The following is a 54,238-nucleotide window of genomic DNA, read 5'->3' as shown; positions in this document are numbered from 1 at the left end:
GCCGTTCTACGACCCGAAGGAATACGACGTGGTCGTGGCCTCGGGCGAGCAGGTCACGTCCGGCCTCCTGGCCATGGTGCTGCAGAACGACGGCCTGCCGGCGCGCTCCTGGCAGGGCTGGCAGATCCCGATCCACACCTCCGACCAGCATGGATCGGCCCGGATCGCGGCGATCGACGGCAGCGCCATCCTGGATGCGTTCAGGGAGCGGCGGGAAGTCGCGGTGGTGGCCGGCTTCCAGGGCGTCAATCCCGAGACGGGCCGGGTCGCGACCCTTGGCCGCGGCGGCTCCGACACCAGCGCGGTCGCGCTCGCGGCGGCGCTCGGGGCCGAGCGCTGCGACATCTATACGGACGTGGACGGCGTCTACACGACCGATCCGCGGATCGTCACCAAGGCGCGCCGGCTCGACCGCGTCGCCTTCGAAGAAATGCTGGAAATGGCGTCGCTCGGCGCGAAGGTCCTGCAGGTGCGCTCCGTGGAGCTCGCCATGCTGTACCGGGTGCCGACCTATGTGCGCTCGAGCTTTGACGATCCTGCGGATCCGAAGCCCGGCACGCTCATCTGCGACGAGGAGGACATCGTGGAACAGTCCGTCGTCACCGGGATCGCGTTCTCCAAGGACGAGGCCCAGATCACCCTGCGTCGCGTTGCGGACAAGCCGGGGGTCGCGGCCGCGATCTTCGGTCCGCTGGCCGATCAGAACGTCAACGTGGACATGATCATCCAGGTCGTGTCCGACGATCAGGCCTCCACGGACATCACCTTCACGGTTCCGGCCGCCGATTACGAGCGCTCGCGCGCCATCCTGGAAGAGAACCGGGACCGGATCGGCCTGCACGAGATCCAGGGTGCGACCGATGTCGTGAAGGTTTCCGCGATCGGAGTCGGCATGCGCTCGCATGCGGGCGTCGCCTCGCGCGCCTTCCGGGCGCTCGCCGAAAAGGGAATCAATATTCGGGCGATCACGACGTCCGAGATCAAGTTCTCGATTCTGATAGACGCGGCGTACACCGAACTTGCCGTACGGACGCTACACTCGCTATACGGCCTGGATAAAGCCTGATTTCATCCGGAACGGGCTCGGCAGCAGAGCTCGGCTCAACGGGTCGAAAGTCACGGATTGTTGAGATGCGAGGTGCACCAGGCGGTCCGCGCGTGCTCCTGCGCCGCCTGCGCGAGGTCATGGCCGAGCCGGCGCCGGCTCAGGCCCGCCTCGATCGGATTGTCGTCCTCATCGCGTCCAACATGGTGTCGGAGGTCTGCTCGCTCTACGTGATGCGAGCCGACCGGACCCTTGAGCTCTACGCAACCGAAGGCCTCAACCGCGAGGCCGTCCACCTGACCACCATGCAGGCGGGCGAGGGCCTTGTCGGCCTGATCGCCCAGACGGCCGAGCCCCTGGCGCTCTCCGACGCGCAGTCGCACCCGGCGTTCTCCTACCGGCCGGAGACGGGCGAGGAGGTCTATCACGGATTCATGGGCGTGCCGGTCCTCCGGGGCGGGAACATGCTCGGCGTCCTGGTCGTGCAGAACCGGACGCATCGGGCCTATGCCGAGGAGGAAATCGAGGCCCTCCAGACCACCGCCATGGTGCTGGCCGAGCTGATCGCCTCGGGCGAGCTGCAATCGCTGGGCTCGCCGGGCGCGGAGCCCGCCGCCCGCGGGCCGGTGCAGTTGCAGGGGGTGGCGCTCGCCGATGGCCTGGGGCTCGGCTACGCCGTGCTGCACGAGCCCCGCGTCGTGATCCGCAACCTGATCGCGACGGATGTCGAAGCCGAGCTCGCACGCCTGGACGACGCCCTCGGCGAGGTGCGCACGTCGATCGACGAGATGCTCGAGCGCGGCGACATCGCCCATGGCGGCGAGCACCGCGACGTCCTCGAAACCTTCCGCATGTTCGCGCATGACCCGGGCTGGCTCCGGCGCATGCGCGATGCCGTGAAGACCGGGATCACGGCCGAGGCCGCGGTCGAGCGCGTCCAGAGCGACACGCGGGCCCGGCTCATGCGGGTGACAGAGCCCTATCTGCGCGAGCGGCTGCACGACCTGGACGACCTCGCCAACCGGCTGCTGCACAAGCTCGCCGGGCAGGAGATGGTCGCCCCGCGCGAAAACCTGCCGGACAACGCCATCATCGTGGCCCGCATGCTCGGACCGGCGGCGCTCCTCGATTACGACCGGTCGCGGCTGCGCGGCCTCGTGCTCGAGGAGGGGGGAGAGACGAGCCACATCGCGATCGTGGCGCGCGCCCTGAACATCCCCGTCGTCAGCGAGGTGGAGGGAGCCGCGTCCGCGGTCGAGGCCGGAGACGCCCTCATCGTCGACGGTGGCACCGGCGAGGTGCAGATCCGCCCGCCGCCCGAGGTGGAAGCCTCCTATGCCGAAAAGGCGCGCATGCGGGCCAGGCGCCAGGCGCAGTACCGCAGCCTGCGCGACCGGCCCGCGGTCACCCGCGACGGCGTGGAGATCGCCCTGCAGCTCAATGCCGGACTGCTCGTCGACCTGCCGCATCTGCAGGACACGGGCGCTGCCGGAATCGGTCTCTTCCGGACCGAGCTGCAATTCATGATCGCCGAGCGGATGCCGTCCGCGAAGGAGCAGCAGCAGCTCTATGCGGCGGTCTTCGCGGCGGCCGGGGATGCGCCGATCACCTTCCGGTCGCTGGATATCGGCGGGGACAAGCTCCTTCCCTACATGCCGCGGGTCGAGGAGGAGAACCCGGCCCTCGGCTGGCGCGCGATCCGCATCGCGCTCGACCGGCCGGCGCTGCTGCGCATCCAGGCGCGTGCCCTGCTCAAGGCGGCGGCCGGGCGGCACCTGCGGGTGATGTTCCCCATGGTGGCGAGCACGGCCGAGTTCGAACGCGCCAAGCTGCTCGTCGAAGGCGAGGTGAACTGGCTGAAGCGGCAGCAGAGCCCCTTGCCCGAGAAGCTCTCGCTCGGCGCGATGGTGGAGGTGCCCTCGCTGCTGTTCGAGATCGGCGAGATCGCGCAGGCGGCCGACTTCCTGTCGGTCGGGTCCAACGACCTGATGCAGTTCCTCTTCGCGGCCGACCGCGGCAACAAGCTTGTGGCGAGCCGCTTCGACCCGCTGAGCCGGGCGCCCCTGCGGGCCCTCGCCAGCCTCCTGGAGGCGGCCGGGGTCGAGAACTGCCCGGTGACCGTCTGCGGCGAGATGGCGGGCCGCCCGCTCGAGGCGATGCTGCTGGTCGGCCTCGGCTTCCGCTCGCTCTCCATGTCGGCCGCATCGATCGGACCCATCAAGGCCATGCTCCTGGAGCTGGACACCCGACCCCTCACTGAACTGATCCGACGCGAGATGGATACGTCCGGCACGCATGAGAGCCTTCGACCGGCCCTGGCGGACTTCGCGGAACGGCACGGAATTCCGGTCTGATGCAGGCACCTCCCGCCCAGAAGCTCGACGCGGTGCTCGCGCGGCATGCGATCGTCACCGCGACGCTGAACGGCTCCCCCGAACCCGACCAGTTCGTCGCGCTCTCGCGCGAGCTCGCCGATCTCGACCCGGTGGTTGCCGCGATCCAGGCCTACCGTAGCCGGGAGGAGGACCTCGCCGGGCTCGACTCGCTCCTGCAGGATCCCGGAACGGATCCCGAGATGCGGTCGCTCGCGTTCGACGAGCGCCCGGTCGCCGTCGAGGCGCTGGAGCAGGCCGCGACCGAGCTCAATCTTCTGCTCCTGCCCAAGGATGCCGCGGACGAGAAGAGCGCCATCCTGGAGATCCGGGCCGGCACGGGCGGAGACGAAGCGGCACTCTTCGCCGGCGACCTGTTCCGGATGTATGCCCGCTACGCCGAGCTGAAGGGCTGGCGCGTCGAGGTCATGTCCGAGAGCGAGGGTACGGCCGGAGGGCTCAAGGAGATCGTGGCCGAGATCAAGGGACGGGGCGTGTTCGCGCGGCTCAAGTTCGAGAGCGGCGTGCACCGGGTCCAGAGAGTCCCGGCGACCGAGGCTTCGGGCCGTATCCACACCTCGGCCGCGACCGTGGCCGTTCTCCCCGAGGCGGAAGAGGTCGACATCGAGGTCAACGATGCGGACCTGAAGATCGACACGATGCGGGCGCAGGGCGCGGGCGGCCAGCACGTCAACAAGACGGAATCCGCCGTCCGCATCACGCATATCCCGTCCGGGATCGTGGTCTTCGTCCAGGACGAGCGGTCCCAGCACAAGAACAAGGCGCGCGGGCTTGCGCTGCTGCGCTCGCGCCTCCTGGATCGGGAACGCACCGCGAAGGACGCTGCGCGGGCCGCCGACCGGAAATCGCAGGTCGGGTCGGGCGACCGCTCGGAACGGATCCGGACCTACAATTTTCCACAGGGTCGCGTGACGGATCACCGCATCAACCTCACGCTCTACAAGCTCGAGCAGGTCCTCTCCGGGGAGGCGCTCGACGAGGTCATCGACGCACTCGTCACGCAGCACCAGGCCGACCTCCTGGCCGCCGAAGGCGCTGCCTGATCGGCGTTCCTGATCGAAAAGCAGGCACTCCCTCTCTCCCCCTCTTGTCTCTGTTGACTTGTCTGCTCTGCGTGTGGCTCATTCCGGCCAAGCCGCCGACGCTTAGCTCGGCGCGGGAAACGCCGGGGAACATTCATCGGAATGGCTGACGACATCATTCTGTCGACGCGCGGACTTGGGCGCGACTTCAAGGGCTTTACGGCCGTCGGTGAAGTCGACCTGAAGGTGAAGCGCGGCACGATTCATGCACTCATCGGCCCAAATGGTGCCGGCAAGACGACCTGCTTCAACCTTCTCACGAAGTTTCTTCAGCCGAGCCGGGGCTCGATCGTCTATAACGGGCGCGACATCACCAATATGAAGCCGGCGGATGTCGCCCGGCTCGGTCTGGTGCGCTCGTTCCAGATCTCGGCGGTGTTCGGTCACCTGACCGTGCTGGAGAACGTCCGCATCGCGCTGCAGCGCAAGCGCGGCGACAGCTTCGACTTCTGGCGCTCCGAGCGCGTGCTGAACGAGATGAACGGCGATGCCCTGAGCCTCGTCGAGCAGGTCGGGCTGGCGGATTTCCGAAATCACACCGCGGTCGAGCTGTCTTATGGGCGCAAGCGCGCTCTCGAGATCGCCACGACGCTCGCGCTCGATCCCGAGATGATGCTCCTCGACGAGCCGATGGCCGGGATGGGCCACGAGGACGTCGACCGGAATTCCGATCTGATCCGGCGAGCCTCGAAGAACCGCACGATCCTGATGGTGGAGCACAACCTCTCGGTGGTTGCCTCCTTGTCCGACACGATCACCGTCCTGGCGCGCGGCAACGTGCTCGCCGAGGGCAATTACGATAAAGTCTCGAAGGATCCTCGCGTGGTCGAAGCGTATATCGGAGCCGGTCATGCGTGAGAGTGCTGCCCTGCGGGCGAGCGCGCCCGCGACTGCTTCCGCGCCGCTCCTCGCCGTGAAGAAGCTCGAGGCCTGGTACGGCGAGAGCCATGTGCTGCACGGGATCGATTTCGACATCGCCCCCGGCGAGGTCGTCACCCTGCTCGGCCGGAACGGCGCGGGAAAGACCACGACCCTGCGCTCGATCATCGGCATCATGGGGAAGCGCACCGGCTCCATCCTGTTCGACGGCACCGAGACCATCAACATGCCGTCGCGCACGATCGCGCGGCTCGGGGTCGGCTACGTGCCGGAGGAGCGCGGCATCTTCGCCAGCCTCTCCGTCTACGAGAACCTGACCCTCCCGCCCCAGGTGAAGCCGGGCGGCCTGTCCATCGAGCAGATCTACGAACTCTTCCCGAACCTGCGGGAGCGGTCCGGCAGCCAGGGCACGAAGCTGTCCGGCGGCGAGCAGCAGATGCTGGCGATCGGCCGCATCCTGCGCACCGGGGCGAAGCTTCTGCTCCTGGACGAGCCGACGGAGGGACTGGCCCCCGTCATCGTGCAGCAGATCGGCCGCACCATCGAGCGCCTGAAGCGGGACGGCTTCACCATCATACTGGTTGAGCAAAATTTCCGCTTCGCTCAGACGGTTGCCGACCGTCATTATATAGTAGAACAGGGCAGGGTGGTCGACATGATCCCCAATGCTCAGCTAGATCAGAACATCGAGAAGCTGCACCGCTATCTCGGCGTATAATAAAAAAGATCCAGCAACATCATGGGAGGACACGGATATGAGAGGGAGGACGATACTGGGCGCGGTTGCTTTTGCCGCGCTCATGACAGGCTCGGCCGGGGCGCAGGTCTCGGTCAAGCTCGGGGTCTTGAACGATAGGTCCGGTGTCTACTCGGACATCGGCGGTGAGGGCGGCGTCGTTGCTGCCCGCATGGCCGTCGAGGACTTCAAGGCCGCCGAAAAGGGCATCAAGGTCGAGGTGATCTCAGCGGATCACCAGAACAAGCCCGACGTCGGATCCAACATCGCGCGCCAGTGGTACGACCAGGACGGCGTCGACGTGATCCTGGACGTGCCGACCTCGTCGGTGGCGCTCGCCGTCAACCAGGTCACGCGCGAGAAGAACAAGATCTTCCTCAACTCGGGCGCGGCCACGTCGGATCTCACCGGCGCGCAATGCTCCCCCAACACGATCCACTGGGCCTACGACACGGTCCAGCTTGCGAACGTGACGGGTGGCGCCATGGTCCGGCAGGGCGGGAACACCTGGTACTTCCTGACCGCGGACTACGCTTTCGGGCATGCCCTCGAGCGCGACACGGCTGCCGTCGTCAAGAAGAACGGCGGCCAGATCATCGGCTCGGTGAAGACGCCCTTCCCGAGCCAGGACTTCTCGTCGTTTCTGCTGCAGGCGCAGGCTTCCAAGGCGAAGGTGATCGGCCTCGCCAATGCGGGCGGCGATACCGTCAACTCGATCAAGCAGGCTGGCGAGTTCGGCATCACGCAGGGCGGGCAGAGCCTCGCCGCGCTGCTGATGTTCGTGAACGACGTCAAGGCGCTCGGTCTGAAGTCCGCCCAGGGCCTCGTCTTCAGCGAGACCTTCTACTGGGACGAGAACGACGCGACCCGCGAATGGTCCAAGCGCTTTATGGACCGGATGGGGCGCATGCCGAACATGCTGAACGCCGGCGTCTATTCGAGCGTCATCCACTACCTCAAGGCGGTCGCCGCCGAGAAGTCGAAGGACCCCGCCAAGGTCATGGCCTGGATGAAGGGCAACCCGACGGATGATCCCCTGTTCGGCAAGGGTTCCGTTCGGGCGGACGGCCGCAAGATCCACGACGCCTTCCTGCTCGAGGTGAAGAAGCCGGAGGAGTCGAAGGGTGAGTGGGATCTCCTGAAGATCCTCGCCAAGGTGCCGGCCGAGCAGGTCTGGCGTCCCCTGGAAGAAGGCAACTGCCCGCTCGTCAAGAAGAGCTGAGCGGTGTTCCTGCGCGGCCCGTGAAGATCCGACCGCACTCTGCGGGCCGCGCGTCACGGTGGAAGGGTGAGTTCCGTAATGAGGAAACTGGGTACAGTATTGGTGGCTGCCCTCGCCGTCTCGGCAGGGGCGGCGCATGCTCAGACTTCGGTGAAGCTCGGCGTTCTGAACGACATGTCCGGCCTCTATGCGGACATTTCGGGGCCGGGCTCCGTCGTGGCGGCTCAGATGGCGGTCGAAGACTTCAAGGCTGCTGAGAAGGGCATCAAGGCCGAGATCGTCTCTGCCGACCACCAGAACAAGCCGGATACCGGTTCCACCATCGCGCGGCGCTGGTACGACCAGGAAGGGGTCGACGTCATTCTCGACGTGACGACTTCTTCCGTCGCGCTCGCGGTCTCCGAAGTGACGCGCGAGAAGAACAAGATCTTCATCCCGTCGGGCGGCGGCACCTCCGACCTCACGGGCGAGAAATGCACGCCGAACAACGTCCACTGGACATACGACACCTGGGCGCTCGCGAACGGCACCGGTTCGGCGATGACCAAAAAGGGCGGCGATAGCTGGTTCTTCCTGACGGCCGATTATGCATTCGGTTCGGCGCTCGAACGCGACACCACCAACGCCGTGAAGAAGGCGGGCGGCAAGGTGGTCGGCGCCGTCAAGCACCCGCTCTCGGCAGCCGACTTCTCCTCCTTCCTGCTGCAGGCCCAGGGCTCGCAGGCGAAGGTGATCGGCCTGGCGAATGCCGGGTCGGATACGATCAACGCCATCAAGCAGGCGGCCGAGTTCGGCATCACGCAGGGCGGGCAGAACCTCGCCGGGCTGCTGATCTTCTCGTCGGACGTGAAGGCTCTCGGGCTCAAGGCCGCGCAGGGGCTCGTCCTGACGGAGGCCTTCTACTGGGACCAGAACGACGCGACGCGTGAGTTCTCGAAGCGCTTCGCCGCCAAGTTCGGCGGCAAGATGCCGACGAGCGCCCAGGCCGGCGTCTACTCGAGCGTCCTGCACTACCTGAAGGCGGTCGAGGCGACGAAGAGCAAGGACTCGACCGCCGTCATGGCCAAGATGAAGGAGATGCCCATCGATGATGCGCTCTTCGGCAAGGGATCGATCCGCCCCGATGGCCGCGCCATTCACCCGATGTACCTCTTCGAGGTGAAGAAGCCCGAGGAATCGAAGGGAGAGTGGGACCTCTACAAGACGGTCGCTACCATCCCGACGGAGGAGGCTTTCCGGCCCATGGCGGACGGCGGCTGCCCCCTCGTGAAAAAGAGCTGAGCGGGCTCAACCGCTCCCATTCTGCTCCGGCCGAACAGGCCGGGGCTGCACGACGAGGCCGCCCCTCGGGAAAACCTGAGTAGCGGCCTTGACCTGAACCGGCATCTGATACCCTGAATGGCGCGGAGAGATCCCGCCCGAGACCCTGTCGCATGATCACGATCTTCGGCGTCCCCAGCGCCGCCCTGTTCGGACAGCTCCTCTTGGGGCTGATCAACGGATCCTTCTACGCAATCCTGAGTCTCGGCCTGGCCGTGATCTTCGGGCTTCTGAACATCATCAACTTCGCCCACGGCGCGCTCTACATGATGGGCGCCTTCGTGGCCTGGATGCTGCTCAACTACCTTGGCGTCGGCTACTGGTGGGCGCTTATCCTCGCTCCCGTCATCGTCGGCGGCGTCGGGATCCTGATGGAGCGCAACTACATCGCGCCCCTGAGCTTCACCAATCAGCGCCAAAGCTTCGTGCTGATCGGCGCGACGGCCATCGGCTTCCTCATCCTGTCCTTCGGGCTGTCGCTCGCCGCCACTCCGGCATTCGTCGGCGGCGCCGTGATCGGCCTCGTGGCGTCGACCGTCTATGCCTGGGTGCGGCCGAGCCAGACCGCGACCGTCCACGTGGACCACCTTTACGGGCTGCTGCTGACATTCGGGTTGGCGCTCATCATCCAGGGCCTGTTCCGGAACCAGTACGGCGTCTCGGGCCTGCCCTACGGTATTCCCTCTCAGCTCGCCGGCGGCCAGCAGATCCGGCTCTTCGACGCGCCGATCATGTTCATGCCGAACTACCGGGCCTGGGTCATCGTGGCCTCCCTGATCGTCTGCCTCGCGACCTGGTTCATGATCGAGAAAACGAAGCTCGGAGCCTATCTCCGGGCGGCGACCGAGAACCCGACCCTGGTCGGTGCCTTCGGCGTCAACGTCCCGCTCATGATCACGCTGACCTACGGGTTCGGCGTTGCCCTCGCGGCCTTCGCGGGCGTTCTCGCTGCGCCGATCTATTCGGTGAACCCCAACATGGGCGCGGACCTCATCATCGTGGTCTTCGCCGTCGTCGTCATCGGCGGAATGGGCTCGATCCTCGGCTCGATCATCACGGGCTTCGCGCTCGGGCTGGTCGAGGGCCTCACCAAGGTCTTCTACCCGGAGGCCTCTTCCACCGTCATCTTCGTCATCATGGTGCTGGTCCTGCTCGTTAAGCCGGCCGGCCTGTTCGGGAGGGCCTCCTGATGGCCAACGCCGCCCTGTCTGCCGACACCGATATCCCGGCCGTGCTGCACGAGCCGCGCGGAACGGCATCGTTCCACCTCAAGGTGTTCATCGGGATCGCCGTGGCGCTCCTGATTGCGCCCTACCTGCTCTATCCCGTGTTCCTGATGAAGGTGCTGTGCTTCGCGCTCTTTGCGATGGCCTTCAACCTTCTGCTCGGCTACGGCGGCCTCCTGTCCTTCGGCCATGCCGCCTATTTCGGCATGGCGAGCTACCTCTCGGCCTATTCGGCGAAGGTCTGGGGCTTCTCGCCCGAACTCGCGATCCTGACCGGCACCGTCACGGCGGCCGCGCTCGGCCTCGTCTTCGGAGCGGTCGCCATCCGACGCCAGGGCATCTACTTCTCGATGATCACCCTGGCGCTCGCGCAGATGGTCTTCTTCTTCTGCGTGCAGGCGAAGTTCACCGGGGGCGAGGACGGAATCCAGGCGGTCCCGCGCGGCAAGCTCTTCGGCTTCATCAATCTCGCCAACGACATGACGCTCTATTTCGTCGTGGCTGTCGTGTTCCTGTTGGGGCTCGGCCTGATCTACCGCATCATCCACTCGCCGTTCGGCCAGGTGCTGAAGGCGATCCGGGACAACGAGCCGCGCGCCACCTCGCTCGGCTACCGCACGAACCAGTACAAGCTGGCCGTCTTCGTCCTCTCGACGACGCTGGCTGGTCTTGCAGGCGGCCTGAAGGCGATCGTGTTCCAGCTCGCCTCGCTGACCGACGTGCACTGGTCGATGTCCGGTGAGGTGGTCCTGATGACGCTCGTCGGCGGCATGGGCACGGTCTTCGGGCCGATCGTCGGCGCCGCCGTGATCGTCACCATGGCCAATTACCTGGCGACGCTCGGGGCCTGGGTCACGATCGTGCAGGGCATCATCTTCGTGCTCTGCGTGCTCCTGTTCCGCGAGGGTATCCTCGGGCTGATAGCACGGTGGATCAAGCGGCCGCTCTGAGCGGCCGCCTTCCTAGCGCTGGGCGGGGTAGAGCGCTTCTCCGTCCGCGTGCGGTCGCACCGGGTGCGTCGCGCCGCGGGGAATGCCCGCGGCAAGGACGGCTTCGGGAACGATCGGGCGCCACCTGAAGTGGGTCAAGTCGACGAAATCGCCGAGTTCGGCGCAGCGAAAGCCCGCCCTGGCGAGCTCGCTCGGCACGAAGGCCTCCCCGAACGGCCAGAAGCTCCGCTTGCCCTGCCTATGCTCCAGGGCGGCGAGCCGGCGTCTCGCCACGAGAAAGCTTGCAGCAGGCCGCGACAGGATCATCACTGCCGCCAGCGCCCCGCGAAGCTCATTCCCCGAATAGACGTCGCGGTGCGGCCTGGCCCAGGACCAGGTCTCCATATCCGCATGGGAGTGGCAGACGAGGTCGAGGCGCTCGTTCTGCACGCGCTGCATGAGCCGGCCGAGATCGACGTTCAGGCAGACGTCGTAATCCATCGTCAGGCAATGTTCGTAGGCCGGATGAGCGTCGAACAGCGCGTATGTCGCGACGTCGATATTCCACCAGAGCATGCCTTCGAGGCCGATGAAGCCTCGCTCCCGCGGAACGTCGCCGATCAGCCGGCCTACGCGTTCCGGCGTGACAGGGACCCTGCTCAACGTCTCAGGCACGTCCGCGACCGGACCTCCGGTCTCGTCCGTGATCGCCCAGAGATCGCCAGGGGGAACGAGCGGCGCGACCCGACCGTATTGCCGGGCGACGAACGCATCCCAGTAGTGGAGAACGAAGCCGACCGCGTAGCGCACGCGTCCTAAGTTACGCGGCGTGCGCGACCTGCGCCAGCGCCGGGGCTTGGTCTCCTGCCCGCGACAAACGATATAAGGGATCGACGCCTGAGAGCGCCCCGCACCGGTCGATGCCGGGAGGGGTGCTTCCCACCGCAAGTATCCCTCCATCGGAGCCCAAGATGGCCGAGAAGATCCCCGTCACCGTGCTCACCGGCTATCTCGGGGCCGGCAAGACGACCCTCCTGAACCGCATCCTCACCGAGCAGCACGGCCGCCGCTACGCCGTGATCGTCAACGAGTTCGGCGAGATCGGCATCGACAACGACCTCGTGGTCGGCGCCGACGAGGAAGTGTTCGAGATGAACAACGGCTGCATCTGCTGCACCGTCCGGGGTGACCTCATCCGCATCATCGAGGGCTTGATGAAGCGGCGCGGCAAGTTCGACGCGATCATCGTCGAAACGACGGGGCTCGCCGATCCGGCGCCTGTCGCCCAGACCTTCTTCGTCGACGAGGACGTATCCCAGCGCGCCCGGCTCGATGCGGTCGTGACTGTCGCCGACGCGAAGTGGCTGAGCGAGCGCCTGAAGGACGCGCCCGAGGCCAAGAACCAGATCGCCTTCGCCGACGTGATCCTGCTCAACAAGACCGACCTCGTCGACGAGGCCGGGCTCGTCGAGGTCGAGGCCCGCATCCGGGCCATCAACCCGTCGGCCACGATCCACCGGACGGTGAACTGCAACATCCCGATCGGCGAGGTGCTGGACCGCAAGGCGTTCGATCTCGACCGCATCATGGAGGTGGAGCCCGAATTCCTCGAGGAGGGGCATCACCACCACCATGACGAGGAGATCGATTCCTTCTCGTTCCGGGCGGGCGAGGTGAACCCCGACAAGTTCATGCCGTGGATCTCGGACCTGACGCAGCGCGAGGGGCCGAACATCCTGCGCTGCAAGGGTATCGTGGCCTTCCCGAAGGAGCCGAAGCGCTTCGTGTTCCAGGGCGTGCACATGATCCTGGACGGCGACCTGTCGCGCGAGTGGCGCCCGGACGAGAAGCGCGAGAGCCGGGTCGTGTTCATCGGTCGGGATCTCGACGAGAAGGCGATCCGCGAGGGTTTTCTGGCCTGCGCCGCATAGTGCGGCGACGGCCCGCCGGGCTTGCCCGGGTGGGTTCGGTTCCGTAGGCGAGACGTTCTTCGGGGACGGGATGGCCGGGGCCAGCCCGGCCATGACACGTTCAGGGTACACATGTCCGGCACACTGACCTCGCTCACCGACCAGGTCCTGCCCGTCCAGGCCGGGGCCGAGGTGACCGGCCTTGCCTGGCTCGGCCGCACGGCCGCCTTCGCGCTCGCGGACGGCACCGTTCTCCTCGCGGATGGCGAGGCGGATCCCTGCCGGGTTTCCGCCCATCCGGAGGGCGCCATCCTGGTTGCGGCCGGGGACGACAAGCGCATCGTGACGGGGAGCGACGACGGCCGGGTGGTCGCCACCATGGCCGATGGGACGTCGAAGGAGCTCGCCCAGAGTTCCGGCTGGGTCGACGCGCTCGCGCTCCACCCCTCCGGCGGTGTCGCCTTCGCGGCTGCCCGGAAGGTGACGGCCTTGGACGAGAAGGGGCGGGCGAAGACCTGGGATGCTCCGTCGAGCGCCCGCGGCCTCGCCTTCGCGCCCAAGGGGTACCGGCTGGCGGTCGCGCATTACGGCGGCGCCACCCTGTGGTTCCCGAACCTCGACACCCCGCCGGAGCTGCTTTCCTGGAAGGGTTCGCATCTCGATGTGGTCTGGTCGCCGGATAGCCGGTTCGTGGTCACCTCCATGCAGGAGAACGCGATGCATGGCTGGCGCCTCCAGCCGGATCGCGGCCACATGCGCATGACTGGCTATGCCGGAAAGCCACGCTCCTTCTCCTGGTCCTTCGGGGGCGCCTGGCTCGCGACATCGGGCGCCGATGCTGCCATTGTGTGGCCCTTCGGCTCGAAGGAGGGCCCCACCGGAAAGGCGCCGCGCGAATGCGGTGTCCGGCATGCGCGCGTGGTGAAGGTGGCCTTCCACCCGAGCGTGAACGTGCTCGCCATCGGGTACGAGGATGGCTGCGTGCTCCTCGTCAGATTCGACGACGGCGCCGAGCTCCTCGCCCGTCGGCCCGTGGAAGGCAGCGCGATCAGCGCGCTCGCCTGGGACAAGAAGGGCGGCCGCCTCGCCTTTGGGACCGCCGACGGACAGGCCGGGATTCTCGTCCTGTCCGCCTGACGGGCGGCAGCGCGCCCCTGGGGCGAAAATGTCGCCCAAATGGGCCAAATAGGGTCTTGTGCCCGGGGGCGAATAACCCTATCTGCAGGCTTGCCCAATTTCGCACGTGCCTGTGGCCGCGTGCCGGTTGGTGGGCATCCGGACAAGAGGCCGGACAGCCGCCAGGGGTTTAGGATCGATGCCGCGAGGGGTGGAACCCTCCAGGCGGCGATCCAGGTGGAAACACCGACCCCGACAACAACCGGCAGCCGGAGGCGAAACCGGCGAACCCCGCACTCCACGGGGGACGCAGCTTAAAGCAACGACGAACGGGCTTTTTTGGTCTCGTCGGCCCTCCACAGGCCGGCACCGAAGAGGCTTGTTTCTCATTGCCAGGCGTGCGGACGGGTTCTCCCATCCAAACGAAGGCAGCATCGTCGGGTTGACGGTGCGTTGTGTCGCAACCGCGTTTCCACCGCGCGGGGGCGTGCCATCGCACATCGACCCAATGAGGCCGGGCGGCAAGGGGCTTTCCCTTCCGCCTGAACATTCACCGGGGCCGGCCTGATCCGGCACGTTGAACCTTCTTGGGAGAGCGCCATGACGGAGCGCATCCGCGATTTCCTCCGCGACCGACGCCGCGCCGGACTCGATGACGGGCCGGTTCTGGTGGTCGATCTCGATGTCGTGCGGGAGAACTACGGTAAGTTCTCGCGCGCGCTGCCGGACACGCGTGTCTTCTATGCCGTGAAGGCGAACCCGGAGCCCAAGCTGCTCGCCACGCTGGCCGAGCTCGGCTCGTGCTTCGACACCGCCTCTGTGCCCGAGATCCGCATGGCGCTCGCCGCCGGCGCTGGTCCCGAGCGCATCTCCTTCGGCAACACGATCAAGAAGGAGCGTGACATCGTCACCGCCCTGAAGCTTGGCGTGCGCCTCTTCGCGGTCGATTGCGAGGCGGAGGTCGAGAAGATCGCGCGGGCCGTCGAGGCGACGGGAGCCGAGGACGTGCGCGTGTTCTGCCGCATCCTGTGCGACGGCGCGGGCGCCGAGTGGCCGCTCTCGCGCAAGTTCGGCTGCGAGCCCGAGATGGCTGTCGGCGTGCTCGAACATGCGCACCGGGCTGGTCTCGAGGCCTACGGCGTGTCGTTCCACGTCGGCTCGCAGCAGGCGAACACGGAAGCCTGGGACGGCGCGCTCGCGTCGGCGTCCTGGATCTTCCGCGAGTGCCAGGAGCGCGGCATCGGGCTCTCGATGGTCAATCTCGGCGGCGGCTTCCCGACGCGCTACCTGAAGGACGTCCCGGCGGTCGAGGCCTATGGCAACTCGATCTTCCAGGCGCTCTCGAAGCACTTCGGCAATCGCCTGCCCGAGACGATCATCGAGCCCGGCCGCGGCATGGTCGGCAATGCGGGGATCATCGAGTCCGAGGTCGTGCTGGTCTCCAAGAAGAGCCGCGACGAGGACGAGGTGCGCTGGGTCTATCTCGACATCGGCAAGTTCGGCGGCCTCGCCGAGACGATGGACGAGTCGATCCGGTACCAGATCCGCACGGAGCACGATGGGGACCGCAAGGCTCCCTGCGTGCTCGCCGGCCCGACCTGCGATTCCGCGGACGTCATGTACGAGAAGACGCCGTACTGGCTTCCCGTGTCGCTCGAGATCGGCGATCGCGTGCTGATCGAGGGGACCGGCGCCTATACGTCGACCTACTCGTCGGTGGCGTTCAACGGCCTGCCGCCGCTCGCGACGCACGTCATCTGACGTAGGCGCGACATCGTCATCCCCGGGCGGAGCCCGGGGATGAACCCAACCCAAATCCCCGGACGGCCTGCCGAAGTCTCGGCAGGTGCGAGGGCTGCTGTCTCCCATCTTTCGCCCGGGGAGGGCACGGCCTTGTTCGAGATCCGTATCGAAACCTCCAAAGACGTCGTGGCACGCGAGCGGCTGCTCGACCGCTGCTTCGGCGACGAGCGCTTCGCCAAGACCTGCGAGCGGCTGCGCGAAGGTCGCCTGCCGGCTGTCGATCTCGCGCTCGTCGTCGAGCGCGAGGGCGAGATCGTTGCGACCGTGCGGCTCTGGAACGTCACGGCAGGCCCGGGCCGGCCGGCGCTTCTGCTCGGGCCGATCGCGGTCGATCCTGCCCTGCAGGGGCTCGGCATCGGCGCCAAGCTGATGCGCCACGCGCTTGCCCGTGCCGAGGAACTCGGCCACGACGCCGTCATCCTGGTTGGCGACGCGCCCTATTACGAGCGCTTCGGCTTCTCGGCCGAGGCGGTCGCGGGGCTGTGGCTGCCCGGTCCGGTTGAGCGCGAGCGGTTCCTCGGCCTCGAACTCGTTCCCGGCGCCCTCGCCGGGGCGCGCGGGCTCGTCCAGCCGACGGGCGACGCGGCGCCCCTTCCCGATCTCGCGAGCCTCATCCGGAGCCTCGCGAACGACGACCTGCCCGGTTTCGCGCAGGCTGCCTGAGGGGGGCCGGCCGCCCCCGCCAGGGGCCGGGGCCGCGATAGTTAACCAAATCCTAACAGGCAGCTCGACTCGTCGGCCGGTTTGCTGCTTTGTAGCTCTCGGTTAGTGGAAAACTGCAGCCCGGTCCGGACCTCTCCGGACCGGGCTTTTCTTTGTCTCAGTCGATGGAGACGCCGGCATCCTTCACGACCGGCGTCCACTTCGCGATCTCGGCCTTGACGTGCTCCGCGAGCACTTCCGGGGTGGATCCCACGACATCGGCCGAGAAGGTCTTCATGCGCTCGGCGACGGCCGGGTCCTTCACGGCCTTCACGGCCTCGGCGTTCAGCCGGTCGATGATCTCCTTCGGCGTGCCCTTCGGGGCGAACAGCGCGTTCCAGGTATAGGTCTCGTAGCCCGGGAGCGCCTCGCCGATCGTCGGCACGTCCGGGAAGGAACCGGCGCGCTCCTTGGTGGTGACACCGAGCGCCCGCAGGGTGCCGGCCTGGATGAAGCCTGAAGCCGAAGGCAGGTTGTCGAACTGGATCGGGACCACGCCCGCCACGACGTCGTTCAGGGCCGGGCCGGAGCCCCGGTAGGGGATGTGCTGCATCTCGACCTTGGCCAGGCTCTTGAACAGCTCGCCGGAAAGATGGAGCGGCGTTCCGATGCCGGAGGAGGCGTAATTGTACTTGCCGGGATTCTCCTTCAGCAGCGCGATGAGCTCGGGAACCGTCTTCGCGGGCAGCGAGGGGTTCACGATCAGCACGTTGGGCACGATCGCGAGAAGCGAGATCGGCGCGAAATCCGTGACCGCATCATAGGGCTTACGCTTCAGGATGAGCGGGTTCAGCGCATGCGTGGCGACCGTGCCCATCAGGATCTGGTAGCCGTCGGGCTCAGCCTTGGCGACGCGCGCGGCGCCGACATTGCCGCCAGCGCCCCCCACGTTCTCGACCACGATCTGCTGGCCGAGGCCTTCGCTCATCTTCTGCGCGATGATGCGGGCGACGACGTCCGTCGACCCACCGGCCGCGAAGGGGACGACCATCGTGACAGGCCGGCTCGGGAATGAAGACTGGGCGATCGCCGGGGCGGCAAGCGTTGCAGCGGCGCCGGCCATGAGCCCGCGTCGGGTAAGAGAGAACAAGTTGAGACTCCTGGTTGAACTGCTGCGGATGTAGGGCCTCGGCCCCGCACAGGCAAAGCTTGGCCCCAACGCAAACAGTCGCAAGGCGTTCATCAGAGGGTGCGAACGGTTGACCCCGCGAGTTATGCCGTCCATCTGGCGGGCTCCCACTCCAAGCAGAAGGAAACCCACCCCGGAATGACAGATTGGCCCGTCCACGGCCGCATCAGCGGCCCGATCGTGATGATCGGCCTCGGCTCCATCGGAAGCGGCACGATCCCGCTGATCGAGCGCCACTTCGAATTCGACCGCAGCCGCTTCGTCGTGATCGATCCCGACGATGCGCATCGTGGCATCCTCGATGAGCGCGGCATCCGCTTCATCCAGTCGGCCGTCACCCGGGATAATTATCGCGAGTTGCTGACGCCGCTCCTGACCAACGGCGAAGGCCAGGGCTTCTGCGTCAACCTCTCGGTGGACACCTCCTCCGTGGACCTCATGGAGCTCTGCCGAGACCTCGGCGCGCTCTATATCGACACCGTGGTCGAGCCCTGGGCAGGGTTCTATTTCGACAAGTCCGCAGGTCCGGAGTCCCGAACGAACTACGCCCTGCGCGAGACGCTGCTGGCGGCGAAGCGGCGGCGCCCGGGTGGCACGACGGCGGTCTCAACCTGCGGCGCGAACCCCGGCATGGTGTCCTGGCTGGTGAAGCAGGCGCTTCTCAACGTGGCGTCCGATCTCGGCATCGATCACGACGTGCCGGCCAGCCGCGAGGGCTGGGCAGCCCTGATGCAGCGCGCGGGCATAAAGGGCATCCACATCGCCGAGCGCGACACCCAGCGCGCCAAGAGCCCGAAGCCGCGCCGCGTCTTCGTCAATACCTGGTCGGTGGAAGGCTTCGTGTCGGAGGGTCTGCAGCCGGCAGAGCTGGGCTGGGGCACCTTCGAGCCCTGGCTGCCCGAGAACGCACGCGGCCACGAGACCGGGTGCCGGGCCGGGATCTTCCTCCTGCAGCCGGGCGCGAATACCCGTGTCCGCTCCTGGACGCCGACCGCGGGGGCCCAGTACGGCTTCCTCGTGACGCACAACGAGTCGATCTCGATCGCCGACTACTACACGGTGCGGGACGGGAGCGGCCGGGCTGTCTACCGGCCGACCTGCCACTACGCCTACCATCCCTGCGACGATGCCGTGCTCTCCCTGCACGAGATGTTCGGGCAGGGGGGCGAACGTCAGCCGGCGTGGCACATCCTGGACGAGAACGAGATCGTGGACGGCATCGACGAGCTCGGCGTCCTCCTCTACGGCCACGGCAAGAACGCCTACTGGTACGGCTCCCAGCTCTCCATCGAGGAGACGCGAAGGATAGCCCCTTACCAGAACGCGACAGGGTTGCAGGTCTCCTCTGCGGTTCTCGCCGGGATGGTCTGGGCCTTGGAGAACCCCGAGGCCGGGATCGTCGAGGCCGACGAGATGGATTTCCGCCGCTGCCTCGAAGTCCAGACCCCGTATCTCGGCCCCGTGATCGGCGAGTACACCGACTGGACGCCGCTCGAGGGCCGGCCTGGCTTCTTCCCCGAGGACATCGACACCTCGGAGCCCTGGGCCTTCCGCAATACGCTGGTGCGGTGAGGGCATCGCTTCGCTCGGTTTACACCGAGCGGAGCTCTCCCCTTGCGGGCCGCCGCCGCCAATGCCGTGGCGTCAGCCGCCCGAGCGCCCTGAAGAGGAGCGCGAACCCTCCCCAGCCGAGCACGAAGCCGGCCCCGCCGATGACCAGCCCCTCGGTCGTGGCCGGCCACGCCGGTTCGTAGTCGAGATAGGTGGCCTGGGCGAGCTGCGGATCGAACCCTCGTGCCAGGACGGCCAGGCGCTCGAAGGGCCCGGCATTCGCGACGGCATCGCGCTGCCGCTCGAGCCTACCGAGCCGGTCGACGATCTCCGTCATGGCGGGGCCCTGGCGCCGCACCAGGGTGTCCGGCTGCTCCGTCAGGCGGGCGATGGCCTGCTCCCGGGTTACCCCTTCGGCGCGCGCGTTGTCGTCGAACGTGCCGACCACGCGGCGCAACTCGTCGATCGCCCCCCCGATGCGCTGGCGATATTGCTGCGCGAATTCCGGGCCCTGGGAGGCCACAAGGCCTGTGAAGAGCCCGATCGCGAGGGCAAAGATGCGCCCGATGACCATCTCCCTCCGTTCCGCTCAGAGAAAGCGGCGACGCAGCGTCGCGGTTCCCAAACTGGCCGCAGGGAAGCTAGGCCGTTCATTGAACGCTCACCTCCCCTCGGCCAGGGTCGTGCGCTCCCCCATCCGCCCGTATAAGACCAGGATTCATGACCGACTTCACGCGCCGGAGCGCGCTCGCCACCCTGGCGGCCACCGTTGCTGCACCGGCTCTTGCCCAGCAGAGCGCCGCTCCGCCTCTGATCCCGTTCCGGTTCGAGGACGTGGTGAGGCGGGCGCGCGACCTCGCCGCGGCGCCCTTCGACGCCCGCGTGCCGCAGCTTCCCGAGCCCCTCCAGAGCCTCGATTTCGACGCCTATCGCGATATCCGCTTCCGGCCGGACCGAGCCCTGCTCGCCACCCAGGGCGGGCCGTTCCGCCTGCAGCTGTTCCACCTCGGCTTCCTGTATTCCCGTCCCATCACGGTGAACGTCATCCGGGACGGAGTGCCTACGCCCGTCGCGTACCAGCCCCAGCTCTTCGACTACGGGCGGACCCGGATCGAGCGGCCGCTGCCGGTCAATCTCGGCTTCGCGGGCTTCCGGCTGCATTATCCGCTGAACACGCCGCGCATCTTCGACGAGCTCATCGCCTTCCTCGGGGCGAGCTACTTCCGGTTCCTCGGGCGCGAGCAGCGCTACGGGATCTCGGCGCGCGGGCTTGCGATCAACACCGAAGCGCGGGGAGAACCCGAGGAATTCCCGGTCTTCCGCGAGTTCTGGATCGATGTTCCGTCTTCCGGTCCCGAGCGCGCGACCGTGCTCGCCCTGCTGGACAGCCCTTCCGTCGCCGGCGCGTACCGGTTCGAGATCTATCCGTCCGAGGAGACGACGCTCGACGTCAGCGTGACGTTGTTCCCGCGCCGCCAGATCACCTCGGCCGGGCTCGCGCCCCTGACCTCCATGTACTACTCGGGCGAGAACGAGCGACGCACCGGTGACGATTTCCGTCTCGAGGTGCACGATTCCGACGGGTTGATGATCCACACGGGCAATGGCGAGTGGATCTGGCGGCCCATCCGCAACCCGGTCACCAAGACGATCCAGCCCTTCCTGGACAACAATCCGCGCGGCTTCGGCCTGATGCAGCGCGACCGGCGCTTCGAGAGCTACCAGGATCTCGAGGCGAATTACGAGATGCGCCCGAGCTACTGGGTCGAACCTACCGGCAACTGGGGCGAGGGCGCGGTCGAGCTGGTCGAGATTCCCACGGCCGCCGAGGTGCACGACAACGTTGTCGCCTATTGGCGGCCCCGGCAGCCCTACGAGGCCGGACAGGAGGTCACCTTCAGCTATCGCCTTCGCTCGATCAGCGCGGGCGATAACCTCCATCCTGGCGGGAAGGTCATCAACACCTTCCAGGCGCCGGCCCGGGCAAGTGGCTCGATCGAGCCGGCGGACCGGACCATTCGGCGTTTCCTGATCGACTTCGCGGGCGGGAATCTCTCCTATTACCTGTCCGACCCGAGCCTGGTTCAGGTCGTTCCCTCGATGTCGGCGGGGCAGATCGTCGGGACATTCGTCGTGCCGAACGAGCACACGGGCGGGTTCCGGGCCGCCATCGACCTGAAGCTGGACCCCGGCCAGTCGGCCGACCTGCGCGCCTATCTCCGGTCCGGGGAAAAGGCCCTCACCGAGACCTGGACGTATCGCTGGACGGTGACGTGAGCGGGCGCCCGAGTTCGGGCGTCTCGGCGGAGATCCGTCCGGCTCTTCCGGATGATCTCCCAGGGCTGGTCGCGCTCGAGAACGCAGCGTTCTCGAGCGACCGGCTCGACCGGCGGGCGCTTCGCCACGCCCTCCGGTCACCCACCATCCTGGCTCATGTGGCGGCCGGGCAGAATGGCGACATCCTGGGCTACGTGCTTGTCCAGATCCGCCGCGGATCGGCATTGGGCTGGCTGACCTCGGTCGCCGTGGCCCCTGACGCCCATGGCCTCGGCCTCGGCCGTCGCCTGGTACGGGTCGCCGAGGAGGCGACCAGGGCTGCGGGGCGGCGGCGCATCCGCCTGGAGGTCAGGGCGGACAACCGTCCCGCGCGCGAGCTCTACGAGAGCGCCGGCTATGCGCGGATTGCCGTGGTCTCCGACTATTACGAGGACGGTGAGGCGGCATGGCGTTACGAGAAGACGCTCGTTCCCGAACTCGCCTCCGAACGCGCCGCCTGACCGCGGACGGGTGTCTCCCGGTGGAACACAGCTCCCCTCGCGTCACGGTCGAGGGCGTGTCGCCCTTGCTGCCAGCGCGGTGCTCGGTGTAGCGGACCTCAACGGGGCAGCGCTCGGGTTTGCTGTGCGAACCGCAGCGAGGGTCGCGGCCCGAGATTCCGAGCCCCTCGGGTGCGCCCGAGCGGGTTGATGGGGAGAGCGACGTGAAGGTCGAGGGCATTGCGGCGATTGTAACCGGCGGCGCGTCCGGTCTTGGTTTGGCGACCGCTCAGGCGCTCGCCGGCGCGGGCGCGAAGGTCGCGCTCGTCGATCTCAACGAGCAGGGCGCCAAGGCGGCCGCTGAACCTCTCGGAGGCATCGGCATCGGCTGCGACGTTTCCGATGCGGCGAGCGCGGAGGCCGCCGTGGCCCGCGCGGCCGAGGCGCATGGCCCGGCTCGCATTCTCATCAACTGCGCGGGCGTCGCGACGCCGGGACGGATCGTCGGGAAGAATGGTCCCCTGGACCTGTCGGTCTACAGCCGTGTGATCGCGATCAACCTGATCGGCACCTTCAACATGATGCGGCTCGTCGCAGCGGCCGCGCAGAGCCTCGATCCGCTCGATGGCGGCGAGCGCGGCGTCATCGTCTCGACGGCTTCCGTCGCGGCCTATGAGGGCCAGGTCGGACAGGCGGCCTACGCCTCGTCGAAGGCAGGTATTGTCGGGCTTACGCTTCCCGCCGCCCGAGAGTTCGCTCCCGTCGGTATCCGGGTCTGCGCGATCGCGCCCGGCATCTTCGAGACGCCCATGCTGCTCGGGCTGCCGCAGGACGTTCAGGACTCGCTTGGCCGCTCGGTGCCGTTCCCCTCGCGCCTCGGCAAGCCCGAGGAATATGCCGACCTCGTGATGTCGATCATCCGCAATCCGATGCTCAACGGCGAGACGATCCGCCTCGATGGCGCCATCCGCATGCAGCCGCGCTGAGGCAGCCTCTCCGGCGGCGGGGAGCACGGGCCCGTGAGGGTCGTTGTCGTCGGAGCCGGCCAGGCCGGCTTCCAGGTCGCGGCCTCGCTCCGCGACGGACAATTCCAGGGCGAGGTCCTGTTGGTCGGCGAGGAAACCTCGCTGCCCTACCAGCGGCCACCGCTCTCGAAGGCCTATCTGACGGGCGACGCCGACGCATCCAGCGTGATGCTCCGGGCGCCCTCGTTCTATGCGGAGCGCGCGATCGAGGTCCGTACGGGCGACCGGGTCGTGGCGCTGGACCGGCTTGCAGCACGGATCATCACGCAGGCCGGCGAGACAATCCCCTACGACCATCTGGTTCTCGCCACGGGCGCCCGGAACCGCATCCTGTCCGCGCCCGGCGTCGAGTTGGATGGCGTTCTCTACCTGCGCGGGCTGGAGGACGCCGACCGGATCAAGGCGGCGCTCGAGAACGCCGCGCGCGTGGCGATCATCGGCGCGGGCTTCATCGGCCTGGAATTCGCCGCGGTTGCCGCCAGGCGCGGCCTGGCCGTGACCGTCTACGAGGCGCAGGACCGCGTCATGGCCCGGGCGGTCTCTCCGGAAACCGCCGCCTTCGTGCAATCCGTCCATGAAGCGGCAGGCATTCGGTTCGAGTTCGGGGCGCTCGTCGAGGCCTTTGCGGGACGCGACGGGCGGGTGACCGGCCTCAGCACCCTGGACGGTCGCCGAACCGAGGCGGACCTCGTGCTGATCGGCATCGGCGTTGTGCCGAACGAGGAGCTTGCCACGGAAGCCGGGCTGCCGGTCGCGAATGGCATCTCGGTGGACGCCCACCTCCTCACCCCCGACCCGGCGATCTCCGCGCTCGGCGATTGCGCGTCTCACCCGTCACGCTTCGCCTCCGGGCCGGTCAGGATCGAATCCGTCCAGAACGCCGTGGATCAGGGGAAATGCGTAGCGCAGCGCCTCCTGGGGCACCCTGCAGCCTATGCCAGCGTGCCGTGGTTCTGGAGCGACCAGGGAACGCTCAAGATCCAGATGGCCGGGCTTCCGGGCCGGGACGAGCGCAGCATCCTGCGCGGGGATCCGGCCGCGGGCGCCTTCTCCGTGTTCCGCTATACCGGAGACCGGCTCTCGTCGGTGGAATCGGTCAACAGGCCGGCCGACCACATGGCGGCCCGGCGGCTTCTCGAGGCGGGCATCAATCCCTCGCCCGAACAGGTGTCGGACCCCGGCACGGACCTGAAGAGCCTGCTGTCGGCCCGGCGCCGTGGGGCGGCTTAGCGTGCCGGCACCGGAACTACCTGGGCGCGAGACCAATACCGGACCAGCCGCCACAACAGGCTCGCCTGCCTGATGGGGGTTGAAATCGAGCTCTGGATGCAGCGGGCGCGACGGCATCTCGGGCGCCTGCTTCCCGGGCAGCGCGCATGGGTCTCGATCGGGACCTTCTGCCATGCCGCCTCGGCGTTGAGAGAGGCCGGGCTGCGCCAATGGTCGGGGCCGTTCGACTGGATCTTCTCGACCCCGGCCCTGGTCGCCGATGCGATCGAGGAGGACTTCGAGAACTTCCTGGCGCCCCGCTACCTCCAGAGCGTGCCGGAGCACCTCCTGACACCGGGGACCAAGCGGCAGTGCCGTCATCTCCTGTTCGAGGAGCGCTACCGGCTGCCCACGCTGTTCAACCATCACGACCCGGTGTCGTCCCAGGAAGACAGGGAAACGCTGGTGCGAGCGATAGCGCGGTTCCGCTCCGCGCTTGCCAACTCCCGCGGCAACACCTTCTTCATGCTCTCGGATCGGCCGCGCGCCGAGGCCGATCTCGACCGATTGGAGCGGCTCTTCCTGCGCCATGGGAGCCAGCATCGCATGGTCGTGGTGACGCTCGAGGCCGGCTCCGAGCGACTTCTTAGGATGGAAGACGGCTCCGGACGTCGAATCGGTGGCGTGGTGCGCCTCCTCGGCGAGTCGAAGGGTGTCCGTTTCGTGGATCCGGCCGATAACGAGTTCCTGAGGCAGGCCCTGGCCCGCTTCGCATCTCGCGTCGGCGCGTCGGACGCTCGCTCGGCCTGATCCGCCCGCGCGCCCGGAACGCCGTCGCAGGCGAAAAACCCTGGTGGTCCCGACAGGATTCGAACCTGTGACCTTCGGTTTAGGAAACCGCTGCTCTATCCTGCTGAGCTACGGGACCACGGCGCGCGCGGTCTAGCATAGGATGAGAGTCTGACCAACGGCTCGGACGGCATGATCCTGCGTGGGTTTGCGCTCTTCTGTTTCCTCGCCGCGAGCCCTGCCGCCGGGGCTGAGGGCGCCAAGCCCGCCTTTTCGTGCCAGGAAACGCCGTCCGGCGACATCGTGGCCGACGTGACGCCGGACGGGGACGTCCGGCTCGCGGCCGGCCGGGTAGCGCGCATCGCCGATATCCGTCTCGCGGAGAGCTCGGAGGCGTTGCGGCGAGCGCGGGCCTGGCTGGAGACCCTCGGCGGCGAGGCCGTAATGCTCCGCGAACTCGGTCCGCCGGATCGTTGGGGCCGCGTTCCCGTCCATCTCGAGCTCGGTCGCGCGAGGCCGGTCGACGTGGCCGAGCTTCTCGTTTCCGAAGGACTTGCCGTCGTTGATCCTGGCCAGCGCGACCTGCTCTGCAGGCCCGAGTTGCTGCAGGTCGAAGCCCGGGCCCGGCGGTCCCGCTCCGGGCTGTGGCGGGAGGCGGGCTGGCCTATTGCCGCGCTCGCGGTGGATCAATTGGCTGCCGCCGAGGGCCGCTTCGCGATCATCGAAGGCCGCATCGTGAGCGTCGGCGAGCGCCGGGAGCGGACATACCTGAATTTCGGGCGGGATTGGTCGCGGGATTTCAACGTCACCATCACCCGCCGGCGCTGGAACGACCTGAAAGCCCGGGGCATCACGGCCGCCACGCTCACCGGGCGCTACGTCCGGGTCCGCGGCATTGTCGAGAAGCGCCGCTCCCCGACCCTGGACCTGACCGTCGCTGACATGCTCGAAATGGTCGAGACGACAACACGATGATGGCGGGGATGACGGGTCGGGGGTTGAACTTGCGCGTGCCGAATCCGGCGGAGTGGCGGGCCGTCGCGGCCCTGCACATCGCGAGCTGGCAATCCGCCTATCGGGGCATGCTGTCTGACGGCTACCTGGACGAGGCGATCCACGCAGAGCGCGAAGGCGTGTGGAAGGCGAGGTTCGGGGGCGATCTCCGGCCCGACCAGATCGTCGTGGTGGCGGATGACGGGAGGGACTTCATCGCCTTCGCGTGCATCCTGGCGGGCCACGATCCGCGGTGGGGCTCTCTGATTGACAATGTCCATGTCCGGCCGGACCGGAAGCGAACGGGGATCGGCCGGCGGGTCCTGGCGGAAGCCGCCGCTCGCGTTCCGCAGGAGCATGGCCGGATGCCTCTGCACCTCACGGTCCTCGAGGCGAACCGCCCCGCGCAGGCAGCCTATGAACGTTGGGGCGGCGAGCTGGCGGAACATCTCGAGGCGGATTTGCCGGACGGCCAAAGACTGCCGGTCAGGCGCTATTCCTGGGCGAGCCCGGACGCCCTCATCGCCGCACTGCGCATCCCGACATGAAAAAGCCCGGCAGAGCCGGGCTTTCTTGGGAGTGGGTCGGGCGGCTCAGGCCGCCTCGTCCTGCAGGTCGCCGTCGGCTTCCGCCGCGTCGGCGCCGGGCTTCGCCCGCTTCGGCGCCTTGGCGAGGTTCGCCTCGATCAGCTTGGTCGCCTCGGTGTCCGTGATCTTGTTCACGTGGGCGAGCTCGCGCGTGACGCGGTCCAGCGCCGCCTCGTAGAGCTGACGCTCGCTGTAGGACTGCTCCGGCTGCGCCTCCGAGCGGTGGAGGTCGCGCACCACCTCGGCCACGGCGATCAGGTCGCCGGAATTGATCTTCGCCTCGTATTCCTGGGCGCGCCGCGACCACATGGTGCGCTTGATGCGCGCGCGGCCGGTCAGAACGTCGAGCGCCTTCTGCATCTCGGCAGGCTCGGCGAGCTTGCGCATGCCGACGCTCGCCGCCTTGGCGGTCGGAACGCGCAGGACCATCTTGTCCTTGTCGAACGACACAACGAAGAGTTCGAGCTTGAAGCCGGCGATCTCCTGCTCCTCGATGGCAGTGATGCGGCCGACACCATGAGCCGGATACACGACCGCCTCACCGGTCTTGAAACCCTGGCGCGTGGCGGTCTTCTTCGGGGTCGTCATGCGGGACAAGCCTCCTGTTGCGCTCGGCCGTCAGCCGAGCGATATGCTGATCCGGTCGGAGATCGAGATGATCCGTCGCGAAGACGTCTCATTGCAGTCCCCGCGGATTGGTGCACGGACATCCATCGCGAATAGGCCAAGGAAGCGCCCGGCCAGAAGGCCAAACTTTCCTTCGATGGATGATGACCTGGGACATCGCCGACAAGGTCGGCGTGACGTCTCTTGAATACCACATTTGGGCCGAAAATCAAAGGGAATCGCCCCGACTCCCGCTTCCGCCGATTCTGCGACTCACAGCGCAATCGAGGCGTGCGGCGGGTGCATCCCCGATCGCCTTCCGCTATTACGCGCCCCAGAGGCGGACCGGTGGAAAAGGCCGCGCGACTGATACGAGGAGATGCAAGATGAGTCAGGCTCTGAAGAGCGACGCGGCAGCGAAGAGCCCCTCGTCCGGATTCCAGTGGGAGGACCCCTTCCTCCTCGACGACCAGCTGACCGACGACGAGCGCCTCATCCGCGACACTGCGCGGCAATTCGCGCAGGAGCGGCTCCTGCCCGGCATCGTCGAGGCCTACCAGAACGAGGTCACCGACCGCTCCATCTTCAACGCGATGGGCGAGCTCGGCCTCCTCGGCGTCACCCTGCCGGAGGAATATGGCTGCGCCGGCGCGAGCTATGTCGCCTATGGCCTCGTGGCGCGCGAGGTCGAGCGCATCGACAGCGGCTACCGCTCGATGATGAGCGTGCAGTCCTCGCTCGTCATGTATCCGATCTACGCCTATGGCGACGAGAACCAGCGCAAGAAGTACCTGCCGAAGCTCGCCTCGGGCGAGTGGGTCGGCTGTTTCGGCCTGACCGAGCCCGATGCCGGCTCCGATCCTGCCGGCATGAAGACCCGCGCCGTGAAGACGGCCAACGGCTACAAGATCTCCGGCGCCAAGACCTGGATCTCGAACGCGCCGATCGCCGACGTGTTCGTCGTCTGGGCGAAGTCGGCCGCGCATGGCGACCAGATCCGCGGCTTCGTGCTCGAGAAGGGCATGAAGGGCCTGTCCGCGCCGAAGATCCAGGGCAAGCTGAGCCTGCGCGCCTCGGTCACGGGCGAGATCGTCATGGACGAGGTCGAGGTGGGCGAGGACGCGCTCCTGCCGAACGTCTCGGGCCTGAAGGGGCCGTTCGGCTGCCTCAACCGCGCCCGCTACGGCATTTCCTGGGGCGCCATGGGCGCGGCCGAGGATTGCTGGCACCGGGCACGCCAGTACACGCTGGATCGCAAGCAGTTCAACCGGCCGCTCGCCCAGACGCAGCTCGTCCAGAAGAAGCTCGCCGACATGCAGACGGAGATCGCGCTCGGGCTGCAGGGCTCGCTGCGGGTCGGCCGCCTCTTCGACGAGGGTCGGATGGCGCCGGAGATGATCTCCCTCGTGAAGCGCAACAATTGCGGCAAGGCGCTCGACATCGCCCGCATTGCCCGCGACATGCACGGCGGCAACGGCATTATGGGCGAGTACCATGTGATGCGGCACGCCCAGAACCTTGAGACGGTGAACACCTACGAGGGCACGCACGACGTGCATGCGCTGATCCTCGGTCGCGCCCAGACCGGCCTGCAGGCGTTCTTCTAGGAACCCGGAACCGCGCGGGCGCGCCCGCGCCCGTCATCTGGCCGGGCTCTGCCCGGCCATCCTCCCCTCCCGGGGGAAACGCGCTGATTGATCCCATGACCTCGCTCAAACCCCTCGCCGGTATCCGCGTCCTCGAACTTGCCCGCATCCTGGCCGGGCCATGGGCGGGGCAGCTTCTCGCCGATCTCGGTGCCGATGTGGTGAAGGTGGAGCGGCCCGGAGCGGGGGACGATACCCGTAGCTGGGGGCCCCCGTGGGTGGACCGGCCGGACGGCAGCCACCTCGCCGCCGGCTATTTCAACGCCACCAATCGCGGCAAGCGCTCGATCGAAGTGGATCTGGAGAGCCCCGACGGACAGGCCACGATCCGCAAGCTCGCCGCGAATGCGGACGTCGTGATCGAGAACTTCAAGGTCGGCGGCCTGAAGAAGTACGGGCTGGACTACGCGAGCCTCTCGGCCCTCAATCCGCGCCTCATCTATTGCTCCGTCACCGGCTTCGGCCAGGACGGCCCCTACGCGCATCGCCCGGGCTACGACTTCATGATCCAGGGCATGAGCGGGATCATGTCGCTGACCGGCGAGCCCCATGGCGAGCCGCTGAAGACCGCGGTCGCCTACGCGGACGTCTTCACCGGGCTGTACTCGTCCAACGCGATCCTGGCGGCCCTGCAGGGTCGCACGCTCACCGGCCGGGGCTGCCACATCGACATGGCGCTGCTCGACACCCAGGTTTCCGTGATGGGCAACCAGGCGATGGTCTATCTGCTGACAGGGCGTCCGCCGCCGCGCACCGGCAACGCCCACACTTCGATCGCCCCCTACGAGGTGTTCCCGGCGAGCGACGGCTACATCATCATCGCCTGCGGGAACGACAGCCAGTTCCGGAAGCTCTGCGGCCTGCTCGGGACCGAATGGGCGGACAATCCGGATTACTCGACCAACCCGGCGCGCGTCGCCAATCGCGAGATGCTGGTGCCGCTCCTCGCCTCGGTGACGCGCACCTGGACCAAGGCCGATCTGCTCGCGGGTTTCGAGCGGGTAGGGGTTCCGGCGGGCCCGATCAACACGCTCGACGAGGTCTTCGCCGACCCGCAGATCGTCCACCGGGGCATGGTGCTGGATCTGCCCGAGACGGAGGCGAAGGGCGGGACCGTGCCGATGCTGCGCACCCCCATCGTCATCAACGGCGAGCCGCAGGTCGCTCCGACGGCTCCGCCCAGGCTCGGCCAGCACAGCGCCGAGGTGCTCTCGGACCCGGCCTGGGGCTTCGGGCAGAGCTGAGGCCGGCTAGTCCGTCAGCGGGCGAGCCTCTTCCGGTAGCATGATGGGAATGCCGTCCCGGATCGGATAGGCGAGCTTCGCCCCCTTGCTGATCAATTCCTGCGCCTCGGCATCGTAGTCGAGGCGGCACTTGGTCAAGGGGCAGACCAGGAGTTCCAGAAGGCGCGGGTCGATGCGCGTCGGCTCGATCCCGCCGGTTTCGTCGGCCATGGCGGGCTCCTATTGCAGGGTGGATTGCGTCGTCGAGCCGGTCTTGGCCAGCTCGATCTCCGTCAGAGCAACGAGCATCTCGGCGCGGCTCTTCAGGTCGGGAGCCTCCAGCAAGGCCTGTTTCTCGCGCCCGCCGAAGGGCGCCAGCATCGAGAGCGCGTTCACCAGCGCCTCGTTCGGCGTCCGCTCGATGCCTTCCCAGTCCATCTTGAGGCCTGTCGCCTCGGTGAATGATCTCAGGGCCGTAAGCACTGCCGCGCGATCGACGGAGTCCTCGCCGGCGCGCGCGCGAAAATCCCCCGAGAAGCGTTCGAAGGACACCCGGCACTGCCTGAAGGGTTCTCGCGTATTGATCTCGCCGAGGATCTCGAACCGTGCGACCCCGGTCAGCGAGATCAGGTAGCGGCCGTCACCCGTCTCGGCGAACTGCACAAGGCGACCGACGCAGCCGACATCGTAGAGTTCCGGCGCCGAGCCCGCCTCGTCAGGATCGCGCGGCTGGATCATTCCGATCAGCCGCGAGCCGCCCAGCACCGCGTCCACCATGGCGAGGTAGCGGGGCTCGAAGATGTTGAGCGGCATCTGCCCACGCGGAAGAAGCAGCGCGCCCGCGAGCGGAAAGACCGGGATGGTGTCCGGCAGATCCTGTGGGCCCTCGTAGGTCACGTTCATGGAGCGCCCCGGGAAAGAGTGGTCAGGAGAACAGCATCGAGGAGAGCTTCCGTCGGCCGGCGATCGAGGCCGGGTCCATGGGACCCCAGGCTTCGAAGAACTGGACCAACTGCTTGCGGGCGGCGTCGTCGTTCCAGCCGCGCTCGCGTTTGAAGATGGCGAGGAGCTGATCGACCGCCGCCTCGCGGCGGTTGCGGGCGTTCAGGCCGAGCGCGAGGTCGAAGCGGGCCTGGTGATCGTCCGGGTTGGCCGCGATCCGCCGCTCGAGCTCGCCGAGATCACCGAGCGACTCGGCCTGCTCCGCGAGCTCCAGCGCCGCGCGTGCGGCCGCCACATCCGCGTGCCCGGCCTTCCCGGCCGGCACCATGTCGAGGAAGCGACGGGCACCCTCGAAATCCTTCAGGTCCACATGGAGCTTGGCGAGAGCCGCGATCGCGGTGACGTTCTCGGGATCCTCGGCCAGGACTGCCGCGTACAGCTCGGCCGCGCCCGTCACGTCCCCGGCCTTCACCCGCTCGGCCGCCTCCGCCAGCAGTTCGTCCGCGCCCGCGCTCCCCGGACCCACGAGGCGCTCAATGAAGGCCTTCACCTGGCTCTCGGGCAGCGCGCCCATGAACCCGTCGACCGGCTGGCCGCGGTCGAACGCGTAGACGGCCGGGATCGACTGGATGCCGAGTTGCCCGGCGATCTGCGGATGCTCGTCGATGTTCATCTTGACGAGCTTCACCTTCCCGCCGGCGGCCTTCACGGCCTTTTCGATGATCGGCGTCAGCTGCTTGCAGGGCCCGCACCACGGGGCCCAGAAATCGACGAGCACGGGCTGGTTCATCGATTCGGCGATCACGTCCTGGCGGAAGCCGTTCGTGGTCGTGTCCTTGATGAGGTTGTCCGGGGTTTGGGGGCCTTCGGCGAGCATCGATGCCTCGACTGGTCTGTCTCAGGAAAATGGGAGCGCTGCGTCGGTCGTGCAAACCTTGGCCGGCGCCGGAAGCTTGCGGATCACAGGCTCATGCCCTGTCGAACGGAGGAAGGCCAGCAGGTCGGCAGGGGACAGTCCCGTCGTCATCGTGTTCACGAGCGGGTGGAAGTTCACGCGGTCGGCTCCGACGAGGGTCTCGTCGATGATCACCGTCACCCGGCCCGCCCGGTCATGCACCACCGAAAACGGCGTCACCGAGCCGGGCTCGACGCCCAGCACCTCGCGCAGCAGTTCTGCTGATCCAAAGGACAAGCGGCCGGAAGCGCCGATGGTCTCATGAAGGCGCTTGAGGTCGATCTCGGTCTCGTGCTGCGCGAGGACCAGGAACAAGCGGCCCTTACGGTCCTTGAGGAACAGGTTCTTCGAGTGCGCGCCGGGGATCGCCTGCTTCAGCGGACGGGACTCGGCCACCGTGAAGACAGCCGGGTGTTCGTGGGTCTCGGCCGCGATACCTTGCTGGCGTAGCCGGTCGAGAAGCTCGCTCGGGGTCAGGCGCATGAGGGGTACTTGGATTGAGTTCTGGTCAAGAGCGCGCAGGTGCCGTTTACCGGTTCCCTGATGAACCCTCACACCGGAGCTTGCCCTATCCTATATAGAGAGCAGTTCTCAACGGGACCGTTATGGCAGGAATTTCCGTCACGCTCGAAGGCGACAACATCCAACTCGCGTTCGAGAAGAACGACAACACGACGGCTGTGGTTATGGACGCGGGCACGGCGCAATCCCTGATCCTTGCGCTCGGGCAGATGCTGTTGCGGATCGACCCTGATGACGACGGCGAGGCTTACGGCGAGGACGACTTCCTGGAACTGGAGAGCCCGACCGTGGACGTCGGCACCGATGAGCGGGGCGAGCCTGTGGTGGCGCTGCAATCGGGTCCGCTGCCCCCGTTCGTGCTGCGGCTGTCCGACGAGGAGGCCCGCCACATCGCCAACTCGCTTCTCGAGATCCTGAATTCGCCCCGGGACGTGAGATCGTCCCAGGGCGATCACTGACGTTCAGCCGACTACACCTGCATCGGGCTCGTCGGCCGGCCGGGCAGATAATCCGGCTCCGAGCCCGGCCCGAGCGGGTCGGTGATCCCCGGGTCGTTCACGGGGTAGGGGCTGCGCGGTCCTGTCGGCCCGATATCGGGCATCTCGTCCGGCTCCGTAGGCGGAACTTCGGTCGGAATGTTGCCGCCCGGGATGGGTTCGTGGCCCGGGTTCGGCGGGCGTGGTGCCGGACTTCCCGATCGGGGGAAATCTTGAACGACCTCCATTCGTCGTCCTCCTGCGTGTGGTTGTGGAGGGTGAACCGGGGGCCGGCGGTCGAGTTCCGCTGTCGTTGAGCCTGTGGTCATTCTGCCACGCTTGCGCCGGCCCAGGCGGATCCCTGGAAATTTATGCACCGCTGCAAGCGGTCTGCCCTTGCAACGTCAGGGAGGCTGACCTATCTTGTGCATCGCAACAGAGCGGCCCTGCCGCGATGTTGTATGCCCTCCTTGGGCGTTTCCTCCCTAGACTTGGGCCGCTCGCAAGAGCGGCCTTTTTCTTTGCCCGCAGCTAGGCGCGGATGCAAAAAAACCGGCGCCGCAAAGCGCCGGTCCTGGTTCAGTCTCGAACGGCCGGTCAGGCCGTCTGCTGGATTGCCGACAACAGCCACTTGCCGCCGTTGTCGCGCTGGAACGTCCAAAGCTCGGTCGATTCCTGCGGCGTCCGCGGGTCTCCCGAGACGATCCGCCCACTGTTCCGATCCAGGGTCGTATCGATCAGCGAGAACCGCATCGCCACGGTGGCGTACTCGGTCGAGCCTTCGCGCCACGCTTCGGCAAGGTCGCCCTGGAGCAGCTTCGGGTCGGAGACCGCGTTGCGCACGCCCTGCGAGCGGTTCGCCTCGAGATCGGACCCGAAATACCGGACCATCTCTGGCGTCGCCATGTAGCTGAGCGCCTGCATATCCTCGCGGCCATAGGCCGTCTGGATGTCGTGCAGCGCCCGCTCGAAGGCCTGGTAGTCGTTCTGGCCGATCTGCACCGGGCCCGCTGCGGGGCGTGAACTCCCGCCGCCGGAGGCTGCGCCCGGCATGGCGCCGCCGAGCGCCGAGCGGGCATAGGGTGCTGCGCCCGCCCCGGCCATCGCAGGCTCGCTACGCCGCCGGAAGAAGCGCATGGCCAGCCAGATGAGCCCGCCGATCAGCGCGACCTGCATGAGGAGGCCGAAGATCGATGCGAGGCCAGCGAGGCCGCTGAAGAAGCCGCCGCCGAACAGCATGCCGAACAGGCCGGCTCCCAGCAGCCCCGCCATCAGGCCGGTGCCGAGACCACCGAAGCGGCGTCCCTGGTTGGCGGCTGCGGCGCCCATCCCGGGCCGCTGCTGTGCGCCGACATTCGGCGTTTCCGTCCGCTGCATGGGCTGCCCGGTGCGGGGCGCCGTCGCGGTCGAAGGTGGAGCGCTCCAGGTGCGCGAGCCGCGCGAGCCGAAGCTCGAGCCGCCGCCCACTTTCGCCTCGGCGACCGGAGCGGCCAGCGCTGCCGCAAGCGCCGCGATCGCGGCGACGCGGGCGAGTGAGTTGAAGCGTTCCGTCATTCCCCTATCTCTCTGGTGGCGGACTGGCCGCACATGACAGATATGGTGTGAGTTCAAGGCTGACTCAAGCGCTCTGCATAGCTTGCGCGAAAGGTTGCTGAACGAAATTCCTCAGCGGCCGGTCTCGCCCCGAAGCTGATCGATGCGCTTCGACGCCTCTGCCTTGTCGAGATCCGGCTCGTAGGCCTCGGGATCGTGGGCCTGTTCGGAGAGCGTCTTCAGGTAGGACGCCTGGGCGCCGGTCATGGGTTCGTGGCCCGTGACCCAGTCGTCGGGATCCTTGATCCGGTTGGACGCCTCGGCCTCGGCAGGGTCGATCTTCGGGTTGCGGATTTCTGCCGGATCCGGGTGCCGGTCCGTCTTTCGGGCGGTTTGGCTCATGTAACGCTCGTTCATGGATTGTTCTCGCCATGAACGCCGCGCGCCGGTGATCCGTTCCCCTCCCGGGAATGATCCCGCCCGGCGATGCCGGGCGGGCTACGGTCTCAGGCGGTCGCCAGCTTCGGCTGCACTTCGGCCGCGTAATCCTCGACCAGGGTGCGAGAGATGTTGCCGGGCCGGAAGGTGTGGGGCCCGATCTCGGAAACCGGCGTTACCTCGGCTCCGGTGCCGCAGATGAAGCACTCGTTGAAGCTGGACAACTCCTCCGGCAGGATCCGGCGCTCGATCACTTCAAGGCCCCGGCGCTGCGCAAGATCGATCACCGTGCGCCGCGTGATGCCGTCGAGGAAGCAATCCGCGATCGGCGTATGCAGGGCGCCATCCCGCGTGAAGAAGATGTTCGCGCCGGTGCACTCCGCCACGCGGCCCTGCCAGTCGAGCATCATGGCGTCCGCATAACCCTTCCGCTCTGCGGCGTGCTTGGAGATCGTGCAGATCATGTACAGGCCGGCTGCCTTGGAGGAGGACGGCGCGGTCTGCGGATCCGGGCGACGATACTCGGCGATGTCGAGGCGGATGCCCTTCATCTTCTCGTTGATGTCGAACATGCTGGGCCAGGGCCAGACCGCGATGGCGACGTTGACGGTCGCGTTCTGCGCGGCAACCGCCATCATCTCCGACCCGCGCCAGGCGACGGGGCGGACATAGACGTCGGGGTTGCCGTTCTTCTCCACGACGAGCGCCTTCGCGGCGTCCAGTTCCTCGACGCTGTAGGGGATCTCGAAGTCGAGGATCTGAGCCGAACGGCGGAAACGCTCTGAATGCTCGCGCGACTTGAAGATCACGCCGCCATAGGCGCGCTCGCCCTCGAATACCGAGGATGCGTAGTGGAGGCCGTGTGACAATACGTGGAGCTTCGCGTCCTTCCAGGGCAGGAGCTGGCCGTTGAACCAGATCCATCCGTCGCGCTGATCGAAGGGCAAACTCATCCTTGTCTCCTCCGAAATATCCGCTGTCCCGCGTTCTTATTTCGGTGAGTTGACGGCTAATCCTGCCCCTGGGATATGTCAACGAAGCTGACGTATCGAGGGTTAGATTTGGCCGAGGCCACTGTCTCGAGCGGCGCTGTCGCCAAGGCGGAGAAGGCGGAGGTCGACCCGGCCTACGCACTCATCGAGCTATTCTTCTTCGCCTATCGCGACTTCGTCAGCGATCCGGATCGCATTCTCGCCGAATACGGGTTCGGGCGGGCGCATCACCGCGTTCTCCATTTCGTCACGCGGCGGCCCGGCATGACGATCGCGGAACTGCTGGACATCCTGAAGATCACGAAGCAGAGCCTCAATCGCGTGCTCAAGGAGCTCATCGAGAAGGGCTACATCGTCCAGCGGGCGGGGCAGACCGACCGCCGGCAGCGCCTGCTGTGGGCGACGGAGGCGGGCCGGGAACTGGCGCTTCGGATGGCGCGACTCCAGACGAAGCGGATCGCCCGCGCGCTCGAGGGCGAGGAGGCGGAGGCGGTGGTCTCCCGTTTCCTCATCGGCATGCTGGACCCGGTCGAGCGGGCAAAGGTGCGAAAGCAGCTCTCGGGCGCTAAGCTTGGGGCATGAGCGCCCCGCGCAGCGAACCGCCGGACCACGCACCGCATATCCTCGTTGTCGACGACGACCGGCGACTTCGGGATCTCCTCTCGCGCTTCCTCGGCGAGAACGGCTACCGCGTCACCACCGCGGCGAGCGCGGCGGAGGCGCGGGCGAAGTCCGGCAGCGTCGTGTTCGACGCGATGGTGCTCGACGTCATGATGCCGGGCGAGACAGGGTTCGAGTTCCTGCGCCGGGTTCGTGCGGACTCGCCCATCCCGACGCTGATGCTGACGGCGCGCTCCGACGCGAATGACCGCATCGAGGGCTTGGAGATCGGAGCCGACGATTACCTCGCGAAGCCCTTCGAACCGCGCGAGCTGCTTCTTCGGATCGCCAACATGCTGCGGCGCGCGGGCCCGAGTGCCGAACCAGGCTCGGTCGGTCCCGACCTCGTCCGCTTCGGACCCTTCACCTTCCGGCTCGACAGGGGCGAGTTGCGACGCCACGGCGAGCCGATCCGGATCACGGAGCGGGAGCGGGAGATCCTCAGCATCCTCGGGCATCGGTTCGGGGGCGAGGTGGCGCGCGAGGAGCTCTCCGGGACCAACGGCAACGGGGCGAACGACCGGGCGGTCGACGTCCAGATCAACCGGCTGCGCCGCAAGATCGAGCTCGATCCGGCCAACCCGGTCTACCTGCAGACCGTGCGCGGCATCGGCTACCGGCTGGTGACGGACTGACCATGAGCGCGTCGGCCCTGCTCGAGCAGCCTCGTGCCGCCCTGCGGGAATTCGTCCGGCGGGTCGTGCGCTATTTCGCGCGGCAACTGCCGAAAGGGCTCTATGCCCGGTCCTTGATCATCATCATCACGCCTTTCGTGCTGCTCCAGTCGGTCGTCGCCTACGTGTTCATGGAGCGGCACTGGCAACTCGTGACGCAGCGCCTCTCGGCTGCCGTGACGGCCGACATCGCCGCCCTGATCGATGTTCACGAGAATTTCCCGCGGGCGATCACGGCCGATCAGCTGTCGCGCATCGCGGCGGAGCGGCTGAACCTCAACGTCGAGATCCTGGAGGGCGTGAACCTTCCCTCGCCGTTGCCCCCGCCATTCTTCTCGCTCCTGGACGAGGCCCTCTCGGACGAGATCAGGCGCCAGATCGGGCGCCCATTCTGGATCGACACCGTCGGCCGATCCTCGTTCATCGAGATCCGCATTCTCCTGAAGGAAGGAACGGTCCTGCGCGTCTTCGCGCGGCGGAGCCAGGCCTACGCGTCGAACTCGCACATCTTCCTCGTCTGGATGGTCGGGACCTCCCTGATCCTGCTCGCCGTCGCGATCCTGTTCCTGCGGAATCAGATCCGACCCATCCAGAAGCTCGCGATCGCGGCGGAGGATTTCGGGCGCGGGCGCGAAATCGAGTTCAGGCCGCGCGGCGCGCGCGAGGTGCGCCAGGCGGGGCATGCCTTCCTGGAGATGAAGCGCCGGATCGAGCGGGCCATGGACCAGCGGACGACCATGCTGAATGGCGTCAGCCACGACCTGCGGACCATCCTGACGCGGTTTCGCCTGTCGCTCGCGCTCCTCGACCAGACGCCGGAGGTGGAGGACCTTCGCCGGGACATCGACGAGATGGGCCGGATGCTCGAGGGATATCTCGCCTTCGCCCGGGGCGATTTCGGCGAGCAGGCGGCGACGGTGGATCTGACGCAGCTCCTGTCCGAGCTGCGAAGCGATGCGGAGCGTTCGGGACAGGAAACGAGCCTGGAGATCGTCGGCGACCCCCGCGTGACGCTGCGGGTCGACGCGTTCAAGCGCCTCCTGTTCAACCTCCTGTCGAATGCTGCCCGCCATGGGGAGCACATCGCCATCACGGCGCATCACGAAGGGCGCTGGCTCACCGTCCATGTCGACGACGATGGCCCTGGCATTCCGCCCGAGGCTCGCGAGGAGGTCTTCAAGCCCTTCGTGCGCCTCGACGAGGCGCGCAACCAGGACGAGAGCGGGTCAGGGCTGGGCCTTGCGATCGCGCGCGACATCGCCCGCTCTCATGGAGGCGACGTCACGCTGAGCGATAGCCCGCTCGGAGGTTTGCGCGCCTCCGTGCGGATACCGGCCTGAGCCTCAGAAGAGGCGGCCGCCGACCGGCACGTTCTGGTCGGGGGTGATCAGGACCACCTCGCCGTCCTCGTCTGGCACGCCCAGCGTCAGCACCTCCGACAGCATCGGGCCGATCTGCCGGGGCGGGAAGTTGACCACGCAGAGCACCTGCCGGCCGACCAGCTCTTCCGGGCGGTAGTGGCGCGTGATCTGGGCCGAGGATTTCCGCTCGCCGAATTCCGGCCCGAGATCGATGAGGAGCCTGATTGCGGGCTTCCGCGCCTCCGGAAAGGGTTCGGCCCGGATGATCCGGCCGACACGAATGTCGACCTTCAGGAAGTCCCCGAACGCGATCTGGCCCGGGCGCAGGTTCTCGCTCATGCCTTTGCGCACTCAGATCGCAGCGGCCGGATCGCGCGATTCGCCCTCGCCTTCCTCGCGGTCTGCCGATCGATCCCCCCGCCGGCGCACCCGGCGGCCGCCGTCGAACAGCGCGTGCCCTATGGCCCGCAGAGGCGCAGTGAGCCTCCGGACATCGTCGGCGCGTTCCAGGATGCGCTCCCCGCGCGTCAGCTCGCGGTCGAGACGCGCCATGGTCTTCGCCTGGGTCGGATCGTCGTCGTCGAACCAGGTCTCCATCACGTTCGCGAGCGCGATCACGCTGCCCTGGAGCTTCACGAAGCCGAGCGAGCCCTCGGTCGGAACTCCGGCTGCCGCCAGCATGTAGCGCATGGAGTTCAGGGCGGAGCGGTTGAGCGCCGCCATCGAGAGCGGGTCCGACCGCATCGCGTAGCCGATCCGGCGTAGCGCGCGCTTGTGGGGCGCCATGGCGTCGAGCCGCCGCATGAACACGTCGAAGACACGTTCGCGCGCGGGCTCCCCGGCGAGATCCTGCGTGGTGCTGTCGATGACCTTCTTGTCGATCATCCGCGTGAACCCCTCGAGGATGGCGCCCTTCGAGGGGAAGAGGTCGCGCATCTCGGAGAGGGTCAGTCCGGCCTCGCGCGCGACATCGGCCAGTTCGATGTCGTCCCAGGGCTGTTCCGCGGCGAGCCGCATCAGCGCCTCGACGACCTGCTCGCGCTTGTTGCCGCCTGGCACCGGTGCCTGGGAAGCCTGTTCCTTGGCGCTGCTCGCGGCCGCGGCAGCCGTCGCGAAGGCGGAGCCGGAGGCGCCTGGCTGCATCGTGTCGGACATCTTCAACATGCTCCCTTGCGATTGCTGCCTATTGTAGTGCCCGGACCGCCTCCGCTTAAGGGGTGCTCAGCCCGAGAGTTCGCCCGCGCGCCGCTTCGCAGCCTGAACGGCGCGCCGCATGAGGAACCCCATTCCGTCCGCAGCCATCAGGACGTCGAGCGCGGCGGCGGTCGTGCCTCCGGGCGAGGTCACGTTCTGCCGCAGGACCGCGGGATCCAAGCCCGACCCGGACAGGAGTTCGGCCGCGCCGATGATCGTCTCGCGCGCCAGGCGCTCTGCGACGCCGGCCTCGAGGCCCGCCTCGCGGCCCGCCTCGGCCAGGCACTCCGCAAGGTGGAAGACATAGGCTGGCCCGGAGCCCGACACGGCCGTTACGGCGTCGATGCACTCCTCGCGGTCGATCCATTCGACCACGCCGACCGCGGACAGCAGGGCCTGGGTGAGGCTGCGCTGGCGATCGGTGGCGGAAGAGCTCGCAAAGGCGCCCGTCGCTCCGCGCCCGATCGACGCGGGAAGATTCGGCATCGCCCGCACGATCGCGGCGGCATTCGGCAGGGCTCGGGTCAGGTCGGCAACGGTCTTGCCGGCCAGTATCGAGATGACGAGCGTCGCGGGGCCGGCGAAGCGCGAGATGCCGGGCGCCGCTTCGGTCAGCGCCTGCGGCTTGATGCCGAGGACCAGAACCTCGGGCTCACTGATGCGGGCCGGGTCGGGATTGAGGCGAAGACCGGTCGTCCCCGCGAAGTCGAGAAGCGACGGAGAGGGATGCGGGTCGAGGACGGTCAGGCGCGCCGGATCGAGGCCCTTCGCGAGCCATCCTTCGAGCATGGCGCCCCCCATCTTGCCTGCGCCCACGAGCAGCAGGGAATGAGGGAGCTCGGATTGGTTGTCGGTCCCGTTGCTCATCCTCTCCGGTTGGCACCAAGCGCCAGCCGGATCAAGCCACGATCCGGTCAGGCCTCGCCTTCGGTCACGAAGAGCACGCCCTCGATCGCCTCCTTCGCGCTCTTGCCGGCCCAGAGCACGAACTGGAAGGCTTGATAATAGCGCTCGCACGCGTCCACGGCGGCCTTCAGCAGGATCTCGCACTGGCCATGCGTAGGTTCCGCTCCGCCCGACAGCAGCAGGGCATGCCGGAACATGACGACGTTCTCCGACGTCCAGAGATCGAAATGCCCGACCCAGAGCTGCTCGTTGGCGAAGGAGATCAGTTGCAGGATCTCGCTTCGCCGACGGTCAGGAACCTTGAGATCGAACGCGCAGGCGACATGAAGCGCCTCGACGTTCTCGATCCAGGTATAGGCGACGTGGTACTCGGCCCAGCGCCCGGATACCGAGACCGACATCTCGTCCATCTCGGCGCGATCGAAGCTCCACTCCTTCATCGAGGCGAGGCGCTCGACGACGTCCAGTGGATGTTCGGACCGGGCAGGATCGTAGATCAAATTGGGCATATCGTCCGAGTTCCGGGTGTCTGAAACAGGCCGAGCGCCGCGGGCAGGCGCCCCCGAGGTTCGATGCGAATCACCCTGTGGTCACTATATCCCGGGCGAGTCTTAGGGTTCAAAGCGAGGCGCCCGCCGTCCACAGACCGCTTGGAACACGGCTAACGCGATGGTGAGGAAGTCCGCTCTACCCTGCCGGACGTGACAGGTGTTTCGCACTTCCTCTGGGATCTCGAAGGCACGATCGCGCAGCGCTCGGCGCCCGCGTGCGAACGCACGCTCGCGAAGATCGCGGACCTGTACGTCAGGGACGCCGAGCGCTTCGACGGCGAGCAGATCGGGCTTTTCGATGACGTGCTCGGCCGCTTGACGGCCGCCGTTCCGATGGCCGCCAAGGCCAGCCTCGCCGACCGCCTTGCCGACCTCGCCAGATCCCCGCCGAATGTCACCCGTGCGCTGGCCCTGGACGCGCAAATCGTGGTCGCGCGGCCGATGCTTGCCCGCTCGCGGCAACTCACCGACCAGGATCTTATCGAAGCGGCGGTGCTGCGTGGGCCGGAGCACATGGCGGCGATCTGCGAGCGCCCGATGGTGTCGGAACTCGTCACGGACGTTCTGGTCACGCAGGGGGACGGCGGCGTGCGGCGGGCGATTGCCGCGAATGCTGGCGCCCGCTTCTCGCCGCTCGGCAAGGAGGAACTCCTGGAGCGATCGCGCGAAGACGACGCCCTTCAGGATCTCCTCGGCGCCCGCAGCGACCTGAGCAACGACGAGGTCCGCCGCCTCGTGGCGCTCGCGAAGGAGGGCGCCAGGGCCCGCTTCGAGCTTCAGCTCGTCGTTCCTCCGGAACGCCCGGCTTCCGTCGCGCCTGTCGGGTTCGATTATGCGGCCGCGCAGGACCATCTCGGCCGGATCTCGGAGAAGCGCACGCTCTCCGAGGCGGATGTCGCCTCTCTGGCGCGAAAAGGCGCAGCCGCGGAGGCGATCTTCGCGGTCGCGCTTCTCGCGGGGCTCCCCGTATCCCTGGTCGAAGGGGCTTTCCGAGAGCGCGACGATGCGCGGGTGGTGGTGATCGGGAAGGCGAACAACTGGTCGTGGCGCACCGTGCGGGCGCTGCTCGGCATGCGCCACCCGCTGCTTCCCGCCCCCAAGGAAGGTCCCCTCGACCCACCCTTCGATGCGATTTCCCGCTCGGCCGCCCGGCGGGCCTTGCTTGTGCTGAACGGCCCCAACAAGAGTGCGGCCGGACGCCGCGGCGTCAGAGCCGACGAAACGTGAGGTAGGCGGAGGACCGGCCTTCGCGTCGGGCCTTCTGCTCGTAGCGCGTGCTCGGCCAGCCCGGCCAGGAGCATCGCCAATCCCCCGGTGCCGTGGCTTCCCAGGCGAAATCCGGGGAGCGGGCAATGCGGGCAAGCACCCAGCCTGCGTAGTCGTCGATATCGGTGGCGAAGCGGAGTTCCGCACCCGGCCGCATGACCCGCGCGAGCGCGGCCAGGGTCTCGTCCGAGACGAAACGCCGCTTCCGCTGACGCCGCTTCGGCCATGGGTCCGGATAGAGGATGTAGACCCGGTCGAGGCTTGCCGGGGTCAGGACCGGCAGCAACTGGGTCGCGTCATCGTCCCAGATGCGGATGTTGGAGAGCCTCTCGTCGGCGATCGCGCCGAGGAGCTTGGCGACCCCGTTCACGAACGGCTCCACCCCGATGAACCCGATATCCGGGTGGGACCGCGCTTGATGCGCGAGATGCTCGCCGCCGCCAAACCCGCTCTCGAGCCAGACCTCGGCGGGGGGTGCGGAAAACAGCTTTCGGGGATCGATGAGCGGGGTGCACCCGCTCATCGGGATTTCAGCGGCGCCGCCGGCCGGTATCGGCACGCGCAGCTGCGGCAGCATGTGCTCCACGCGCTCGGACTGTCCTGCCCTGAGCGCCTTGCCCTTGCGCCGCCCGAAGAAGGAGCCGGGCGCCTCCGGCCCGGCCGTCACGGTCCTGGCCGGGTTACGACAGCGCCGAGCGCAGCTCGGCCGCGAGGTCGGTCCGCTCCCAGGAGAAGCCGCCATCCTCGTCCGGGGTGCGGCCGAAATGACCATAGGCCGAGGTGCGGGCGTAGATCGGCTTGTTCAGGTCGAGATGCGAGCGGATCCCGCGCGGAGACAGATCCATGATCTCCATCAGGGTCTTCTCGAGCTTGCCGGGATCGACCTGCGCGCCCGTCAGGTCGGCATAGATCGACAGCGGCTTGGCGACACCGATCGCGTAGGAAAGCTGGATGGTGCAGCGATCCGCGAGGCCGGCCTCGACGACGTTCTTGGCGAGGTAGCGGGCCGCGTAGGCCGCCGAGCGGTCCACCTTCGTCGGATCCTTGCCGGAGAAGGCGCCGCCGCCATGCGGGGCCGCACCGCCATAGGTGTCGACGATGATCTTGCGTCCGGTGAGGCCGCAATCGCCGTCGGGGCCGCCGATCACGAACTTGCCGGTCGGGTTCACGTGCCAGACGGTCGAGCCGGAGATCCAGCCTTCGGGCAGCGCCTTGCGGATATAGGGCTCGACAATGCCCCGCACGTCCTCGGACGAGAGGTTCGGATCGAGGTGCTGGGTCGAGAGGACGATCTGGGTCACGCCGACCGGCTTGCCGTCGCGATACTCGACCGTGACTTGGCTCTTGGCGTCGGGGCCGAGCACCGCAGCGGGGCCCTGGCCCGACTTGCGGGCAGCCGTGAGGTCGCGAAGGATCTTGTGCGCGTAGAAGATCGGGGCCGGCATGAGCTCGGGCGTCTCGCGGCAGGCATAGCCGAACATGATGCCCTGGTCGCCCGCGCCCTCATCCTTGTTGCCGGCGGCGTCCACGCCCTGGGCGATGTCCGACGACTGCCCGTGCAGGAGGACCTCGATCTGGGCGTTCTCCCAGTGAAACCCGTCCTGCTCGTAGCCGATGTCCTTGATGGCCTTGCGGGTGAGGTCCGCGATCACGGCCTCGTCCACGCTCGCCGGACCGCGGTATTCACCTGCGATGACAACGCGGTTGGTCGTCGCCAGCGTCTCGCAGGCGGCGCGGATGCCCCAGGGATCGAGCCCTTCCTTGGCCCCCGCGTGGAAGAATGCGTCGACGACCTCGTCCGAGATCCGGTCGCATACCTTGTCGGGATGGCCTTCGGAGACCGATTCGCTGGTGAAGAGGTAGTTGGCCCGCGTCACGTTCGCTCCGACCGGTTGTCAGCTGAACGCGGCTTCTCGCATCCGAGGCGAGCCCGGTCAAGCGAACGCGTTCGCTATGACGAACGATCGTCCTCGTCGCCGCCCCGCTCCGCCAGGGCCTGGGCCAAGTCGACAAGGCGTCGCCGGACCTTCCGATCCTTGATCTCCCGGTACGCCCGCAGGAGCTTCAGGCCGTCGGAAGTCAGGAGGTCGGCGTCGTAATCCGCCCGGGGCGTGTCGGAAAAGCCCTGCGGAGAACCGGCGGAGGGTGCGTTCTCGTTTCCGTACAGGAACTCGATGGACACCCCGAGAACCTGCGAGATCTGCTGGAGCCGGCTCGCGCTGATCCGATTGGTGCCCTTCTCGTATTTCTGAACCTGCTGGAAAGTCAGCCCGAGAGCATCGCCGAGTTTTTCCTGGCTCATGCCGATGAGCATGCGCCGCATCCGAACGCGGCTGCCGACCTGCCTGTCAACATCGTTCGGCGCTTTGATCATGCCGGCAGCCTCCTTTACTCGCAGCCCGGCGCCCAGGAGCTTGTGGCATCGGTGCCACTAGCGTGGACGACGCCGCAAGCCAATCAGAGCGGCCAGGAGAAACACCGAACAGAGCCCGGCGAAGATGAGACTTCCGACATCGTCGAAAACTGTGACGTTTGCAACGGTTGGAAGCGTCGTATCGATGACGCCTTCGCGTCCGACCGGGAGATAGGCTGTTATCCGCCCATACGGATCGACCACGGCGGAGATGCCCGTATTGGCGGCCCGGATCAGGGGGATGCCCCGTTCCACGGCCCGTAGCCGCGCCTGGGCGAAGTGCTGGCGGGGGCCCGGCGTGTCGCCGAACCAGCCATCGTTGGTGACGTTCAGGATCAGCCCAGGGCGAGGCCCCGGAGGCATCGTCTCTCCCGGAAAGATCGCCTCGTAGCAGACGCTTCCGGCGACAGCCGGCATGCCCGGCACGGAGAAGGCGGTGTGTCGCTCCCCGGCCGTGAAGCCGCCGGGTATCGCGACGAATTCCCGGATCCCGATCGCGCGTAGCGCCTGCTCCAGGAGTTCCGGGACATACTCGCCGAAGGGCACCAGGTGCACCTTGTCGTAGCTCGCCAGCACCGCTCCCGTATCGCCGACGACCTGGATGGCATTGAAGTAGCGGGTCGTGCCTCCCTCGCCGCTGCTGCGGGCCGCCCCGGTGATCAGGACGGCGCCGCGCGGCAGCGCGTCGGCGATCATGCCGAGCGCGGCGGGCTCGCGGTGGAGCAGGAACGGGAAGGCGGATTCCGGCCAGACGATGTGGGTGGGGGGCGCCGTGTCAGGTGCGGACGGACGCCCGCTGAGTTCGAGATAGTGGCGCAGGATCTCGGGCCCGCGGCCGGCGTGAAACTTGGCGTCCTGCGCGAGGTTCGGCTGCACGATCCGCAACTGCACGCCAGCCACGCCGGCAGGAGTTGGCTCGGAGAGGCGCCAGGCTCCCCATCCGGCCAGCGCCAGAAGGACCAGGGCGGCACAGGAGAGCGGTCCGATCCGCTCCGCCCTCGTCTCTCCCGTCCAGAGCGTCGCCGGGGCGGCGAGGAGGAGCGTGGCAAGGGCGGTCAGGCCATACAGGCCGAGGATCGAGGCGGATTGCATGAGCCAGGGGTTCTGGCCCAGCGCCATGCCGAGCGTGTTCCAGGGGAAGCCCGTCAGGGCGTGGCCGCGCAGCCATTCGGCGGCTGTCATCCCGAACGCGAAGGCGAAGATGCGCCAGCCGGAGGGTGACCAGAGGAGGCGCGCAAGCCCGAACCCGACGGCCATGAAGATCGCCAGCAGAGCCGGCAGCCCGAGCACGCCGAACGGCATCAGCCAGGCGAAGACGTCCGCCTGGACCAGGAAGGCGGAGCCGATCCACCAAAGCCCTGCAAGGAAGTAGCCGAAGCCCCAGACCCACCCGATGCCGGCGGCCCGCCGGACGGCTGCCCAGCGGGTCGCGCCGCCTGAGCCGTCGATGAGCCAGACCGCCACGACCAGCGAAACGGACAGCGCCGGCCACAACCCGAAGGGCGGCATCGCGAGGGCGCCAAGCGCTCCGGCCGCGAGGGCGACGCCCGCCCGACTCCAACCTTCGGACAGGATCACGCGGTCGGCGATGTTCCGCATCAGCCGTGAGCGCTGCGACTGTCGGAGGCCCAGCTTTCGTGTTCGTTCCCGACCGACGCGGAAACGGCCATGCGGATCCGGATCCGCTTCAGCCGGCGCGGGTCGGCATCAAGGACCTCGAACTCGTATCCGTCCGGACCGGAGATCACCTCGCCGCGCCTTGGCACCCGGCCTGCGCGCGTCACGACCAGCCCGCCGATCGTGTGCACGTCGTCGACGTCTTCGGCAGCCGAGAGGTCGGCGCCGAGGGCCGCGGAGACCTCCTCGAGCGAGGCCCGGGCGTCCACGACGAAGTCGCCGCGCTCGTCCCTGACGATCAGGTCCCGCGCGACGTCGTGCTCGTCCTCGATCTCGCCGACCACGGTCTCGAGCAGGTCCTCGATCGTGACGAGCCCGTCCGTCCCCCCGTACTCGTCGATCACGAGCGCCATGTGGGTCCGGGAGGCCTGCATGCGGGCGAGGAGGTCAATCGCGTGCATCGAGCCCGGCACGAAGAGCACGGGCCGGGTCAGTTGGGTCCGCTCGACCGTCATCGACAGGTCGACGCTCGCCAGACTCGCCACCTTCGGGGCCGTTTCCGGGCCGGCCGGCTCGGTCTCACTGTGGGCCGCGATGAAGTCGAGGAGATCGCGGATGTGGATCATGCCGACCGGCTCGTCGAGCGATGCGCCGTAGATCGGCAGGCGCGAATGGCCGGCCAGCCTGAACTGCGCCAGGATCTCGCCAATGGTCGCCGCCGCCGGGACCGCCATGATGTCGGAGCGCGGCACCATCACGTCGGCGACGCGGACCTTGTGGAAGGCGAGCGCGTTCGTCAGGAGCGTCCGCTCCTGCGGGGTCAGTTCGGCCTCCTCCGTGGCCTCGGCGAGAACCTCCTCCAACTCGTCGCGGACCGATTCACGTGGCCGCAGGTTGAACCGCTGCATCAGGCGCTCGAGCCAGCTTTCCCGCGGCTCGAAATCGGGACCCGGTCTTTCGTCCCTGCGTTCGTCGCTCATGTCTTCGTCAGTATCCGATCAGCCGGAGATCTCGCGATAGGGATCTGCAATCCCCAGCGCGGCGAGAGCGGCGATCTCAGCGCGCTCCATGTCCTCGGCTTCCGCGTCGTCCTCGTGATCATGCCCGAGCAGGTGGAGCACGCCATGGACGACAAGGTGGGCCATGTGGTTGGGGAGGCTCTTCCCTTCCGTTTCCGCTTCCCGTGCCAGGGTTTCGTAGGCGAGCGCGATGTCGCCGAGTGCCCGCGGCTCACCCGGAGGCGTGGCCATGTCGGCCGGGAAAGACAGGACGTTGGTCGGCTTGTCCTGACCCCTCCAACGCCGATTGAGTTCCTGGACGGAGGCATCGTCCGTCAAGAGAAGCGTCGCCTCGAGATCCTCTTCCGCTGGACGGCCGGCTGCCGCGAGTGCCGCCTCCGCGGCTCTCCTTGCGAGCCACTCGACCCCGGTGATCTCGGACCAGTCGCCCGCCTCGATCTCGATATCGAGCGAAATCACCGCGGCCGCTCCTCCGGGGCGTGGGTCCGGGTGAAGTGCCGGTCGTAGGCGGACACGATGCGCCGGACGAGGTCGTGGCGGACGACGTCTCCCTCCTTGAACACGATGCGGGAGATACCCTCGACGCCCTCGAGGATGCGGACCGCTTCGACGAGGCCCGAACGCTGGCCAGGCGGCAGGTCGATCTGGCTCGGGTCGCCGTTGACGATCATGCGCGATCCCTCGCCGAGGCGCGTCAGGAACATCTTCATCTGCATGGACGTGGTGTTCTGCGCCTCGTCCAGGAGCACGACCGAGTTGGTCAGCGTGCGGCCGCGCATGAAGGCAAGCGGGGCCACCTCGATGATTCCCGTCTGGAGCGCCCGTTCGACATGCCGGGTCTCCATGAAGTCGTAGAGGGCGTCGTAGATCGGGCGCAGGTAGGGATCGACCTTGTCCCGCATGTCGCCCGGCAGGAAGCCCAGGCGCTCTCCGGCCTCGACGGCGGGACGCGACAGGACGAGCTTGTCGGCCTTGCCGCTCTCCAGGAGGGAAACGGCATGGCCGACGGCAAGCCAGGTCTTGCCCGTTCCGGCCGGCCCCTCCGCGAAAACGAGCTCGTGCTCGCGCAAGGCGCGCAGATAGGCGTCCTGCGCGGCGTTGCGGGCCCGTACCGGCCCGCGCTTGCGGGTTGCGATCTGCTCGAAGGCGGGATGCCCGCCCGAGGCGGTATCCGCCGCCGGGAAGAGGCTCCCTTGAAGGGCGCTTTCCTGGACGAGGCCGTCGACATCGCCCAGCGTCAGCGCTCCCTCCCGCCGGACGCGGTCGTAGAGCCGCTCGAGAACGATCCGGGCCCGTGACGCCGAGTCCGGCGGCCCCTTGATCACCACGCGGTTGCCGAGCGCATTCAGCACGACCCCGAGCCGCTTCTCCATATGGGCGAGGTTCTGGTCGTAGTGCCCGAAGACGAGGCCGGCGAGCCGGTTCTCGTCGAAGGTGAGCGCGATCTCCGCATCCTCGGTCATGCCCGGAAGCGGATTCAACGTCGGTTCGATGCGCTCCAAGCTTCGATCCCTGCCCTGGTTGCCGTTGGACGGCACGAAATGGGACGCCTGCGCCGGTCAGGCGGCCGCGACGAGCGGCGAACCCGCGCGCATCGGCTCGACAGCTTCGGCAAAAAGGCTGTTCGGTGCGGTACCGGTCACCCGGACGGTGACGAGCTCGCCCGGCTGGGCGGCCGCCCCGGTGACTTGGACCTGCTGGAGATATGGCGTCTTCCCGTTCAGCTGCCCAGGATGCCGGCCCTCCTTTTCGACGAGAACCTCCAGAACCTGACCGACCGTCGCGCGGTTGAACGCCTGGCGGTCATGTTCGAGCTGGGCCTGAAGCCGCTGCAGCCGCTCGCTCTTCAACGTCTCCGGGACCTGGTCCCCGATATCCGCCGCCGGCGTGCCGGGCCGGGGGCTGTACTTGAACGAAAAGGATGATGCGAAGCCGATCTCGGCCGCGATCCGGAGAGTGTCCTCGAACTCCGAATCCGTCTCGCCCGGGAAACCGACGATGAAGTCGGACGACAGGGCGATATCCGGGCGGGCGGCCCGGATCGACTCGATGAGGCGGCGGTACTCGTCGGCCGTATGGCGCCGGTTCATCGCCTTCAGGACGCGGTCCGCGCCTGCCTGGACCGGCAGATGCAGGTACGGCATCAGGGACGGGATCTCCGCATGGGCCGCGACGAGATCGTCGGACATGTCGCGCGGATGGCTGGTCGTGTACCGGATGCGCGCGACCCCGGGCAGGTCTGCGACCGCCCTGATCAGATCTCCCAGCGACCATGTGCGGCCGTCAGGACCCTCGCCGTGATACGCGTTCACGTTCTGCCCGATGAGCGTGATCTCGCGGACGCCCGCTTCCAGAACGGCGCGGGCCTCGTCCAGAACCGCCGCCACGGGGCGCGAGAGCTCGCCGCCGCGCGTGTAGGGGACCACGCAGAACGAGCAGAACTTGTCGCAGCCTTCCTGCACCGTCACGAAGGCGGAAACGCCCCGGCTCCGGATGCGTGAGGCATCCGGCCGCGGCAGGGCGGCGAACTTTTCGACCTGATCGAACTCAGCATCGACGCCTTTTCGGCGAGCCTGGGCCTGCTCGATGAGGTCGGGCAGCCGGTGGTAGCTGCCCGGGCCGACGACCGCATCCACCACCGGGGCGCGCCGGATGATCTCCCGTCCCTCGGCCTGCGCGACGCAACCGGCCACCACGATCGTGGTGTCGATGCCGGCCTCGGCCCGGTCGCGCTTGAGCGCGCGCAGGCGGCCGAGTTCCGAATAGACCTTCTCGGCGGCCTTCTCCCGGATGTGGCAGGTATTGAGGATGATCAGGTCCGCATCCTCGGCGGTGGCCGTCTCGGAATACCCTTGCTCCGCCACGACGTCGGCCATGCGGCCCGAATCGTAGACGTTCATCTGGCAGCCATACGACTTGATGAAGGCCTTTTTCACTGCGGCAAGGCTTCCTGACACGCGCGAGGGAACTGGCCCTTAATAGGATGTCTGGAGCCGCAAGAGAATAGCCGTGGGGCCGAGTGTCCTATGGCCGTCCGAGGCGCCGCCGCGCCACGATCCCGATCAGGACGAGGCCAAGCCCGACCAGGCAGAGCCCGACCGCAACGGGCGCCATGGCCTTGGCTGCGGGCGGGTAGGAGACGAGGGCCGCCGCCGTGAAGGCGAGGGCCGGAAGAGCCAGGGCGAGGCCGGACAGGATCAGCTCTGGGATCCAGCCAGCCCCTCTACTCTGCGCGCCGGTGGCCGGTTCTGACCCATCCTGGGGGAAGCGGTCAGGCTCTGAATGTTGTCGTGGATTGTGCATCCCGAATTCCTCCGGGACATGTCTAGGCCTGCTGTGGCCCCTCTTGAGTGCGGGCGAGCACATTGGGCGTCGTGCCGCTCCGCTTCGAAGCGGCGTTCAGCGCCCGCCGCACCTCCGTCTCCGCCTGGGCGGTCGCACGTTTCCGGTCGGTCTCGCGCCCGAACGGGATCGGCCGTCCCCATGAGACCACGACGTCCAGCGGGCCACCTCGCGCCCAGGCCAGGAAATGAGGCGGCAGCTCCATGTCGCCGTACCAGGCGATGTCCGGCATCTCGCGCCGTGTGACCGGCAGCCCGTTCCGGCGAGCATAGGAGAGCGACATCGGCTGGAGCACGACCTCCTCGTGCGTGGAAGCCGCGAGGGCAGCCGTCGCCGCGCCCACGATGGAGGAGCGGAACGGGAGGAGGCGGTTGCCATCACCCGTCGTTCCTTCCGGAAACAGCACGATCGCGTCGCCGCCAGCGAGGCGCTCGGCCACCTCGGCGTTCACCTCGGCGGTGGCGGACCTGCGCGTGCGATCGAGAAAGACGCAGCGCTGCAAGCGGGCGCAGAAGCCGAAGACAGGCCAGGTCGCGATCTCCTGCTTGGCCACGAAGGAGAGCGGGGCGAGGCTGCCCATCACGGGGATGTCCAGCCACGAGACGTGGTTGGCGAGGACGAGCACCGGGTGGCCCGTGCTCGGGGGAGTACCCTCGACCCTGACCCGGACCGCGAACAGCCGAAGAAAGAGGCGGTGAAACATCACCGGTATCCGGTGCGCGATTCGAGCGCCGCGCCGGCTCGCGACGAGTTGCACCGGCGCGAGCACGGCGAAGAGCGCCGCCAGCACGCCGATCCGAGCCGCGATGCCGACCGAGGTCATGTGGCGGCGTCGGGTTCCGGCGATCCAAGCCGTAGCGACATGGACACGGCCGCCGCCCGGGTGCCATCCGGCCGCGCGTAATATCCCGGGCGGTGCCCGACGGTCTCGAAGCCCAGGCGACGGTACAGGGCGAGTGCGGGGACGTTGCCCTCCTCGACCTCGAGGTGGACGATCCTGACGCCGGCATGCGCGAGCGTCTGCAGGTGCTGCAGCATCAGCCGCCGCGCGTCCCCGCGGCCTCGGGCCGGGCGGGCGAGCGCGAGGCTGAGTATCTCGGCCTCGTCGAGGGTCGCGCGGGACAGCACGAAGCCGGAGGGCTGGATGTCACGGCCAAGAAACAGGCCGTCGATGCGGATCCCCTTCTCCAGCAGGAAGGCCTCGAATTCCTCCGGCGCCCAAGGCCGGGCGAAGGCCGAGGCATGGATGGCGGCAAGGCGCTCGGCGTGATGCGCCGCGACCGGGGCGATGCGCGCCGGATGGCGCGCCAGGCCCAGGCGGTCGAACAGGCTCACTGGTGCGGAAGCCGCGCCCCGTCCTGTGGACGCGCATCGGGCGGGGCGAGGTAGAGCGGCTTCGCCATCGCGTGTTCCGGACGGGCGACGGCGCCGAGGCGCGCCACCCAGGCGATCTCCGGCACGGGAGGCGCGTCATGCACGCGGACATCCAGGCCCACCGCCCAGGCCTCGGCCGCGATGGGGGACGCACCGGATCCCACGAGAAGGACACCGCTGGAGCCCAGCGAGCGGACGATCTCGCGCACGGTCAGGATCGAGGGCGGGATGATGGTCCGCCCGTTCGGGGCGATCGCCTGGGCATAGACCCGCCCGCCGCGCGCATCGATCGCGGCCACGACGAGCCGCGATCGCGGATAGGCGATCAGCGGTGCCATCAGGGCCGAGAGCGTCGTCACCCCGACGACCGGAATGCCCGACGCGAGCCCGACGGCACGGGCCGCCGAGATCCCGATCCTCAGCCCCGTGAAGCTGCCTGGCCCGACGGTGACGGCCACCTTGTTCAGGGTGGGAAACCCACCCTCGACGCGTGACATCACGCGGTCGAGCATGGGGAGGAGCGCCTCCGCATGGCCGCGCTCCATGGCGATGGTCTCGGAGGCAAGCGGCGCGACCGCGCCCCTGTCCAGAACGCCCACGGCGCACTGGCCGAGGGCGGTATCGATTGCGAGAATGCGCACTCTTGAAACGTCAGGCCTGGACCGCCTCGACCTCACGGATTTCCGGGAGGAAATGCCGGAGCAGGTTCTGGATGCCGTGCTTGAGGGTGGCCGTCGAGGACGGGCATCCGGAGCAGGCGCCCCGCATGTTGAGATAGACGACGCCGTCCTTGTAGCCGCGGAACGTGATGTCGCCGCCGTCCCCGGCCACCGCCGGACGGACGCGCGTTTCGATGAGCTCCTTGATGTTCTCGACCGTCTCGGCATCGGCCGGGTCGAAGAACTCCTCGTCCGGATCCTCCCCGAGCAGGGCGCCTGCCGTCACGGTCGGGGCACCGGACAGGAAGTGCTCCATGATGGCGCCGAGCACGGCCGGCTTCAGGTGCTGCCATTCGCCTTCGCGCTTGGTGACGCTGATGAAGTCGTGGCCGAGATACACGCCAGAGATCTCGGGCATGGACATCAGGCGCGAAGCCAGCGGGGACGCCTCGGCAGCGGCCTCATCCTGCGCATCGAAGGTGCCTTCGGGCATCACCACGCGGCCGGGTAGGAACTTAAGGGTTGCCGGGTTCGGCGTCGCCTCGGTTTGGATGAACATCTTCGCCTCGGATCGGATTTCGTGCGGTTGCCCGCTCTCTAGCACATCGCTTGCCGAGATGTGGATCTTCGCAGGCAGGGCCGCAATGCGCCGCCGTCACCCCGCGAGCGCGTCGATCGCCTCGTCCGCGAGATCGCCCGGCACGATCACGATCGGCACCGGGAACGTCCCCGACATGCGACCCGCGATCATGGAAACCAGCGGACCCGGCCCTGAGCTTCCGACGCCCGATGCGAGAACCAGGAAGGAGATGTCCTGGTCTTCCTCGATGAGCTGGCGGATGGCCTCGTCCTTGTCGGCGAGCTTGATCACCCGCTCTGGCTCCAGTCCGGGGGAAGCCTCCTTGGCCGTCCTGACGGCCTCGTCCAGCCGGATGCCGGCTTCCTCCTCGGCCTCCTCCCGCAGCGCTTCGCCGACGCCGAGCCACTCGAAATTGTCGGGCGGGTCGACGATGGCGAGCATGACCAGATTGGCGCCGGTCCGCGCGCAACGCCGCGCGCCGAACCGGATGGCCCGACTGCATTCGGGCGTGTCATCGATCACCACGAGGAACTTGGGCCGATGGCCCGCCTCGTAAGATCGCCTCGTGGCGCCGATCATTGTGTCGGGTCAGCTCCGCCGGACGCTGGAAGATGCCGAAGCTGCGGCCGGGCGACAAGTCGGGCCGGCCGTCAGCCCCGCACGAAGCCGACGATATCCTTCACGGCATCCATCGTTTTGTCCGCGATGGCACGGGCGCGGTCGGAGCCGTCCTTCAGCACCGAATCGATGTAGGCGGCATCGTCCTTCAGGCGCTTCATCTCGGAGCCGATCGGACCGAGCTTGTCGACCGAGAGATCGACGAGGGCCGACTTGAAGGCCGAGAACTGGGCATTGCCGAACTCGCTCAGCACCTCCGCCTTGGTGCG

59 protein-coding genes and 1 tRNA gene (2 of these 60 running past the window's edge) are annotated in these 54,238 nt (G+C 67.6%); 28 read left to right on the top strand and 32 right to left on the bottom strand.

The window, feature by feature from the left end:
• The 9 genes from ACO2SS_RS17115 to ACO2SS_RS17075 all read left to right on the top strand — a co-directional run.
• Nucleotides 1–1,066, top strand: the 3' portion of a protein-coding gene (locus ACO2SS_RS17115; RefSeq protein ID WP_423278968.1) for an aspartate kinase. It extends 173 nt beyond the left edge of the window; only the last 1,066 of its 1,239 coding nucleotides appear in the window; its start codon lies beyond the left edge, outside the window; it ends in the stop codon at nt 1,064–1,066.
• A 65-nt stretch (nt 1,067–1,131) separates the two neighbouring features.
• The gene (ptsP, locus tag ACO2SS_RS17110; RefSeq protein WP_423278967.1) at nt 1,132–3,399 is read left to right on the top strand and encodes a phosphoenolpyruvate--protein phosphotransferase; all 2,268 of its coding nucleotides are present in this window, start codon (nt 1,132–1,134) and stop codon (nt 3,397–3,399) included.
• On the top strand, nt 3,399–4,481 hold the full coding sequence (prfA, locus tag ACO2SS_RS17105) for a peptide chain release factor 1 (protein WP_423278966.1): 1,083 nt from the start codon (nt 3,399–3,401) through the stop codon (nt 4,479–4,481). Before ptsP ends, prfA begins: the two co-directional genes overlap by 1 nt.
• A gap of 141 nt (nt 4,482–4,622) precedes the next feature.
• Nucleotides 4,623–5,378, top strand: a complete 756-nt coding sequence (locus ACO2SS_RS17100) for an ABC transporter ATP-binding protein (protein WP_423278965.1) — start codon at nt 4,623–4,625, stop codon at nt 5,376–5,378.
• On the top strand, nt 5,371–6,117 hold the full coding sequence (locus ACO2SS_RS17095) for an ABC transporter ATP-binding protein (protein WP_423278964.1): 747 nt from the start codon (nt 5,371–5,373) through the stop codon (nt 6,115–6,117). Before ACO2SS_RS17100 ends, ACO2SS_RS17095 begins: the two co-directional genes overlap by 8 nt.
• A gap of 37 nt (nt 6,118–6,154) precedes the next feature.
• Nucleotides 6,155–7,357: an ABC transporter substrate-binding protein gene (locus ACO2SS_RS17090; protein WP_423278963.1), complete on the top strand. Its 1,203-nt coding sequence runs from the start codon at nt 6,155–6,157 to the stop codon at nt 7,355–7,357.
• A gap of 78 nt (nt 7,358–7,435) precedes the next feature.
• On the top strand, nt 7,436–8,638 hold the full coding sequence (locus tag ACO2SS_RS17085) for an ABC transporter substrate-binding protein (protein WP_423278962.1): 1,203 nt from the start codon (nt 7,436–7,438) through the stop codon (nt 8,636–8,638).
• Nucleotides 8,639–8,790: 152 nt separating this feature from the next.
• Nucleotides 8,791–9,867, top strand: a complete 1,077-nt coding sequence (locus ACO2SS_RS17080; RefSeq protein WP_423278961.1) for a branched-chain amino acid ABC transporter permease — start codon at nt 8,791–8,793, stop codon at nt 9,865–9,867.
• Nucleotides 9,867–10,853: a branched-chain amino acid ABC transporter permease gene (locus ACO2SS_RS17075; protein ID WP_423278960.1), complete on the top strand. Its 987-nt coding sequence runs from the start codon at nt 9,867–9,869 to the stop codon at nt 10,851–10,853. Before ACO2SS_RS17080 ends, ACO2SS_RS17075 begins: the two co-directional genes overlap by 1 nt.
• 12 nt (nt 10,854–10,865) lie before the next feature.
• On the opposite strand, the gene ACO2SS_RS17070 is transcribed toward ACO2SS_RS17075, so the two are convergent.
• Nucleotides 10,866–11,642, bottom strand: a complete 777-nt coding sequence (locus ACO2SS_RS17070) for a hypothetical protein (RefSeq protein ID WP_423278959.1) — start codon at nt 11,640–11,642, stop codon at nt 10,866–10,868.
• A 161-nt stretch (nt 11,643–11,803) separates the two neighbouring features.
• Here ACO2SS_RS17070 and ACO2SS_RS17065 point away from each other — a divergent pair, with 161 nt between their 5' ends.
• The 4 genes from ACO2SS_RS17065 (at nt 11,804) to ACO2SS_RS17050 (ending at nt 16,324) form a co-directional block, all read left to right on the top strand.
• Nucleotides 11,804–12,763, top strand: a complete 960-nt coding sequence (locus ACO2SS_RS17065) for a CobW family GTP-binding protein (RefSeq protein WP_423278958.1) — start codon at nt 11,804–11,806, stop codon at nt 12,761–12,763.
• A 111-nt stretch (nt 12,764–12,874) separates the two neighbouring features.
• Nucleotides 12,875–13,879: a WD40 repeat domain-containing protein gene (locus tag ACO2SS_RS17060; protein ID WP_423278957.1), complete on the top strand. Its 1,005-nt coding sequence runs from the start codon at nt 12,875–12,877 to the stop codon at nt 13,877–13,879.
• Nucleotides 13,880–14,458: 579 nt separating this feature from the next.
• On the top strand, nt 14,459–15,619 hold the full coding sequence (locus tag ACO2SS_RS17055) for a type III PLP-dependent enzyme (protein WP_423278956.1): 1,161 nt from the start codon (nt 14,459–14,461) through the stop codon (nt 15,617–15,619).
• 132 nt (nt 15,620–15,751) lie between these two features.
• Nucleotides 15,752–16,324 carry a GNAT family N-acetyltransferase gene (locus ACO2SS_RS17050; protein WP_423279074.1) on the top strand — a complete coding sequence of 191 codons (573 nt, stop codon included), beginning with the start codon at nt 15,752–15,754 and terminating at the stop codon, nt 16,322–16,324.
• 157 nt (nt 16,325–16,481) lie between these two features.
• Here ACO2SS_RS17050 and ACO2SS_RS17045 read toward each other — a convergent pair whose 3' ends face one another.
• Complete coding sequence (locus ACO2SS_RS17045) at nt 16,482–17,426, bottom strand: Bug family tripartite tricarboxylate transporter substrate binding protein (RefSeq protein WP_423279073.1); 945 nt, start codon at nt 17,424–17,426, stop codon at nt 16,482–16,484.
• A 204-nt stretch (nt 17,427–17,630) separates the two neighbouring features.
• On the opposite strand from ACO2SS_RS17045, the gene ACO2SS_RS17040 reads away from it, so the two are divergent.
• Nucleotides 17,631–19,064 carry a homospermidine synthase gene (locus tag ACO2SS_RS17040; RefSeq protein ID WP_423278955.1) on the top strand — a complete coding sequence of 478 codons (1,434 nt, stop codon included), beginning with the start codon at nt 17,631–17,633 and terminating at the stop codon, nt 19,062–19,064.
• 19 nt (nt 19,065–19,083) lie between these two features.
• Here ACO2SS_RS17040 and ACO2SS_RS17035 read toward each other — a convergent pair whose 3' ends face one another.
• Nucleotides 19,084–19,617 carry a DUF2937 family protein gene (locus ACO2SS_RS17035; RefSeq protein WP_423278954.1) on the bottom strand — a complete coding sequence of 178 codons (534 nt, stop codon included), beginning with the start codon at nt 19,615–19,617 and terminating at the stop codon, nt 19,084–19,086.
• 146 nt (nt 19,618–19,763) lie between these two features.
• On the opposite strand from ACO2SS_RS17035, the gene ACO2SS_RS17030 reads away from it, so the two are divergent.
• The 5 genes from ACO2SS_RS17030 (at nt 19,764) to ACO2SS_RS17010 (ending at nt 24,843) form a co-directional block, all read left to right on the top strand.
• A complete protein-coding gene (locus ACO2SS_RS17030; protein WP_423278953.1) occupies nt 19,764–21,320 on the top strand; it encodes a glucan biosynthesis protein in 1,557 nt (518 codons plus the stop codon).
• Nucleotides 21,317–21,820, top strand: coding sequence for a GNAT family N-acetyltransferase (locus ACO2SS_RS17025; protein WP_423278952.1), 504 nt, complete (start codon nt 21,317–21,319; stop codon nt 21,818–21,820). Before ACO2SS_RS17030 ends, ACO2SS_RS17025 begins: the two co-directional genes overlap by 4 nt.
• A gap of 203 nt (nt 21,821–22,023) precedes the next feature.
• Complete coding sequence (locus ACO2SS_RS17020) at nt 22,024–22,785, top strand: SDR family NAD(P)-dependent oxidoreductase (protein WP_423278951.1); 762 nt, start codon at nt 22,024–22,026, stop codon at nt 22,783–22,785.
• A gap of 33 nt (nt 22,786–22,818) precedes the next feature.
• A complete protein-coding gene (locus ACO2SS_RS17015) occupies nt 22,819–24,054 on the top strand; it encodes an NAD(P)/FAD-dependent oxidoreductase (RefSeq protein WP_423278950.1) in 1,236 nt (411 codons plus the stop codon).
• A 72-nt stretch (nt 24,055–24,126) separates the two neighbouring features.
• Nucleotides 24,127–24,843 (top strand): DUF1796 family putative cysteine peptidase, encoded by a 717-nt coding sequence (locus ACO2SS_RS17010; RefSeq protein WP_423278949.1) that lies wholly within the window; start codon nt 24,127–24,129, stop codon nt 24,841–24,843.
• A gap of 41 nt (nt 24,844–24,884) precedes the next feature.
• On the opposite strand, the gene ACO2SS_RS17005 is transcribed toward ACO2SS_RS17010, so the two are convergent.
• A tRNA-Arg gene (locus ACO2SS_RS17005) sits at nt 24,885–24,961 on the bottom strand.
• A gap of 53 nt (nt 24,962–25,014) precedes the next feature.
• On the opposite strand from ACO2SS_RS17005, the gene ACO2SS_RS17000 reads away from it, so the two are divergent.
• Both ACO2SS_RS17000 and ACO2SS_RS16995 read left to right on the top strand, forming a co-directional pair.
• Complete coding sequence (locus ACO2SS_RS17000; protein ID WP_423278948.1) at nt 25,015–25,797, top strand: thermonuclease family protein; 783 nt, start codon at nt 25,015–25,017, stop codon at nt 25,795–25,797.
• A 35-nt stretch (nt 25,798–25,832) separates the two neighbouring features.
• Nucleotides 25,833–26,363: a GNAT family N-acetyltransferase gene (locus ACO2SS_RS16995; protein WP_423278947.1), complete on the top strand. Its 531-nt coding sequence runs from the start codon at nt 25,833–25,835 to the stop codon at nt 26,361–26,363.
• A 45-nt stretch (nt 26,364–26,408) separates the two neighbouring features.
• Here the strand turns inward: ACO2SS_RS16995 and ACO2SS_RS16990 are convergent, their stop codons facing one another.
• Nucleotides 26,409–26,990 (bottom strand): CarD family transcriptional regulator, encoded by a 582-nt coding sequence (locus tag ACO2SS_RS16990; RefSeq protein ID WP_423278946.1) that lies wholly within the window; start codon nt 26,988–26,990, stop codon nt 26,409–26,411.
• Between the two features lie 404 nt (nt 26,991–27,394).
• Here ACO2SS_RS16990 and ACO2SS_RS16985 point away from each other — a divergent pair, with 404 nt between their 5' ends.
• Nucleotides 27,395–28,615: an acyl-CoA dehydrogenase gene (locus ACO2SS_RS16985; protein ID WP_423278945.1), complete on the top strand. Its 1,221-nt coding sequence runs from the start codon at nt 27,395–27,397 to the stop codon at nt 28,613–28,615.
• 95 nt (nt 28,616–28,710) lie between these two features.
• Nucleotides 28,711–29,898, top strand: coding sequence for a CaiB/BaiF CoA transferase family protein (locus ACO2SS_RS16980; RefSeq protein ID WP_423278944.1), 1,188 nt, complete (start codon nt 28,711–28,713; stop codon nt 29,896–29,898).
• Between the two features lie 6 nt (nt 29,899–29,904).
• Here ACO2SS_RS16980 and ACO2SS_RS16975 read toward each other — a convergent pair whose 3' ends face one another.
• Genes ACO2SS_RS16975 through ACO2SS_RS16960 form a run of 4 tightly spaced genes read right to left on the bottom strand, consistent with a single transcriptional unit; the run spans nt 29,905 to nt 32,257 of the window.
• On the bottom strand, nt 29,905–30,108 hold the full coding sequence (locus ACO2SS_RS16975; protein WP_423278943.1) for a Trm112 family protein: 204 nt from the start codon (nt 30,106–30,108) through the stop codon (nt 29,905–29,907).
• 9 nt (nt 30,109–30,117) lie between these two features.
• Complete coding sequence (locus tag ACO2SS_RS16970; RefSeq protein WP_423278942.1) at nt 30,118–30,780, bottom strand: LON peptidase substrate-binding domain-containing protein; 663 nt, start codon at nt 30,778–30,780, stop codon at nt 30,118–30,120.
• Nucleotides 30,781–30,802: 22 nt separating this feature from the next.
• A complete protein-coding gene (gene trxA, locus ACO2SS_RS16965) occupies nt 30,803–31,696 on the bottom strand; it encodes a thioredoxin (RefSeq protein ID WP_423278941.1) in 894 nt (297 codons plus the stop codon).
• 21 nt (nt 31,697–31,717) lie between these two features.
• On the bottom strand, nt 31,718–32,257 hold the full coding sequence (locus ACO2SS_RS16960) for a prolyl-tRNA synthetase associated domain-containing protein (protein ID WP_423278940.1): 540 nt from the start codon (nt 32,255–32,257) through the stop codon (nt 31,718–31,720).
• A gap of 122 nt (nt 32,258–32,379) precedes the next feature.
• Here ACO2SS_RS16960 and ACO2SS_RS16955 point away from each other — a divergent pair, with 122 nt between their 5' ends.
• Nucleotides 32,380–32,754, top strand: a complete 375-nt coding sequence (locus tag ACO2SS_RS16955; protein WP_423278939.1) for a hypothetical protein — start codon at nt 32,380–32,382, stop codon at nt 32,752–32,754.
• Nucleotides 32,755–32,765: 11 nt separating this feature from the next.
• Here ACO2SS_RS16955 and ACO2SS_RS16950 read toward each other — a convergent pair whose 3' ends face one another.
• The 4 genes from ACO2SS_RS16950 to ACO2SS_RS16935 form a co-directional block, all read right to left on the bottom strand.
• Entirely contained in the window at nt 32,766–33,020 is a 255-nt protein-coding gene (locus tag ACO2SS_RS16950; RefSeq protein WP_423278938.1) for a hypothetical protein, read from the bottom strand.
• 349 nt (nt 33,021–33,369) lie between these two features.
• On the bottom strand, nt 33,370–34,326 hold the full coding sequence (locus ACO2SS_RS16945; protein WP_423278937.1) for a Tim44 domain-containing protein: 957 nt from the start codon (nt 34,324–34,326) through the stop codon (nt 33,370–33,372).
• Nucleotides 34,327–34,437: 111 nt separating this feature from the next.
• Entirely contained in the window at nt 34,438–34,722 is a 285-nt protein-coding gene (locus ACO2SS_RS16940) for a DUF3072 domain-containing protein (RefSeq protein ID WP_423278936.1), read from the bottom strand.
• Between the two features lie 89 nt (nt 34,723–34,811).
• Complete coding sequence (locus tag ACO2SS_RS16935) at nt 34,812–35,696, bottom strand: branched-chain amino acid aminotransferase (protein ID WP_423278935.1); 885 nt, start codon at nt 35,694–35,696, stop codon at nt 34,812–34,814.
• 75 nt (nt 35,697–35,771) lie between these two features.
• On the opposite strand from ACO2SS_RS16935, the gene ACO2SS_RS16930 reads away from it, so the two are divergent.
• Genes ACO2SS_RS16930 through ACO2SS_RS16920 form a run of 3 tightly spaced genes read left to right on the top strand, consistent with a single transcriptional unit; the run spans nt 35,772 to nt 38,409 of the window.
• A complete protein-coding gene (locus ACO2SS_RS16930) occupies nt 35,772–36,317 on the top strand; it encodes a MarR family winged helix-turn-helix transcriptional regulator (RefSeq protein ID WP_423278934.1) in 546 nt (181 codons plus the stop codon).
• Nucleotides 36,314–37,030 carry a response regulator gene (locus tag ACO2SS_RS16925; RefSeq protein WP_423278933.1) on the top strand — a complete coding sequence of 239 codons (717 nt, stop codon included), beginning with the start codon at nt 36,314–36,316 and terminating at the stop codon, nt 37,028–37,030. The genes ACO2SS_RS16930 and ACO2SS_RS16925 overlap by 4 nt, the downstream gene beginning before the upstream one ends.
• 2 nt (nt 37,031–37,032) lie before the next feature.
• Nucleotides 37,033–38,409: an ATP-binding protein gene (locus ACO2SS_RS16920; protein WP_423278932.1), complete on the top strand. Its 1,377-nt coding sequence runs from the start codon at nt 37,033–37,035 to the stop codon at nt 38,407–38,409.
• A gap of 3 nt (nt 38,410–38,412) precedes the next feature.
• Here the strand turns inward: ACO2SS_RS16920 and ACO2SS_RS16915 are convergent, their stop codons facing one another.
• From ACO2SS_RS16915 to ACO2SS_RS16900, 4 genes are all read right to left on the bottom strand, one after another.
• Nucleotides 38,413–38,769: a tRNA-binding protein gene (locus tag ACO2SS_RS16915; protein WP_423278931.1), complete on the bottom strand. Its 357-nt coding sequence runs from the start codon at nt 38,767–38,769 to the stop codon at nt 38,413–38,415.
• 12 nt (nt 38,770–38,781) lie between these two features.
• The gene (locus ACO2SS_RS16910) at nt 38,782–39,585 is read right to left on the bottom strand and encodes a TetR/AcrR family transcriptional regulator (RefSeq protein ID WP_423278930.1); all 804 of its coding nucleotides are present in this window, start codon (nt 39,583–39,585) and stop codon (nt 38,782–38,784) included.
• Between the two features lie 66 nt (nt 39,586–39,651).
• Complete coding sequence (gene proC, locus ACO2SS_RS16905; protein WP_423278929.1) at nt 39,652–40,491, bottom strand: pyrroline-5-carboxylate reductase; 840 nt, start codon at nt 40,489–40,491, stop codon at nt 39,652–39,654.
• 47 nt (nt 40,492–40,538) lie between these two features.
• On the bottom strand, nt 40,539–41,039 hold the full coding sequence (locus tag ACO2SS_RS16900) for a YbjN domain-containing protein (RefSeq protein ID WP_423278928.1): 501 nt from the start codon (nt 41,037–41,039) through the stop codon (nt 40,539–40,541).
• A gap of 192 nt (nt 41,040–41,231) precedes the next feature.
• Between ACO2SS_RS16900 and ACO2SS_RS16895 the strand changes: the two genes are divergently transcribed.
• Nucleotides 41,232–42,308 (top strand): DUF2336 domain-containing protein, encoded by a 1,077-nt coding sequence (locus ACO2SS_RS16895; RefSeq protein WP_423278927.1) that lies wholly within the window; start codon nt 41,232–41,234, stop codon nt 42,306–42,308.
• On the opposite strand, the gene trmB is transcribed toward ACO2SS_RS16895, so the two are convergent.
• The 15 genes from trmB to trpS all read right to left on the bottom strand — a co-directional run.
• Complete coding sequence (trmB, locus tag ACO2SS_RS16890) at nt 42,289–43,014, bottom strand: tRNA (guanine(46)-N(7))-methyltransferase TrmB (protein WP_423278926.1); 726 nt, start codon at nt 43,012–43,014, stop codon at nt 42,289–42,291. The two genes, ACO2SS_RS16895 and trmB, sit on opposite strands and share 20 nt — an antisense overlap.
• 13 nt (nt 43,015–43,027) lie before the next feature.
• Entirely contained in the window at nt 43,028–44,224 is a 1,197-nt protein-coding gene (metK, locus tag ACO2SS_RS16885; RefSeq protein WP_423278925.1) for a methionine adenosyltransferase, read from the bottom strand.
• A 74-nt stretch (nt 44,225–44,298) separates the two neighbouring features.
• Nucleotides 44,299–44,721: a helix-turn-helix domain-containing protein gene (locus ACO2SS_RS16880; protein ID WP_423278924.1), complete on the bottom strand. Its 423-nt coding sequence runs from the start codon at nt 44,719–44,721 to the stop codon at nt 44,299–44,301.
• A 57-nt stretch (nt 44,722–44,778) separates the two neighbouring features.
• The gene (lnt, locus tag ACO2SS_RS16875) at nt 44,779–46,359 is read right to left on the bottom strand and encodes an apolipoprotein N-acyltransferase (protein ID WP_423278923.1); all 1,581 of its coding nucleotides are present in this window, start codon (nt 46,357–46,359) and stop codon (nt 44,779–44,781) included.
• Nucleotides 46,359–47,357: a hemolysin family protein gene (locus ACO2SS_RS16870; RefSeq protein ID WP_423278922.1), complete on the bottom strand. Its 999-nt coding sequence runs from the start codon at nt 47,355–47,357 to the stop codon at nt 46,359–46,361. Before ACO2SS_RS16870 ends, lnt begins: the two co-directional genes overlap by 1 nt.
• A gap of 18 nt (nt 47,358–47,375) precedes the next feature.
• Nucleotides 47,376–47,855, bottom strand: coding sequence for an rRNA maturation RNase YbeY (ybeY, locus tag ACO2SS_RS16865; RefSeq protein ID WP_423278921.1), 480 nt, complete (start codon nt 47,853–47,855; stop codon nt 47,376–47,378).
• On the bottom strand, nt 47,852–48,859 hold the full coding sequence (locus ACO2SS_RS16860) for a PhoH family protein (RefSeq protein WP_423279072.1): 1,008 nt from the start codon (nt 48,857–48,859) through the stop codon (nt 47,852–47,854). Before ACO2SS_RS16860 ends, ybeY begins: the two co-directional genes overlap by 4 nt.
• Before the next feature lie 96 nt (nt 48,860–48,955).
• The gene (gene miaB, locus ACO2SS_RS16855) at nt 48,956–50,332 is read right to left on the bottom strand and encodes a tRNA (N6-isopentenyl adenosine(37)-C2)-methylthiotransferase MiaB (protein ID WP_423278919.1); all 1,377 of its coding nucleotides are present in this window, start codon (nt 50,330–50,332) and stop codon (nt 48,956–48,958) included.
• A gap of 88 nt (nt 50,333–50,420) precedes the next feature.
• Nucleotides 50,421–50,699 carry a hypothetical protein gene (locus tag ACO2SS_RS16850; RefSeq protein ID WP_423278918.1) on the bottom strand — a complete coding sequence of 93 codons (279 nt, stop codon included), beginning with the start codon at nt 50,697–50,699 and terminating at the stop codon, nt 50,421–50,423.
• Nucleotides 50,700–50,721: 22 nt separating this feature from the next.
• Nucleotides 50,722–51,561: a lysophospholipid acyltransferase family protein gene (locus ACO2SS_RS16845; RefSeq protein WP_423278917.1), complete on the bottom strand. Its 840-nt coding sequence runs from the start codon at nt 51,559–51,561 to the stop codon at nt 50,722–50,724.
• Nucleotides 51,558–52,073 carry a GNAT family N-acetyltransferase gene (locus ACO2SS_RS16840; RefSeq protein WP_423278916.1) on the bottom strand — a complete coding sequence of 172 codons (516 nt, stop codon included), beginning with the start codon at nt 52,071–52,073 and terminating at the stop codon, nt 51,558–51,560. Before ACO2SS_RS16840 ends, ACO2SS_RS16845 begins: the two co-directional genes overlap by 4 nt.
• On the bottom strand, nt 52,070–52,753 hold the full coding sequence (gene tsaB / locus ACO2SS_RS16835) for a tRNA (adenosine(37)-N6)-threonylcarbamoyltransferase complex dimerization subunit type 1 TsaB (RefSeq protein ID WP_423278915.1): 684 nt from the start codon (nt 52,751–52,753) through the stop codon (nt 52,070–52,072). The genes ACO2SS_RS16840 and tsaB overlap by 4 nt, the downstream gene beginning before the upstream one ends.
• Before the next feature lie 10 nt (nt 52,754–52,763).
• On the bottom strand, nt 52,764–53,330 hold the full coding sequence (locus ACO2SS_RS16830; protein ID WP_423278914.1) for a NifU family protein: 567 nt from the start codon (nt 53,328–53,330) through the stop codon (nt 52,764–52,766).
• Between the two features lie 96 nt (nt 53,331–53,426).
• The gene (locus tag ACO2SS_RS16825; RefSeq protein ID WP_423278913.1) at nt 53,427–53,930 is read right to left on the bottom strand and encodes a universal stress protein; all 504 of its coding nucleotides are present in this window, start codon (nt 53,928–53,930) and stop codon (nt 53,427–53,429) included.
• A gap of 71 nt (nt 53,931–54,001) precedes the next feature.
• Nucleotides 54,002–54,238, bottom strand: partial view of a tryptophan--tRNA ligase gene (trpS, locus tag ACO2SS_RS16820; protein WP_423278912.1) — the 3' portion only. 801 nt of this gene lie beyond the right edge of the window; the window shows 237 of its 1,038 coding nt (coding positions 802–1,038); its start codon lies beyond the right edge, outside the window — the gene reads right to left on this strand; its stop codon occupies nt 54,002–54,004.

Source organism: Enterovirga sp. CN4-39, assembly GCF_049446235.1.
Taxonomy (GTDB): domain Bacteria; phylum Pseudomonadota; class Alphaproteobacteria; order Rhizobiales; family Beijerinckiaceae; genus Enterovirga.
The sequence above is the reverse complement of the archived record's forward strand: the minus strand, read 5'-3'. Positions and strand labels throughout refer to the sequence as shown.

Excerpts from the sequence above, each read along its gene's own strand:
- ptsP (WP_423278967.1), top strand. The coding sequence starts at position 1,132 with ATGCGAGGTGCACCAGGCGGTCCGCGCGTGCTCCTGCGCCGCCTGCGC.
- prfA (WP_423278966.1), top strand. The coding sequence starts at position 3,399 with ATGCAGGCACCTCCCGCCCAGAAGCTCGACGCGGTGCTCGCGCGGCAT.
- ACO2SS_RS17100 (WP_423278965.1), top strand. The coding sequence starts at position 4,623 with ATGGCTGACGACATCATTCTGTCGACGCGCGGACTTGGGCGCGACTTC.
- ACO2SS_RS17095 (WP_423278964.1), top strand. The coding sequence starts at position 5,371 with ATGCGTGAGAGTGCTGCCCTGCGGGCGAGCGCGCCCGCGACTGCTTCC.
- ACO2SS_RS17090 (WP_423278963.1), top strand. The coding sequence starts at position 6,155 with ATGAGAGGGAGGACGATACTGGGCGCGGTTGCTTTTGCCGCGCTCATG.
- ACO2SS_RS17085 (WP_423278962.1), top strand. The coding sequence starts at position 7,436 with ATGAGGAAACTGGGTACAGTATTGGTGGCTGCCCTCGCCGTCTCGGCA.
- ACO2SS_RS17080 (WP_423278961.1), top strand. The coding sequence starts at position 8,791 with ATGATCACGATCTTCGGCGTCCCCAGCGCCGCCCTGTTCGGACAGCTC.
- ACO2SS_RS17075 (WP_423278960.1), top strand. The coding sequence starts at position 9,867 with ATGGCCAACGCCGCCCTGTCTGCCGACACCGATATCCCGGCCGTGCTG.
- ACO2SS_RS17065 (WP_423278958.1), top strand. The coding sequence starts at position 11,804 with ATGGCCGAGAAGATCCCCGTCACCGTGCTCACCGGCTATCTCGGGGCC.
- ACO2SS_RS17060 (WP_423278957.1), top strand. The coding sequence starts at position 12,875 with ATGTCCGGCACACTGACCTCGCTCACCGACCAGGTCCTGCCCGTCCAG.
- ACO2SS_RS17055 (WP_423278956.1), top strand. The coding sequence starts at position 14,459 with ATGACGGAGCGCATCCGCGATTTCCTCCGCGACCGACGCCGCGCCGGA.
- ACO2SS_RS17045 (WP_423279073.1), bottom strand. The coding sequence starts at position 17,426 with ATGGCCGGCGCCGCTGCAACGCTTGCCGCCCCGGCGATCGCCCAGTCT.
- ACO2SS_RS17040 (WP_423278955.1), top strand. The coding sequence starts at position 17,631 with ATGACAGATTGGCCCGTCCACGGCCGCATCAGCGGCCCGATCGTGATG.
- ACO2SS_RS17035 (WP_423278954.1), bottom strand. The coding sequence starts at position 19,617 with ATGGTCATCGGGCGCATCTTTGCCCTCGCGATCGGGCTCTTCACAGGC.
- ACO2SS_RS17030 (WP_423278953.1), top strand. The coding sequence starts at position 19,764 with ATGACCGACTTCACGCGCCGGAGCGCGCTCGCCACCCTGGCGGCCACC.
- ACO2SS_RS17010 (WP_423278949.1), top strand. The coding sequence starts at position 24,127 with ATGGGGGTTGAAATCGAGCTCTGGATGCAGCGGGCGCGACGGCATCTC.
- ACO2SS_RS17000 (WP_423278948.1), top strand. The coding sequence starts at position 25,015 with ATGATCCTGCGTGGGTTTGCGCTCTTCTGTTTCCTCGCCGCGAGCCCT.
- ACO2SS_RS16990 (WP_423278946.1), bottom strand. The coding sequence starts at position 26,990 with ATGACGACCCCGAAGAAGACCGCCACGCGCCAGGGTTTCAAGACCGGT.
- ACO2SS_RS16985 (WP_423278945.1), top strand. The coding sequence starts at position 27,395 with ATGAGTCAGGCTCTGAAGAGCGACGCGGCAGCGAAGAGCCCCTCGTCC.
- ACO2SS_RS16980 (WP_423278944.1), top strand. The coding sequence starts at position 28,711 with ATGACCTCGCTCAAACCCCTCGCCGGTATCCGCGTCCTCGAACTTGCC.
- ACO2SS_RS16975 (WP_423278943.1), bottom strand. The coding sequence starts at position 30,108 with ATGGCCGACGAAACCGGCGGGATCGAGCCGACGCGCATCGACCCGCGC.
- ACO2SS_RS16970 (WP_423278942.1), bottom strand. The coding sequence starts at position 30,780 with ATGAACGTGACCTACGAGGGCCCACAGGATCTGCCGGACACCATCCCG.
- trxA (WP_423278941.1), bottom strand. The coding sequence starts at position 31,696 with ATGCTCGCCGAAGGCCCCCAAACCCCGGACAACCTCATCAAGGACACG.
- ACO2SS_RS16960 (WP_423278940.1), bottom strand. The coding sequence starts at position 32,257 with ATGCGCCTGACCCCGAGCGAGCTTCTCGACCGGCTACGCCAGCAAGGT.
- ACO2SS_RS16955 (WP_423278939.1), top strand. The coding sequence starts at position 32,380 with ATGGCAGGAATTTCCGTCACGCTCGAAGGCGACAACATCCAACTCGCG.
- ACO2SS_RS16950 (WP_423278938.1), bottom strand. The coding sequence starts at position 33,020 with ATGGAGGTCGTTCAAGATTTCCCCCGATCGGGAAGTCCGGCACCACGC.
- ACO2SS_RS16945 (WP_423278937.1), bottom strand. The coding sequence starts at position 34,326 with ATGACGGAACGCTTCAACTCACTCGCCCGCGTCGCCGCGATCGCGGCG.
- ACO2SS_RS16940 (WP_423278936.1), bottom strand. The coding sequence starts at position 34,722 with ATGAACGAGCGTTACATGAGCCAAACCGCCCGAAAGACGGACCGGCAC.
- ACO2SS_RS16935 (WP_423278935.1), bottom strand. The coding sequence starts at position 35,696 with ATGAGTTTGCCCTTCGATCAGCGCGACGGATGGATCTGGTTCAACGGC.
- ACO2SS_RS16930 (WP_423278934.1), top strand. The coding sequence starts at position 35,772 with ATGTCAACGAAGCTGACGTATCGAGGGTTAGATTTGGCCGAGGCCACT.
- ACO2SS_RS16925 (WP_423278933.1), top strand. The coding sequence starts at position 36,314 with ATGAGCGCCCCGCGCAGCGAACCGCCGGACCACGCACCGCATATCCTC.
- ACO2SS_RS16920 (WP_423278932.1), top strand. The coding sequence starts at position 37,033 with ATGAGCGCGTCGGCCCTGCTCGAGCAGCCTCGTGCCGCCCTGCGGGAA.
- ACO2SS_RS16915 (WP_423278931.1), bottom strand. The coding sequence starts at position 38,769 with ATGAGCGAGAACCTGCGCCCGGGCCAGATCGCGTTCGGGGACTTCCTG.
- ACO2SS_RS16910 (WP_423278930.1), bottom strand. The coding sequence starts at position 39,585 with ATGTCCGACACGATGCAGCCAGGCGCCTCCGGCTCCGCCTTCGCGACG.
- proC (WP_423278929.1), bottom strand. The coding sequence starts at position 40,491 with ATGAGCAACGGGACCGACAACCAATCCGAGCTCCCTCATTCCCTGCTG.
- ACO2SS_RS16900 (WP_423278928.1), bottom strand. The coding sequence starts at position 41,039 with ATGCCCAATTTGATCTACGATCCTGCCCGGTCCGAACATCCACTGGAC.
- ACO2SS_RS16880 (WP_423278924.1), bottom strand. The coding sequence starts at position 44,721 with ATGATCAAAGCGCCGAACGATGTTGACAGGCAGGTCGGCAGCCGCGTT.
- lnt (WP_423278923.1), bottom strand. The coding sequence starts at position 46,359 with ATGCGGAACATCGCCGACCGCGTGATCCTGTCCGAAGGTTGGAGTCGG.
- ACO2SS_RS16870 (WP_423278922.1), bottom strand. The coding sequence starts at position 47,357 with ATGAGCGACGAACGCAGGGACGAAAGACCGGGTCCCGATTTCGAGCCG.
- ACO2SS_RS16860 (WP_423279072.1), bottom strand. The coding sequence starts at position 48,859 with ATGACCGAGGATGCGGAGATCGCGCTCACCTTCGACGAGAACCGGCTC.
- ACO2SS_RS16850 (WP_423278918.1), bottom strand. The coding sequence starts at position 50,699 with ATGCACAATCCACGACAACATTCAGAGCCTGACCGCTTCCCCCAGGAT.
- ACO2SS_RS16845 (WP_423278917.1), bottom strand. The coding sequence starts at position 51,561 with ATGACCTCGGTCGGCATCGCGGCTCGGATCGGCGTGCTGGCGGCGCTC.
- ACO2SS_RS16830 (WP_423278914.1), bottom strand. The coding sequence starts at position 53,330 with ATGTTCATCCAAACCGAGGCGACGCCGAACCCGGCAACCCTTAAGTTC.
- ACO2SS_RS16825 (WP_423278913.1), bottom strand. The coding sequence starts at position 53,930 with ATGATCGGCGCCACGAGGCGATCTTACGAGGCGGGCCATCGGCCCAAG.